The following is a 57,671-nucleotide window of genomic DNA, read 5'->3' on the forward strand; positions in this document are numbered from 1 at the left end:
TGCTCGGATTTGGCGAAGCAGGCAACAACTGGGATGAATACAGGGATTTTAACATTAACAATCTTTACAAATCGGCCGGTGTCGGAGCCAGAATCTTTATGCCGGCATTTGGTCTGATCGGTATTGACTGGGCTTATGGTTTTGATACCCTTCCGGGCCGAACCGAAAGAAGCGGCCCGCAGTTCCACTTTACCATTGGGCAACAGCTTAGATAATTATGATAAAAATTAGTTTTATCTGTTTTTTCCTCTTTTCTTTTTTTACCTTTGCAAGCCTGATTTCGGCTCATGGTCAAAGATTCGGTTATGTAGATAGCGATTTTATTTTGAACCAAATGCCTGAGTACAACGAAGCGCAGGCCGAAATCAATAAAATTTCCATGCAATGGCAGGAGGAGATTCAAAATAAACAAAAGGAGATAGAATCTTTATATAATAAGCTCAAAGCTGAAGAAGTGTTACTTACCCGTGATATGAGGGAAGAAAGAATAGATCATATAAAGAAAAAAGAAAACGAGGTGAAAGCGTACCACAATAAAGTGTTCGGTTATGAGGGGTTACTCTTCTTAAAAAGAAAGGAATTGATTAAACCATTGCAGGAAAAAGTCTTTAAAGCCACTGAAAAAGTAGCTAAACAAAACAGGTTACAAATGATTTTTGATAAATCAGGAGATTTAATAATGATTTATACCGATCCCATCTATGATTTCACGGAAAATGTGCTGGAAGAATTGGGAATTGGTCAGAAACAGGAAGAAACCAATTGAATAAAGTTAATTTTATAATATGATGAAAAAGATAATAATTGCGCTGTTTGTTTTTTTTATGTTTGATTTTTCGGTTCAGGCGCAAGAACAATTAAAAATTGGCTACACCAATGTTGAGTATATCTTAAGTCAGTTGCCTGAGGCTAAATCTATTCAAAAAGACCTCGAAGATTATCAGACGCAACTGAGGAATCAAATCCAGGCCAAAGTCGATGAGTTTCAGAAAAGAGCTGCTGCCTATCAACAAAATGGGGCCAACATGACTGACGTAGCCCGCCAGGCCGAGGAAAGAGATCTACAAAGTATGCAAACCAATTTAAACCAATTTCAGCAGGAAGCAGAGCAGGCTATGCAGAAAAAACAAGTGGACCTTTTAAGACCAGCTTACGAAAAAATCGAAAAAGCCATTAAAGAGGTAAGAAAAGAAGCCGGCTACACCCACATCTTCAGCTCAGACATTGGCGGTGCCGCCATTCTCCTCGATGCCAGAGAGGAAGATAATATTTCAGATCTCGTTTTACAAAAACTGGGCATCACGCCACCCGTCAAAACAGAGAACTAAACAACAAGATAATGGGGTTCCGGCTAATTGACAATTGTCAATCGTTAACTGTCAATTATCAATTATCCCCCCTCCATCATTCCATATAAACCAATTTAAGCACCGTCTGCCCAGCTGCTTTGAGCGTATTTTTGTCAATCAAATCCATATTATCCTGGTGAGTATGCCAGTATTTGCCAAAATAATTCTTTGTAGACGGGTCGTATTCAATAATATCGATCATGGGAATATTAGCCCATTGATTGACAAATTTGTGGTCATCTAAAATCTCCTCGCTTTTTTGAGAGATAAAGTAATCACCATACCCAAGACTTTGTCCGTAGTCCCAAACCTTTCTGACAATACTGGGAGCACTATTCATGGACAAACCTTCCTGATAAAATTTAGCACCCCTGGCACCAACCATATCGAGCAATATACCATAGTAAGCAGAATAGTTAGGAACATGTTTGTTTTTGGACCAATATTGAGACCCCAGGCAAAAGCCACCATACGGGACATTTCTAAAACCTTTTTCATTGGCCGGCACTCCGTAGTCTTCCCCGTCAAATAGAATAATATCGACACCGACATCAAAATTGGTATTCAGGTGGAGTTGCCGGGCTATCTCCAGTAAAACCCCGACCCCACTTCCCCCATCGTTAGCACCTATGATGGGTCGGTCAGTATCTATGGAATCATTGTCAGCAAACGGCCTTGTATCCCAATGGGCGGCAAGCAATACTCTTTTGTTCTTATCAGGGTTAAAACTGGCTATAATGTTTTTCAGCGACAAATTCGTACCATCATAGGCGGTCGACTCAAAGTGCTGTTCTATAACCTGAGGGGTATAATTGCTCAACGTCTCAACAAGGTACGCAGCACATGCTTTGTGCGCTGGTCGATTAGGAACACGGGGGCCGAAGCTTATTTGCTTTTCTATAAAATGATATGCCGAATCTGCGCTAAAATCAGGAATCGCGATTTCAGGTTGCTTTTCGTTTTCGGGAGAATGCTTATTTTCGGCTTTTTTATCCGAATCACAAGCCACCAAAACTGCAACCATAACCAAAAGCACTATTCCCCAATTAACAAATCTCATAAGCTTAAAGGTAAATCACCACTACTTTTATTCTTCATACGCCCAGGAAATGTCATTTTTCATGTCTTTAATAATGAGTCCCTGTGACTTAAAATCAGCCCTGATCTTATCTACCGTGTCAAATTCCTTGTTGCGTTTGGCCTCTTTGTAGATATCGATGAGCGATTGCGTAAGTCCCATCAAAACATCTGGCTGCTCCTCTTTCAGGCCCAGAACATCGACTACGAATGTCCGGTAGGTTCTTTTCATACGGTCAAATACCTCTTCCCCAAGCTCGGCATATTTGAGGTTTTGGGTATGTAAAGAGTTGATCTTTTTCAGTAAGTTAAACAAATGGCCAATGGTCAGGGCTGTGTTAAAGTCATCATTCATCGCACGGTAGCAATTATCACATAGCTGATTGACCTGGTCGATAACTTTCTTATTGGGTACCGTTTCAGGTTCCTCACAATAATCAAGACTCCTCAGCACTTTTAAGCCATTAATTAACTTTTTATACCCTTTTTTTGCTGCCTTAAGCGCTTCATTTGAGAAATCAAGGGTGCTGGAATAATGCGATTGTAAAATAAAAAAACGAACAGTCATAGGGCTGTAGGCTTCCTCCAGGAGTGGGTGATCACCTGTAAAAAGCTGTGCTGGCAAAAACGAATTGCCCAACGATTTACTCATTTTTTGTCCATTTACCGTAAGCATATTAGTATGCATCCAGTATTTTGCAGGTTGTTGACCGGTAGCCCCTACAGATTGTGCAATTTCGCATTCGTGATGTGGGAATTTCAGATCCATTCCTCCACCATGTATATCAAATGAGTTCCCCAGATATTTAGTACTCATGACTGTACATTCGAGATGCCAACCGGGAAAACCTTTGCCCCAGGGAGAATCCCAGCGCATAATATGCGATGGCGTAGCCTTTTTCCACAGCGCAAAATCTATCTTGTTGCGCTTTTCATCCTGCGCATCCAAATCACGGTTACCGGCAATCAAATCTTCTATGATCCTGCCCGACAGTACACCATAGTTATGGTCTTCATTGTATTTGCTTACATCGAAATAGACGGAACCATTTACCTCATAGGCCAGGCCTTTTTCCAATAGTTTGCCGGTAAGGTTAATTTGCTCTACGATGTGCCCTGTGGCACAAGGCTCTATGTTGGGAGACAACATATTCAGTTGGTCGGCCACCTCTCTGAAACCAAGTGTGTAGCGTTGCACAATTTCCATAGGTTCAAGGTTTTCCAGTTTGGCCTTCTTGGCTATTTTATCCTCACCATCATCCGCATCCCGCTCCAAATGGCCCACATCGGTAATGTTACGTACAAATCTCACCTTATAGTCCAAAAACAGCAGGTATCTGTAAATGACATCAAAGCTTAAAAATGTTCTCATGTTACCGATATGAACATCATTGTAAACCGTAGGGCCACATACGTACATACCGACATAGGGTGGGTTAATCGGCTCAAAAAGTTCTTTCTGTTTGGTAAGGGTATTATATACTCTCAAGTCTTTTAACATGGGGTAAATTTAGTAAAATAGTCGGCAAACAGTTTAAATATCGTTCCGGCAAATATCCTGATTTGCACTTGAATAAATGACAGGGTCTTAGGTTAACTGATTGCAAATTAGTGATTTGTTTGAATTAATGTATTTTTACCTTAACTTTGCGTTAGAAACCGAAATTAAGCAGTATGAGGGGACTTTAGTCCCCTCTTTTCATATGAGAAAAATAAACTGTTTTAATGGAAATTAGACGGGAATTAGAAAAAATAGTTTTGGATAATCTTGATAATGAGTCCTTATTTTTAGTAAATATTGACATTTCTGCTGACAAAGGGCCTAAAAAGGTGAAAGTGCTGATCGACAGCGATGACGGATTAAACATCGATCAGTGTGCAAAGTTAAGCCGCAGAATAGGAGAAGTTATTGAGGAAAAGGAACTGGTTCAAGATGCTTTCACCTTGGAAGTCTCTTCTCCGGGCCTGGATTACCCGCTAAAATTCAGGAGGCAGTATTTGAAAAATATAGGAAGAAGATTAAGGGTTTTGTTAAATGACAACAATGAAAAAACAGGGAAACTAGTGCAGGTAGGTGACCATTCGATTGTTGTTAATACAGAACAAAAAGGGAAAAGCAGAAAAATAGCATATGTCGAAACCGAGATCAATTTTTCTGATATTAAAAAAACAAATGTTTTAGTCTCATTTAAGTAAAAAAAATGGATGCAGGAACTTTAATAGAGAATTTTGCTGAGTTTGCCAAAAACAAGAACATTGACAGACCAACCATGATTCGGATACTTGAGGATGTTTTCAGAACGATGATCCGAAGGAAATTTGAAACCGACGACAACTTCGATATCATCATCAATGCTGACAAGGGGGATTTGGAAATCTGGCGATTCAGGGAAATTGTCGATGATAACTCGGAAGACATCTGGGATTATGATAAAATCAGTCTGTCTGATGCCCGTAGAATAGAGCCGGATTTTGAAATTGGCGAGGAAGTGGCCGAAGAAGTCAAGTTGGAGGACTTTGGGCGCAGGGCCGTGATGACCGCCAGGCAAACACTTATTCAGAAAATCAAGGATCTGGAAAAAGACAATCTTTTTAACCGGTATAAAGAACTTGTGGGGGAAATCATCCTGGCCGAAGTATATCAGATTCTAAGCAAGGAAGTACTTTTAATAGACGCTGAAGGCAATGAAGTCATCCTGCCTAAACCTGAACAAATACATAAAGACCGGTACAGAAAGGGGGAGTCGGTGAGGGCTATTGTGCATAGGGTGGAAATGATGAATGGCAACCCCCGGATCATTCTGTCCAGAACGTCACCTGTTTTTCTTGAAAGACTGTTTGAAAGCGAGGTACCGGAAGTATATGATGGTTTGATTACCATCAAAAAGGTCGTAAGAGAACCAGGTGAACGCGCCAAAGTGGCTGTCGAATCCTACGATGACCGCATCGATCCGGTAGGTGCCTGTGTTGGGATGAAAGGCTCCAGAATACACAGCATCGTCAGGGAGTTGCAAAATGAAAATATAGACGTTATCAATTTTACCGATAACATGGACCTTTATATTTCACGTTCGTTGAGCCCGGCAAAGATTAGTAGTTTAAAGATCGATGCAGAAGATAAAAGGGTTTCTGTCTACCTCAAACCGGATCAGGTGTCACTGGCCATTGGCAAGGGAGGACAGAATATTAAACTGGCCAGTAAACTGGTGGGTTTTGAAATTGACGTCTTCCGCGAGTTGGATGAATATGAAGAAGAGGATGTGGTATTGGAAGAGTTTTCAGATGAAATAGATGCCTGGGTCATCGACGAATTTAAGAAGACCGGGCTGGATACAGCTAAGAGCGTTCTGGCGCTGTCAATGGATGATTTGACCAGGAGAACAGATCTGGAAGAAGAAACGATTGAAGATGTCATCAAAATTTTAAATCAGGAATTCGAATAATTTATAAATTTTTTAAAATCAGAAAAAAGAGGCATATTTGATTATGGCAGATGAAAAAATGATGAGGCTTAGTCAGGTAGCGAGAAAGCTCAATGTCGGTAAAAATACCATCATTGAGGCGCTCGAGGATAAAGGCTTTGAAGTAGAAAATAGCCCTAATGCAAAGATTTCCATGGAGCAGTTTAACATGCTGGCCAAGGAATTTGAGTCATCGGCTATGGACAGGGAAGAAGCTTCAGGTCTCACCATTGGTAAAAAGCATGCCGACAACTTTGTCATTGACCAGGATCATTCGGAAGAAGTAGTCGGAAAAGAAGAGGAAGAGGAGATCTTCATAAAAGGCATCTCCTCTGTAGAGGCTACCAGTAATAGTAATACTGCCACTGAAGAAAAAGAGAAAGAGGTACCGCCTTCACCACCGGCAAAGGAACCGGAAGAAAAAGAAGAGCAATTAACCTCTTCTCCGAAATTAAAAGGAATAAAGGTTGTAGGTAAAATTGACCTGGAAGGGCAAAAAGCGGAGGAGGCAGAGACAGAAAAAAAACCAGCAGTGGAATCAGTGACGGAAGGAACAGAAGAGGTGCCGGCTGACCTGAAAGAAGAGGTCGGTCATGAAGAAACCACATCCGGAACGGACGAAGAAAAAGCCGAAGCTGAAGTTAAAGCAACTGAAGCAGAACAAAAGCCGGCCCAGGAGAATTTAGATGAAGAGGAATTGAAAGTTATCAAAGCAAAAGCCGACACCTTAAAAGGACTAAAGGTTGTAGGCAAAATCGATCTGCCATCGGAAAAGTCCAAGAAAAAAGATCAACCCGTAGCCTCTTCGGATGAAGAAAAGGAGAAGGCAAAAAAGAAAAGACCCAGAAAGAGGGTCACCGTAAGCAACACCGCTTCCAAAGGCAAACCCAAACCTCAAGGTCAGCATAGTGGCGGCAGGTTCAAAGGTAAGGATGTAGAAAGAAAAAGAATCACCAAAGAGGATCCTTCCGATAAGGAAATACAGGAAAAGATTAAAGCCACTTTGGCCAAGCTGAGTGGCACAGGTAAAGAGTCTGGTCGGGCAAGCAGGGCCAAGTACAGAAAGGAAAAGAGGTCTGCTATTGCCGAAGCTAAGGAAGAAAAAATGCTGCAGGCCCAGGAAGAATCAAGGGTTTTAAAAGTCACCGAATTCATATCTGCCAATGATCTGGCCACGCTGATGAATGTGTCGGTCAACGAAGTCATTTCCACTTGTATGAGTATGGGAATGTTTGTGTCCATTAATCAGAGGCTGGATGCCGAATCCATTACATTTATAGCTGATGAATTCGGCTTCAACGTTGATTTTACTACCACAGATGAAGAGGTTGACGTAGTGCTTGAGGAGGATAACGAGGAAGATCTGATAGAGAGAGCACCGATTGTTACCATTATGGGTCATGTCGACCATGGCAAAACATCATTGCTGGATTATATAAGAAGTTCAAAGGTTACCGAAGGCGAGGCAGGAGGTATAACCCAGCATATTGGCGCCTACGATGTGGTTACCGAAAGTGAAAAGCGCATTGCTTTTCTGGATACTCCGGGGCACGAAGCTTTCACGGCCATGCGGGCAAGAGGAGCCAAGGTTACCGACGTGGTTATTATCGTAGTTGCTGCAGATGACAGCGTAATGCCACAGACAAAAGAAGCTATCAACCACGCACAAGTAGCGGGAGTGCCCATTGTAATCGCCATTAATAAAATTGACAAACCCAACGCCAATTCCGACAAGATCAAAGAAGAACTTTCAAACTTCAATATACTGGTAGAAGATTGGGGTGGAAAATATCAATGCCAGGAAATATCGGCTAAAACCGGTCAGGGTGTAAACGACCTGCTGGAAAAGGTATTGCTGGAGGCAGAGCTGCTGGAACTTAAAGCCAACCCTGAAAAAAATGCTATCGGCACCGTTATCGAAGCTACACTTGACAAAGGGCGTGGTTATGTCACCACCGTATTGGTGCAACAAGGCAAACTCCATGTCGGCGATATTATTCTGGCCGGGGCATACTATGGCAGGGTTAAGGCCATGTTTGATCACCGGGGCAACCGGATTCAGATTGCAGGCCCCTCGACACCAGTGCAACTTCTTGGCTTCGACGGGGCACCGCAGGCCGGAGATATTCTCAACGGCATGGAAACTGAACGTGAAGCCCGTGAAATTGCCAACAAAAGGGAACAAATTGTCAGAGAACAAAGTATCCGTACCAAAAAGCATATCACACTGGATGAAATTGGCCGCCGTCTTGCCATCGGAAGCTTCAAAGAGCTGAATGTCATTGTTAAAGGTGATGTGGATGGATCGGTTGAAGCCTTGTCCGATTCCCTGTTAAAACTTTCTACAGAAGAAGTACAGGTGAGTATCATACACAAAGGAGTAGGACAAATCTCCGAATCCGATGTGTTATTAGCCTCTGCATCTGATGCGGTAATCGTGGGGTTTCAGGTTCGGCCCTCAAATGGTGCCCGCCGGTTAGCCGAGACTGAAGAAATTGAGATACGGTTGTATTCTGTCATCTATGATGCCATTAATGACGTAAAAGATGCGATGGAGGGACTACTGGCTCCTAAAGTCGAAGAGGTGATAACCGGTAACATTGAAGTAAGGGAAGTCTTCAAAATATCCAAAGTAGGTACCGTAGCGGGATGTTATGTTACCGACGGTAATATAAAAAGAAATAATCAAATCAGATTAGTCAGGGACGGTATTGTGGTTTATACCGGTGATATTGATCAGCTTAAGCGGTTCAAAGATGATGTAAATGAAGTAAAGTCTGGCTATGAATGTGGTGTCAGTATCAAAAACTTCAATGACATTAAGGTGGGTGACGTCATCGAAGGATTTGAAGAAAAAGAGGTGAAAAGAACTCTATAGCCGGCCATAAATAAAACCTCCGGAACTTCTGCTCCCTTATCCCCTTCGCCCTGCTTATCTACGCGACAAACCTTCAAAATATATGCAAAGTCAGGAAGAAGCACTTGAACAAATTTTTGAAAAACTCAAAACCAAAGCCTGTGTCAAGCAAAATGCTTTTCGGGCAGTTCAGGAAGTTTTTAAAAAACTCAAATCGGAAGCCGAAACTATTACAACCCAACTAAAAGACAAAATCGTTAAGGTCGATAAAAGTATTGACGTAAAGCTTATTAAAAAAAATGAATATGAATTTCAGTTGAAGGCGGGCAGTGATATGCTGATATTTACCCTGGCTACTAATGTAGTCACTTTCAATGATGAATATGAGGTGATGAAAAGTGATTACGTTAAAGAAAAAGCAGAACGAAAATACTTTGGTCAGATAATGGTTTATAACTTTTTAGCTGATACCATTAAATATAACCGCCTCGACGACCCCGGTTACCTGATCGCCCGGTTAATCGTAAACTGCGAAAAGCACTTTTTCGTAGAAGGCACGCAACAGTTAAGCTTTCTTTTCACAGATATCGTCAATAACGTAATATCGGATGATTGGCTGAAATTGCTCATAGAAAAATGTATTTTCACCGCCATAGACATGGATTTAATGGGATCGAGCTACCCGGAAATTCGGAATACCAACCTCAAGCAGAAGATGAAAAATGAAAAACCTATGGGTAATGGCAAAAAGGTTGGCTTTCAAATGGATTATATGAATGAAATCAAAGGATGAATAGAGTGTGGGTGTGAAGTTTGGGTGTGGGTGTGGGGCTTTGTAGTTTGGTGTCTATGGCATTGCTTAATTTTTAACTGGGCGGAAGGGTCTTGTGGGTGTTGAAAAACTTAAGAATGTGCTTGTATTTTTATTTTATAGGCGAAAATCTCTGTGTCTCTTAGTGTCTTGGTGCCTCCGTGGTGAATAATGGTTAACCACAAAGGCACCAAGACACTAAGAGACACAGAGAAATTTGTCCAAAGTGTTGTGCAATAGCTACGTTCGATTGTGGTTTTCAGAGACGGGGGGTACAAGTGGATGTGGTTGCTTAGCCTGAACCCGGTTAAGGGGTAACATTCAGTAAAGCGTCGATGGAGTTGGTGGAAACAAAATGGTAGTTGGGCCTGGCCTTCTTGTAGATTTCAAGGGCTCGCTTTTTTCCATCCTCCGTTTTAATCATTTCGCTATACAAAGGCATTAAAAATTTGCGCCTGCCCGTATTTACCAGAAACTGCTCCAACTGGCTGTAACCAGGCTCATATTCGTGCCTGACCACATGGGAAAACCAGGCGGCCAGTATTTCCGAATTACCACTCTCGCTGAATTGCAGGTGTTCATCCAGGGTTTTCATCTGTTCGACGGTCAGCCCTTCAGGTAAATGCCTTAGAAAGTGGAGCCACTGGTGAGTACTCCATCCATCAGCTCCTGCGCCATCATCCGGAAAGATATCTTTGATTTTCGCACCTCCGGTCCAAAGTTCCAACACCTGGTTAACACGGTCAAACCTGCCCGACAGGGGCACTGGTTTTTCTTCAGGTAACCCTGCTTCGTAAATCCATTGCCGGATTATATCTTCCATGGGCTTAAGCCCATTTTTACTGATTAGATGTTCGTTTAGGTAAGTAACAAACATTTCAGTTGTCATTACCTTAAAGGCGTTATCTGTAAAGTATTTTTTCAGAAAGCTATCGAAAACCTCTCTGCCTGCACTTTCTTCAAGCTGTCTCAGGAAGAAATAACCTTTATCATACGCGATGGAAGTCACCCCATCGTCCGGATTTCTTCCCTCCAAATCCAATTTAAGTCTTGTATCAGGCCCGTTCCCCTCTTTGATCATCCCATCCACTTCCTTTTTCAAATCCTGCATCGCCAGTGAGGCCAGCATCTCAGAATAATCCCGGCCATACAATTTCTCCATAATCCTGTGTTCAAAATACACAGTAAACCCTTCATTGAGCCAGAAGTCATTCCAGGTTCCATTGGTCACCAGATTTCCCGACCATGAATGGGCTAACTCATGGGCTACCAGGGAAGTTAAGGATCTGTCACCTGCCAAAATAGTCGGGGTAGCAAAAGTTAACCGCGGATTTTCCATGCCTCCGAATGGAAAGCTGGGGGGCAATACCAACAGATCATAACGATCCCATCGATAAGGGCCATACAAGGACTCGGCAGCCTGTACCATCTCCTCCAATTCCCCAAACTCATAGACCGCCTTATCTATCACCGCATGTTCCGCATAAACACCTGTTCTCTCACTGATAGGTTGAAAGGCAAGATCACCGACTGATAAAGCCAGCAGATAAGCCGGGATGGGCTGATTCATGGTAAACGAATAAAGACCATCTGCCGATTTTTCGGTCGGGTTTTCAGCACTCATCAGGGCCATTAGCTCCTTTGGAACCTTCACCTTTGCCGTGTAGGTGAAACGAATCCCCGGCGAGTCCTGAATGGGTACCCAACTTCTGGCCAGTATGGCTTGTGATTGCGTAAAAAGAAATGGGTATTTACCTCCCGAGGTCTGTCGAGGGGCCAGCCATTGTAAGGCTTCCGCTGAGTCACCTGTAGTGTAGTGGACGTGTACCACCGAAGTATTGGGTTCAAGGTTAATCATCAGCGGGGACCCCATCCATTGATCGCGGTCGCCCAAGGTAAATGTCACCTGCCGGGGTGAGTCGTCCAGCGTAACTTTTTCTATACGTAATCCCTTCGTATCCAGGATTATGTATTTGGCATCTCCGGCTTTGTCGATAGTCAGAGAAGCTTTTGCTTTTATCTTTTTATGCTCAAAATCAACCTCCGCCTCCCAATCCAAATGTTTCACTACCGCTTCTTCCGGCTTGGCATAAGTATGTACATCATGGACTGTGACGTCCTGTTTTTCTATCATTTTCCGATTATTGTTTTCTTTACTTCCACTAAAACCACATCCGGCAAAAAATAAGGCAATGGCAGCACAGATGATTAAATACATTTTGTTCATAATTTATGAATTATTTGTTGAAGACCCGATCGATATACCTACTCAATAAAAAGTCCGGGAAATCCCCCGCCTTACCTTTCCCAACGGCAACTTTATGCTATTGCCATTTCCTTGAATAATCCCATTTAAAAGTCGGGCTTTAAAGTCGGGCAGATCAATCTTTAATACCCACATAAAATCCCGTATCGTCGAATTTTATTTGGTGAACAGCCAGATTCGGTGTCCGGCCCTGACATTCTTCACCGGTCTTCAAATTAAATCTATAACTATGCCAGGGACAAATTATTTCATTTAAAAAATTAATATTACCTTTACTCAGCGACTCCCCCAAATGAGGGCAAAAATCATCTACTACGTGAAAGCCACTGTTACTGTGGGCAAGGCAAATCTTTCTCCCTTTGGCAATAATTAACTGCATATGGTGCAATGGCACTGCTTTCTTAGCATCATCCAAATTTTTAAATATTCTGTACCAACGAATCATGACGTTATCTTTGCTGAAAATAAATTAAACCTTACAATGTAAGTTAAAGCAATTCAATATGAAATTAATGTGATTGAATGTTTTTAAATTTCTTTATTCAAGCAATTTGAGCAAATAGTAATAACAATTTACAAGCACAAAATAATTGCAGCAAAAATTACAATTTACAGCAAAAGTATTAAACCAATATTAAAATGGGGCGGTGTTTTTTACCGTTAATCAATTAATTGACCACAATAACCAAAACTAAAATGTCTACTTCTACCGACAGGAAAAAGAAGCTTTTTATCCATTTCATCAAAATTATCTTCACCTGTTTGTTTCTAATGCTCCTGGTTGCTGATGTACATGGCCAGGAAATGAACAAGAGAACCGGGCTGATCAAAGGTGGGATATACAGTAAAGACCGTAACAATAAAAGAAAATTCGAAAGTTTTGCCGGCGATGCTTCATCGGGTGGCGGATCTACCCGTTGGGGTTTTGGAATTAAGGGGGGCATGAACCTTACCCAGGCCAAACCTGATGATCAGTTTTCAGTATTCAGTTATACCATTGAACCTGAGCATACACTGGCTGAAAAGGAATACTATAAATCATCGGAAAACACAGGTTTTCAGGTAACCTTTATAGCCAAATATACACTTTTCAACAACTTAAGTATCAGTTTGCAGCCTACCTTTGCCTCTTATAAATACGGTTATGAGAGCAACTATGCATGGATGGATTTTGAAAACAACAACAACAGTCTGTTTCTTTTTTTCAGGCATGAGCAAACGCTGAATTACCTGGAGGCCCCGTTATTACTTCGTTACGATATTCTCGATGCCCCCATCCGGCCTTTTGTTCATGGAGGGGCATTTTATGGCAGGTTACTCAATGCTTTAAAGGAAGTTGATGTAACTGGCCAGGACAATGCATCAGGAGCCACAGAAGAATTCAATGGAGCCACCAGTACGCTGGGTATGGATGATCAGTACGTAAAATCCCAATATGGTATTATTGCCGGTGGGGGAATTAGCATATCCCTGGGACCGGCTAATTTTGAGCTCGGTGTCGATTACAAGGTCGGCCTGAATAATATTGTGGACGAAAACAACCGTTTCACAGACAACACCCTCATTTCCGGAAGCTATGACATCCTTGACAACATGACATTAAGAAATCTGTCCTTTTCTATGGGAGTGATATTTGGCATTTAAACCATTAACTCAATGACCTGTCTGTTTTCTAACTGAATATGATCATGAAAATTTCTTTCAAAAGACGCAGCCAACAACTTCTTTTACCGTCATTAATATGGACAGTAGCCATATTTTCCGGGTTGGGAATCACCGGATGCAGTGATAGCGAGGTAGCTCCGACCGACAACTTTGTCAAAATCTACAACAACGAATTGTTTGATATTTCCTATAATCCATTGGATGTGAAACAAACCGCCGATGGTACTTATATCATCCTCAGTACGGCCAACGAAACCGATACCTACTTGCTTCGGGTCAACGAATCCGGGGAATTTATTTCAGACACAATTATATCGACTCCCTACACCAATCCTCTTTCGGAGCTATTCCTGGTAAACGATGAATACCATTTCTTTAGCATGGACAATGTCACACTTTCCACCTATCTTCTAAAAGTAAATCTTTCCGACTCCAATCAGGTACCTGAATTGGTGCGGTCGTTTCCCGGGATTATTTATCCGTTACATGCCAGTCAGGTTCCTGATGGTGGATTTCTTATTCAAAGCTACAACCGGGATGCCCGGAGCACCTCACTTACAAAACTCGATGCCGGCTTTAATCAATCCTGGCAGTCAGAATACGAGGTTTTGGAAGATGTAGAGGCCAGTATCATCGCAAAATTCGCCGGCACAGGAGAAAGGACGCTGCCTTATTTTACAGGGGCAAGCGAGGATGGCAGTGTCTGTTTTCTTAACGGTTTTTATAATTTCAGTTTCTCCCTTTTGTTTGTCAACGCATCAAATGGCGATTTACTGGGAACACTAAATGGGTTGAGGGAAGAAACCGGAGTAAGCGCAGCCGTTCATTTGACAGGCGACCAATACGCATTGTCCAGATTTAGTTTCGAAGAAAACTTCATCTTGCCCACAGGCACGATCAACATACAGGGTAATGAATTCAGCGGGGAAATAGGTGGAAACGAGTTTCCCGAAATGTTGCCTCACGCCAGGGTAATTGTCAAAAAGCTGGTGATCAATGGCATTGATGCCATCGTCTATGGCACTGAAACCAAAAGCAAGCAGATCGCCCTCTATATTTATGATGCTACTGACGGTAGCCTGATCAACGCAAAATACTTTGGCAACACCAATCCTTATGAATTTGGAAATTTTTCATTGACCGATGACGGCGGCATGGCTGTGATAGGCAGAACGTTTGTAGCTGGCAGATTTCCAAGAGTGGCATTTTTCAAAATGTCGCAGGAAGAAGTTAACAGTTTGGTGCAATAGATTTATTATAGTCATAGCATGACTTGGAGTCATACTATGACTACTAAGAGCATTATTTTCCGGTGCTATTAAGCCTCCTTCCACTTGATGGTACAACCGATGGCTTTTGTAAAATCATTAGAAACCTTTTTACCAGCCTTTAAAGCCTCAATGGCATTTTCCAGGTATTTTTCAGAAGCATCGGCAGCGCTTTTATGGTTATTGTCTATGGCGCCTATGTAAGCCACCCTGTATTTGTTGTTTTCCTTTTTCAACAAAAAAACATGGGGTGTTCTTGTTGCTCCGTAGGTTTTGGTAACTTTCTGGGTTTCGTCAACAAGATATGGGAAGGTAAACCCCTTATCTTTTGCTCTTTGTTGCATTAAATCAAAGGAATCTCCCGGTTGTCGTGCCGGATCGTTGGGGTTTATAGCAATAACCGGAAAGCCCTGACCTGCGTATTTGTTGTTTATGGCAATAATCCTGTCCTCATATATCTTGGAATAAGGGCAGGTATTACAGGTAAAGATGACAACAATGCCTTTCGCATTCCTGTAATCTGACATAGACACCATTTTTCCGTCAACATTCTTCAGCTTAAAGTCTATAGCATAATCTCCAACACTATAACCTTTGTCTTCGAAAGTTGCTGCGGTGTTTACCGTCACCAAAAGTATGGCGGTAACAAACAAGTGAATTCTTCTCATATCGATATTAGTTTATAAGTGTTTTAATGATTTGTGATAGTTCTCCTTTTTTAAACTGGCGTTCATAAAAATCCTTTTTATTTTTGCGGTTATCTACGATTAAAGTGGCTGGAATAGCCCCTGACCAGCTTGTGTCGATTTTATCAATTATCTTATTGTAGTCCGTTTCATCCAAAAGATACAAAGTCGATTGCAATTGTTTTTTTTCAACAAAAAGTTTCACTTTCGTATCCAGATCTTCCACGAAATCCATACTTACCAAAACCACTTCAATGCCCTGCTCTCCATAGGTAGCATGAACATCCTCAAAATAAGGAAGCTCTTCGATACACGGTTTACACCAGGTTGCCCAAAAATTAATCACCTTCACAGAGGCATCTTTATTATTGATAATCTCCTGCAATTCAGGAAATTTTATGACCTCCACCTTTTGTCCTGAAACCTCGTTACTACAAAAAAGAAAAAGCAATACCAGTATGTTCGCTAATCTCATACCTACTAAATACGGTTTTCTTACAGTTCGGTTTTCGCTAATTTTTTTTTAGTAAAAAATGAGACAGAATGATCTTGCAGACTCCTGCAAAAATATAACTATTCCAATATCAGCCAAAATCTTCCACTTACAAAAACTATGCTTGACTACATGGGTGAGCCCAATCATAAAATTCCGGATCAAAAACATAACAAAAACTTAATTAAAATTTAATATGCTGAAAATACGATATTATCGAACGATTTTTGGTGTTCATGTTTTTGAAATATTGATTCCTGTTATTTTATGAAAGAGGATCGAGGTGTAAGTTTTTGCTCAAAAAGTGAGCCCATAAAACCCGATTCTAAAGTAAGATTATACTTATCAAAGAATACTAATTGTCAAGCAAAACTTTTCCACATTTTCGAAAAGTTATCCACACTCCTTTATGTTGCTCATATAAATATTTGATAATCAGATGATTAAGCATTGAAATGTTGAATCCCATTTTGTGGATAACTTCCTGATTTTTATCTATTTGCAAAAAAAACGCCGATTTTAGTAAGATTTTCTCTAAAAAAACTTCATTTTTTTGCAAAGCATCAGTAGCCAAAATATTTAGTAAACATGTAGGGTTTGATTAACTCACATACTCGCTATGCTGGCGGATTAATTTTTTCCGGTAAGCGTTAAAAATTCTCGATTTCGATACAAAACCCACATATTTTTCATCATCGATAACCGGAAGATTCCAGGCACCGGTCTTCTCAAACTTTCCCATGACCGACAGCATGCTTTCATATGAAGACACACTTTCCGGAGGGTTGTGCATAAGCGATTTTACATAAATGCTTTTCCTCGATTCTTCATCAAACATCAATTCCCGGATATCATCCAATGTAACTATACCTACCAGCCGGGCTTCCTCATCGACAACAGGGAAAATGTTACGTCTGGAGATTCTCACCAGGTCAACCAGATCACCCAGCGTGGCATCGGGATGGATTTTCAGCAGGTCTTTTTCAATCATCTTACTAATGTGGATCAGACTCAAAACCTGACGGTCCTTGTCATGGGGTATAAGGTCTCCTGTTTCTACGAGTTTTTTTGTATAGATTGAATAGGTTTCAAAGTACGAACTGGTACTGTAGGCAATGGCCGATACCAACATGAGTGGCACAAAAAGCGTGTAGCCACTGGTGATTTCGGCGATCAGGAATATGGCTGTTAACGGGGCATGTAACACCCCGCTCATCAACCCGCACATGCCGACCAGGGTAAAGTTGCTGGTACTGATCAGGGTCGTTCCCATAAACAAATTGGTTATTTTCGCATAAAGATACCCGGCCATGCCTCCAAGAAATAAGGAGGGTGCGAACAATCCCCCACTACCTCCTGCCCCAACGGTCAAAGCGGAGGCCACAGGCTTCACAAGTGCTACGCCGATCATAAAAATTATGAGAAAAAGTGTATTATCAATTTGCTGAAAAAAGGGGCTGCTGTTTAAAATTTCGGTATCATGGCCGGCAAGCAGGGTTTTAATGGTACTGTATCCTTCACCATAAATTGGAGGAAAAACAAACACAATCAGCCCCAAGGCCATTCCACCAATGATTGCCTTTGAAACATCATTTTTGATTTTGTTGACCAAATCCTCGATTTTATAGGTAGCACGTGTAAAATATACAGATCCTAATCCACATAAAATTCCCAACAAAATATAAAATGGAATGTCAGAAGCAGATAGCGGGTCGGTCAGTTCGAAATAAAACATCACGTTGTCGCCCAGCAACAGCAAAGAAACCAGCGCCCCGCATACCGAAGCCATTAGTAATGGAATAAAAGCAGCAATGGTGACCTCGGCCAAAATAATCTCAATGCTGAAAATAACCCCGGCAATCGGCGAATTAAAGATGGCCGATAGGGCACCGGCGGCACCACAGCCAATCAGCAGTATCCTTCGTTTATAATTCAAATGCATCAACGTGCCGATGTTAGAGCCTATCGCCGATCCGGTAACTATCACAGGAGCCTCCAAACCCACTGAACCGCCCAGTCCAACAGTGAGGGCACTGGTAATCATTCTGGAGTAAATCTTGGTTTTGCCGATAATCCCGGATTTTTTGGAAATGGCATAGAGAATATTGGTAATACCATGCCCCAGTTTTTCCCCAAAAAAATATTTGGCGATAAACAAGGTCAGCAAAATACCGACCAGCGGATAGCCGATATAAAGGTAGTTGGCATATTTAATGTCAAAGCTGCTGGTAAGAAAATCCTGAATATAATGAACTGATGTTTTAAGGGTAACCGCCGCAAAACCTGTGACAATTCCGATAACTCCACTTAAAATAAGAATGAAGTTCTTATTTGGAATATGTTTAATGCGCCATATAAGAAATTTAACCAGAAGGTTGTTAGATTTCATGAGCGATAGATGCGATATCTTACAACATCAAAAATAAGATAAATGAGCGGTAAAATTGTTTTTTACCTTTTAAATTAATAATCAGCCATTTCTTTTTTATTATCTTAGATAACTCTTTACAAACCATAAAATTTTTGCATGAAAGCAGTTATCCCCGTCGCCGGGATGGGAAGCAGGTTAAGGCCACATACACACACCCAACCTAAGGCCCTCGTGCCAGTGGCAGGCAAAGCCATTTTAGCACATATACTGGACCCCCTGATAAAAGCCGGTATTGAAGAATTCGTTTTTATTATTGGCTACATGGGAAACAAAATCGAAGAATACATCAATGAACGGTATAAAAGCAAAGGAATAAAAGTAGCGTTTGTCGTGCAGGAACCCCGGGAGGGAACGGCCCATGCGCTTTGGCTGGCAAGGAAAAAGTTTGATGGTGAGGATGAAATCCTGATTACACTGGGTGATATTATTATCAATATCAATCTGGAAAAGTTTCTGGCTACTGAATCATCAGTGGTCGGTGTGAAAAAAGTAGAAGTCCCCGGCAATTTCGGTATCGCAGAATTGGATGATAGCGGCTTCATCTCCAAACTTGTTGAAAAACCGAAAATTCCTAAATCTAACCTGGCCCTTATTGGAATTTACAAATTGACCAACCCAAAACTGTTTCTGGAATCGGTAGAATATATTGTAAGCAATAAAATGAAAAACCTCGGCGAATATCAATTAACAGATGCCCTGATGCACATGATTGAGAAAGGTGAAAAAATCACCACCCAATCAGTAGACAATTGGTTCGATTGCGGTAAAAAGGAATCACTACTGGAAGCCAATGCCATATTAATGAACCGCCGGGAGTTTAAAAGCACCAACCATGAATTTCATAAAACCATACTGGTGCCACCTGTCAGTATTGGCAAAAATTGTAAAATCAGCAATTCCATCATTGGACCTAATGTGGCGCTGGGTGATAATGCGACGATCTCTTATTCCATTGTGAAAAACACCATTATCGGATCTTTCAGCGAATTACAAAGCGCAGTCTTACACAATTCCATTATCGGTAACGACACTACGTTGAAAGGGTTATCTCACAGCCTGAATATTGGTGATAATACTGAAATCAACTTTACCGGTTAACGAATTGCCCTGAATAAAGCAACATGGACATCCGCCAGATCAAAGAAACCTGCCTTTACATCCGGGATATTGATGCCTCCATCAAATTCTATCATGAAAAACTGGGGTTTCCCATCATTGGCAAAAAAGCGGGCAGACATGTTTTTTTCAGGGCCGGCACATCCGTGCTTCTCTGTTTTATCGCTGAAGCCACCAGGAATGAAACCCTACTGCCCCCACATTTTGCCGCCGGAAAACAGCACCTGGCTTTTGAAGTAAGTCCCGGAGACTATCAAAAACACAAAGCCATTATTGCCTCAAAAAACATCGAAATTATTCACGAGCAGGACTGGAAAAATGATCTCAAATCATTCTATTTTGAAGATCCGGACGGGCATTTGCTGGAAATAGTGCCTTATGGCATTTGGGAATAACTGTACACTCACCTCATCTGCTAAAACCCCTGTGTCTCTTCGTGTCTCGGTGCCTTTGTGGTGAAAAATGGTTAACCACAAAGTTCCCCAAGGTCAGACAATTGACCAAACATTTAACAAAAATAAATAATTCATAAAATTGATATTCAATAACTTACAAATCACTTATATAGGCACCAAGACACGAAGGAGCTTTAACACTGGAATGTTATTATAATGCGAGTGTTGTCTCTCTACCTCGACCTTGAAAACTGGCTCCAAGGTAAATGTTGTCTGTATCTGCCAACAGGATTTGATCCGGATCTTCACCAGGCATAGTAATAATTTCCTCCTTGACAGGATCCCATTCCACACGGCGGCCTATCTTGTACGCAAGTCCTGCCATGTGGGCAGTGATGGCCTCTTCGAAACCTTCTTTAATACCACAGCTCGGGGATCCACCGTTCCTGATACAACTCAACCACTCCTTTATATGCAGAAAAGTTGAATCTACCAGCTTACCATCCCTGTAGGTCCACAGCAAACCCTTGTCGGCAAAATACTTGGAGGTGGCAGAAGTTATTCCGTCCACCTGGTCCGAAGCCGGATTATAACTATAAATGGGATCGCCAGGCCGGATACCATACTTTCTAACGGTAGGTTTGTAGCGTTCAGAACGTGGATCTGCAAAAATAGTAAGGCTGTTACCCAGCTCCATGGTGCCATCATTGCCCATCAACAAAGTCTTTCTGCCATGCTGATTTCCCAGCGTAGCGCTGTACATCAGGGTCATCCCTCTGGTTTTTTCTGTTGAAGCCCCTGTAACAAATTCAGGATATTCCATATTTACCTGGAACACATCAGGCACATTACGGCCGTCCCTATGCGTGTAAATACCGCCGGATGCTGTGACATAGCGGGGTATCCCCATTTCAAGGATGCAGTTGATGCGGTCATAATCGTGGGTCATCAGATCACCTGAAAGGCCCGATCCATAGGCCCACCATTTACGCCATCTGAAGAAATGCTCCTTGTTAAAAGGTATTTCCGGAGCACTTCCAAGAAACTGCTGCCAGTCGATGGTCTGCGGGCTGGCTTTCTCGTGAATATGGTATTGCCAGGCGCCGTTATCTGAATTCCGGTTGGTATTGGCCTGAATCAGTGAGATATGGCCCAGTATATTCTTTTTGATCACATCCTGTGCAGTCAGGAAACTCTGGGTTTGCCGGTGTTGGTGGCCGACAGCAAATACAGCGCTGGAGTTTTTAGCGGCTTCCCGGAGGGCATAGGTTTCGGCAATGTTATGCGTCATTGGCTTTTCCACATAAACGTGTTTCCCTGCCTCCAATGCAGCAATAGCAATAGGGGCATGCCAGTGGTCTGCTGTAGCTATGATCACACCATCAACATCCCCTTTGTCCAGCAGTTCTTTATAAGTAGCGTATCTTTTGATGTTGTTACCAAAAGATGCAAGGGCTATTTCAGCCCTGATATCAAAAAGATCACAGACCGCTGTAATCCGAATGTTGAGATCTTCCTGCTCCTGGAAAGATTTTAAGCGGGTATTCCTGGGGTTTTTGGCCACCGCTTCACGGGCATTTTCCAACCATTCATTGGTGGCAAAGCCGGCTGCCCGGCACAACTGCTCCCCGCGTATTCCGAAACCGATAATACCGATTTTGATCGGATCCCCACTCATAGAGCCTACGGGAGGCGGAGGAGAAGCGTTTATATTCAGGGTTTTCAGAATGCTTTCCCTTTCTTTCTTAGCTGATTGGCTAACACCGGCGGCACCCACAAGAGCACCCCCTACAATCGGCAACCCTGCTAATCCTTTAATAACTGTTCTCCGGCTCCATCCACTCGACGTTTTTTTTTCGTTTCCGTCCATGATCTAATTTTTTAATGATTTAAATTGATGGTTTCTTCTTGAAGCTTTGGCTAAAGAATAACTCCAGACCAAAATATTGCTCTGTAGGAAATTTGATAAGCACCGCCAACGCGAATATCTCAATCAGGTTTTTATTGACAAACAGGTAACTGCCCTCTGCGGGTCCCGGAATCTCCAAACCGGGTAAGGGCGGATAAGCCAGGTAATACATGATCAGGAGAGCTATGCCTATATAGCTAGCCCAACGACTCCATAGCCCCAGAACTAATCCCAATCCTACCACGATCAACGCGGCAATATTCATAAAATCGACAAAACCAATCATCGAGTCTTCTCCAAGGAATCTAAAAATGTGCCTGAAAGGGCCTACCGATCCGATCAAATATCCCTTGGCTGTCCATGAAGGGTTGAAAAGTTTGATCAGGCCTTCATAAAGAAAATGCCAGCCAATTAATAGTCTAAGGATGACCAGAGCGCTTAATTGGCCTTTTGAATAATTATCTTTCATAGGTGAAAATTTGATGTATAAAACGTTTCCGGAATCCCAAATTAAGGAATGTTCCTTTCTAACAACATGACCGAAGTCACTTTTGTTACAGTGGTAACCCGATTTGAACTTATAACGGGCAGAAGCTCAGCTTTAATACCTGCTTGTTAATAAAGACGCTATGATGGTTTTGAAGAAGCTCGGGACCGGAAGTAAATAACGACGATAGTCATAGTATGACTCAAAGTCATACTATGACTACTAAAAGCGAATTCTAAAGAAGCATTGTTCTTAATTCTTTTTATTAAACTTCAGCAAGTTTTTAATCTTGTCTTCTGCCTTTTTCTTGGTTTGATCCGCCATCTTTTTCAGACTGTCCTGTTTGGCTTTTGCCTGTTCCGCCAGGGCTTTTTTAACACTATCCTCCCTTGCTTTTAACTGTGCCTTGGTATCCACCACCGAAGATGAATCTACCAGCTTTGAAACAGCGGGATCCTTGATGACCTTACCCTTGTTATCAGTGATCTGTTGTAAAAGCTTCTCCTTGGCGGTTTCGGTAACCTGCTCCTTCAAATTATCCTTTGAGAAAGCATTGCCCAAAACAAATTTGGGATCGGTGAAATTCTGAGTCAAAGTTATTGGCAGCTTGATGTTTTGCGAGGTATTGCCTCCTCCGGTAACAGAACTCACCAAAGCATTGAATTTGGCACCATATGAACCAGCAGGAATATCCATTTCCAACTCATAATCCAGGCTGCCGTCAAGCCCTGTGCTGCCGGATACTAAAGTATTAAAATTCCCCAACTTTATGTTAAACGGTTTTACATTTAACTTCCCATCTTTTATTTCAGTTTTTAGAAGCAAATCCTTAATGGCGACAACATTGTTAACTTTATCCAGGTTGGTAAGGCCGGCTATGCCGTTGGTAATATTGTTTTTTTCCAGGACAGCCTCAACAATATTCACCAATCCGGATCCTGTAATCGTACCCAACTTAGGCATCATATCTTGTCCCAATTCTCCGTTTAAAGCAAAGTTTGTTGAAAAGTTTCCATTCACAAACTGAGCAATCGGGGCAAAGGCCTTAACTGTGTTAAAGGTCATGTAAGATTGCTGAATAGATACGTTTGCGACATCCAGGTCAAAATCAAAAGCAGGCCGGTCTGTATCACGTGTGTCATAGGTTCCGTTTACGGCAAATGCGCCCCCCAGCGTATTAAAATTCACCTTGTCCAATATGACCATCCCTTCCCTGATCAAGACATTACCTTTTACGTTTTTCAGTTTCATATTATCATAGTCGACCTCTTTTATATTAGCGGACAATTGAAAGTCGATGTTTTTGGGGATCGCTACAACCTCGGTTTCGTAGGTGGCAGTGTCTTCACTAACTTCACCTTCGGTAACCATCCATTCGTTAATGTCAAATTTATTGGAATTAAAAGTCATTTTCCCTTTAATCAGCGCTCCTTCTTTGAATAAATAATTCAAGTAATTACTGATATTTCCGGTCAACTGCAAATCGCTTTTTCCCAACTTTCCTTTAAAACTACTTAGCTTGATTTTTTCAGCATCAAACTCCGTTTTGGCCTGATCTATTTTTATGCCTTGTGGAAAATCAACTTCACTCACAAAAGAAAAATCCCTGACATCCACGGTTCCGGAGGTGGCTATTTTATCATATCTTCCGGCTTCCAAATCTGACATTTTTCCTTTGCTGGCAATGTTTGCTGCAATCAGCCCGCTTAACTGCATGCTATCCAAAGGAAAGATCCTGGTAAGCTTTTCGAGATTGAGATTACCATTGATATGAGCATCCCATTGATAGTTTTCAAGATCCTTCAAGGTAAGGTCTCCGGTAAACTCTTCACCGTCAAGCAACATGCCAAGCTGCTTTACCTGTATCAATGTTCCGGCCATGCTTCCGCCTTCATTTTTTACTGTTGAAACAAAACTGACTTTTTCCAGGGGTATGGGATAGTCGGCATATTTGAAGTAACCTTCTTTGAGTGACATGTCTGCTGTAATAGAAGGAAACTTTCCCTGAAGGGAGTCATAGACGCCATCAGCTACTAAATCAAGATTGTAGATACCTTTCATATCCAATCCTTCCACAGGAAAAGTGGCATTCAATGCTGCCAGGTCCAGTTTGGCATGTATATCTGCTTGGATGGCAGATCTGGAAAGGCCCTCGATTTTAGCAACAGCCGTCACCGGGTTACCACCAAAATCCATGTCAAATTTCTTGATGTCTATCAATGTATGATCTATGTTGCCGTCTTTGTTATCCAGCACCAGGTCAACATTAATGTCTTTTACTGCTTTTGGAAGGTCAGGATACCGGAACATGGCTTCATCTACTTTCAGATTCAGATGAAAAGCCGGCATTTGCCGCTCACTATAAACACCCTTTACTTTGCCGGAAAAAGCCAGGTTCCCTTGGGTCTTGATGTCCTCAAAACCTTCCTTGAACACACCGGGCACCAGTGAGAGCAGGCTTTTAAATTTGTTGTCAGATGAGGAAAAGCCGATATCCATTTCATAGCCTTCATCAGGCATTGAAAAACTTCCATCAAAGTTTACCGCAAAATCATTTACTTTAAGTGTATTATCCTTAAAAGTAAACTTCATGGCCGGCAGATCCATGTTTAAAATCATGTCAAGGTCAAGTTTTTTGTTTGATAAATATTCAACCCCGTCAAACATAATATCGACCTTTTCGATAGTGGTCCTGGTATCCATATCCAGTACATCCAAAGTAAAATCCCCGCTTCCGATATGATTTAATCCTTCCAGGTTCATTACATAAGGAATCGACTGGTCATCATATCTTAATTTACCTTCTATGATTTCCCAATGGTCAATACTGATAGCCATGGTGGTGGAGGTAACAGCAGTATCTTGTTCCACAGTCTCACTTTTAACAGCAATGTCATAGTTAGCTTTACCGTTTTCCAACACCTTAATAAAAATGTTGGGGCGGGTTAAGGTTATACCGCTGATCCTGATGTTATCTCCAAATAACAAATGGTAGAGGTTTACCTCCAACTCAAATTTTTCTACAGCCAGCAATACATCTTCAGCAAACTCATCACGCCCAATAATGCCTAATTCTTCCATAGAAACGGTTATACTGGGAAAATTACTGAGCAGGGAAAGGCCCAGCTTTTCGGGATCAAAGTACACATCGGCATTGACCGATCTGGCAATTTCGGCATCGATAGCTGCTTTTATATCATCTTTGAAAATTATTGGTATGGCTACTGCCGCCCCCATAAAGAGCACGAAAACAGACGCAATGATTATGATAATCTTTTTCATGGTTGCTTTGATTTTTTACCTAGCTGTTTATGATCTATCAAACTATAACGATAATTCAAAGATCATTGATATGCACTAATTGTAAAATTAAATCTTAACCGATTTGGTACTAGTCCAATACCATCAAAAAAGGCCCGATCCTTACGATGAGCCTTTTTAAGCTTATATTATCATTATCCTTATTGTTCGGTCCGGTAAGTGTTCTTTCAGACCATGGCTTTAACAATATCTTTTTTCTCATTTATACCGCTCAACTTATTCAGCAAATACCGTAGATCCAGGGTAATGAAAGTGGTGTTAAAATTTTCAGATGATCTGAATTTCAACAAATCTTTTAATTTTACAGAGCCATACACAAACCTGTAGGCGGTACCTGGTGATAAATCCTCCAGCAACTTGAAATCCAGCGCTATCATTACCATATCTGATGTACATTTCAGGTAAATGTTAAAAGCAAAATCCGTGTCAGGCAAGCTGCCTGCCGGATCGTTGTTATAATAGTTGTATCGGTAACCATTGGTAATGGCTAACAGGTCTGAAAACATGGCCCAGCCTGTCGGATGACTGCCAGCCCCTTTGCCGGTCAGGAGCTGATCGCCCATAAATTCCGATTGCAATATTACTCCGTTGTATTCATTGTCAATTTTGTACAAGGGATGATGACCATCTACAAAGGCAGGAATTACCATAGCCAAATACCTGTTGCGCTTCGTTTTTTGCAAAATGGCCACCTGCTTGATCTTGTAACCTTTTTTTTGGGCAAATGCGATTTCATGTTCCGATATGTGCCGGATACCGAACTGAAAAATCTCTTTGGTCTTTAACGGCATATGGAACCCATGGCGGGCGATGATGCATAGCTTATTGGAGGCGTCGAATCCGCCAACGTCCAGGGTAGGATCTGTCTCTGCGAAACCAAGCTCCTGGGCTTCCCTCAATGCGGTGGTATAAGAGCAGTCTTCATCAATAATTTTGCTGAGGATGTAATTAGAAGACCCATTTAAAATGCCTGAAATTCCATCTATTGAACTCCTTCGATAATAATCCTGCAGGGTTCTGAGAACAGGAATGCTGCCACAGACCGAGGCTTCATAGATCAAAACCCCGCTGGATTTGCTTTCCAGTTCTATGAGGTCGGCAAGGTTATCGGCCAGCATTTTCTTGGAAGCTGAAACAACCTTTTTCCCATGTTTTAACGCCAGTTTGACAATCTCTAAAGCCTCATCATCATCGCTGATGGCTTCGGCTATGATTTCGATTTCATTGTCATTAAAAATTTCGTGCTTGTCATAAGTAAATACAGAGCCTGGCAGGTTTCGGGTTTTGTTTGGGTCTTTGACACAGATTTTAGAGATTTCGAAAGGAAGATCGTTTTGTTGCTGTATGATATCGTACAATCCCTGGCCTACACAACCAAAGCCAAATAAGGCTATCTTCTTTTTTTTCATTATACAATTTCCGGGTTTAACTTGTTTTCTTTATAAAAATTGGCTACTGCACTGGTCAGTTGCCTGGCTTCTATCAAAAAGCCGTCGTGACCATAACTGGAGTCGATGATCTCAAAAGTAGCATCAACTACGTGGTCGGCTAAAAATTTTTGTTCATTAACAGGAAAAAGCTGGTCGGTGGCAATAGAAATAAATAATGACCTGGCTTTGATGCCTTGCAATACCTTAAAAATTCCACCTCTTCCCCTTCCGACGTTATGTGAATCCATCGCCTTGGATAAGGTCCAGTAAGAAAAGGCATTAAACCTTTTAGCCAGCTTATTGCCTTGATAAACCTGGTAAGAGGAAGCCTTAAAATTATCTTTTACATCATCATCGTCCTCTTCCTGGGTAGCCAGATAAGTGGCATAGTGACGGTATGACAACAAGGCAATCGACCTGGCTACTTTCATTCCGTTCATACCCGCTTTTTCTGTGCTGAGCTTCCAGGTCAAATCCATGGCAATGGCCTGACGCTGTGATTCGTTAAACGCTATTCCCCAAGGCGAGTGTTTTGCATTCGATGCAATAACTACCATGTTGTTGAAAACATCCGGATTTTTAATAACCCATTCCAGCACATGTTGTCCGCCCAGGGAGCCTCCGATAATGGTGTGGACTTTTTCAATGTCAAGGTCTTGTCTTAGCAAATCAAAGGCGTTGACAATATCCCGGTTGGTTAAATCCGGAAAATCATGATAAAAGGGTAAGCCGGTTTTAGGATTGGTTGAAAGCGAGCCTGTAGAGCCGTAACACCCCCCAAGCATGTTTGCACATATCACGAAGCACTTTTCAGGATCGTATAGCTTTCCCTTACCAAACAATCCCGGCCACCATTCCGTGAAATCGGAATTGGCGGTCAATGCATGGCAGACCCAGATAATGTTATCCCGGCGTTGGTTTAAGGTGCCGTAAGTTGTGTAGGCTAAATTGAAACCGGGAAGACTACTTCCCGATTCCAATTTAAAACTTTCTTTATATTCAAATAAATGATGCTTTAACATATTTTTAGTTCTTAAGCGGTGGCCAGATCCGATGAAAAGACCTTTTTAAACGCTTGTTCAAAATCACCTTTGATATCGTCAATGTGTTCAATTCCTACAGACACCCGTAACTGGGCAGGTAAAACTCCTGAGGCTAATTGCTCCTCGTCTGATAATTGTTGATGGGTAGTGGAAGCCGGGTGAATGATCAACGTTTTGGAGTCACCCACATTGGCCAGATGACTGATTAGCTGCAGGCTGTTCACCAGTTTTTCGGCATTCTCCTTACCTCCTTTAATTTCGAAGGTCAATACACCTCCGAAACCATTTTTTAAATATTTTTTGGCATTCCCATGGTGCGGACTCGACGCTAAGCCAGGATAGTTGACATTTTCAACAAGATCATGTTGCTCCAGCCACTGTGCCAGTTTTAAGGCATTTTCCACGGTTCTTTCCACTCTTAGTGAAAGGGTTTCCAGTCCCTGCAATAGCAAAAACGAATTAAACGGACTTTGTGCAGGACCAAAATCCCTAAGCCCTTCAACCCTGGCCCTGATGATAAAAGCTATGTTTCCGAAAGGGCCACCTTCACCGAATATTTCCCAGAAGTTCAATCCATGGTATCCTTCCGCAGGTTCTGTAAATACAGGGAACTTGCCGTTCGCCCAGTTAAAGTTACCACCATCGACAATCACGCCGCCAATGCTGGTTCCGTGGCCACCAATCCATTTTGTTGCTGACGCTACCACCACATTGGCGCCATGTTTTAGGGGCTGAAACAAGTACCCTCCCGCACCAAATGTGTTATCCACAATAAGAGGCAGGTCATATTTCCTGGCGAGGGCAGCAATAGCCTCAAAATCAGGGACATTAAAACCCGGATTTCCAATGGTTTCCAGGTACAGGGCCTTGGTTTTATCGTCTATCAGCTTTTCATAACTTGCTACAGATTCATCTTCGGTAAACCTGGCTTCTATGCCTAATCTTTTAAAAGAAACTTTAAACTGATTGTAGGTACCACCATAAAGAAATGAACTGGAAACAAAATTATCGCCGGTTTGCATGATATTATTCAGGGCGATAAATTGAGCTGCCTGCCCCGAGGCCACAGCCAGGGCTGCTACCCCACCTTCAAGCGCGGCGATTCTTTTCTCAAAAACATCCGTGGTGGGATTCATGATCCTGGTATAAATGTTTCCAAACTCTTTCAAGGCAAACAGGTTAGCCCCATGTTCGGCATCTTTAAAAACATAAGAGGTAGTTTGGTGGATAGGTACGGCACGCGAGCGGCTGCTACTGTCATCGAGTTCCTGACCTGCGTGTAATTGAAGGGTTTCGAATTTTAATGTTTGTGACATATCGTTGTACTTTTTACTGTTAAATTTTGATTAAATTGATAAACTGATGAGGGAAGTTTTTTGGTTGGATGCTATCCGGGCCAACGGATAAGCAACTAAGGTATTATATAACAACAACAGCACATGGACAAATGGGCATGCTGATTATTAATATATGATGGATTCAATGTCCTGAAAGCAGCATTAATCTGTGATTTAACCTTAAATCCTGTTAATCGGAAGTACCTGAGTTGATTTTTCATATTGCTAATCAATTTATATTTTCCCAACTGGGATCAGGAATTAGCACCTTGAACAAGTGTTCAGGTTGCTAGCGTTTCATCGAGCCTGTCTCTTAACGCTTCTTTATAAATCAATTAAAATTTAATTGACTTGAGGATACAAACGTAAACACAAATTAGTTTGTTTCCAAATTTTTGAAAGAAACATGATGAAATTGTTTTGGGGGTTGCGGATTACGGGTTGCGAGGTTGGGGTTGCGGGTTTGACGCTAACCTGCAATCCGGGACTCGTAATTCTAAGACTAAGGCCAACAAATAAGTATAATTTGTTTTAACAACTAGAGTTAATTGACAATTGACAATGGAAAATTGACAACTATTTTGGGGGATACACCCTTGGGCCGGGGGTTATGAAATCATCGCATCCTCTTATCATTAAGGGTATGGGATGGTGGAAGCGTCTTGTGGCTGCTGCGCAACATTTTCGACAAAATTCTTGGGGCGAGATGTACCGGAAGTTCAACAAAATCGATAAAATCCTTCATTTTTTTGGTATTATTCTATTATTTTTTAATACTTTTCTGTTAACACTAACAATAGAGATCAGCCTAAATTTGCCAGAAAAAAGTGATGTACTTATGGTTTTCACCTGAAGAATTACTAAAAATCAAGAAACCTTACACAGGTAAAAATCGTTAAATTTCCAACTTTCTATTGTTAAATAATTGTTAATTTTACGTTATCTTTAGTTTTATATTAGTTAACATTCGCTTAACATTAGATATAATCTTTGAAAACACTATTTACCATATTACCCTTTTTACTGTTGTCGATTTATGCCGAATCGATAGGACAAACCGATATGAACAAGGCCGGGGTGCAAGGAAACACAGATGGCATCAACAAGCACCTCCCGCTATTTTTGGGTACGGTAAATGAGACAAATAAAAGTAAAAATAGCGTACTACCGGATCTCAGGACCTATTTGGGTAAACTATGCCAGAAGAGAACACGGATTAAAAGCGACAATAAATTTTTCAATTATTTATTCTATAAAACCCACAGAAAGTATCTCAAACACTACCAACCCCACACCTCCGTCGAGGATATACTGGAACGAGGAGCCTACGATTGTGTCTCTGGGACGGCTTTTTACGCCTTATTATTGGACTATCTCGGCATGGATTACGAAATCAAAGAGTTTGATTTTCATGTATTGATAATTGCCAAATCGGGAGATCGACAATTCCTTATAGAGTCAACAGATCCTACCGGCGGTTTAAACGACAATCCGAAAGAAATAGCAGACAGGATCAGATACTACGTTGACAAAGATAACAGCAACAATAACCTCAGTGTTGGCTCTCATGAGCAATTGTATCAATATGCTGTGACCATTAATCATAAAAATATCAGCCTGACAGAGTTAGCCGGATTGCTTCATTATAATAATGCCGTATATTACTATAACCAAAAAAAGGTCTTCAAAGCAGCCGCTTCCATACAAAAGTCATTCGCACTGTATGATTCAAAAAGAATCCGGGCATTCCGGCAGTTGGCAGCAAGGAGTTTTTTGGGTGACCCCAACCTGACACAGCTTCAAAAAGAAAAGCTTATTGATCTGATAGGTCTCGAGCTGGTCGCATTAAAGTAAAACGCCACCCTTCCTACTTAACTCAGCACCTCCAACTGCTCTCCGACTTCCGTAAAAGCCTGAATCGCTGCATCTAAATGATGCTTTTCATGAATGGCTGATATCTGCACCCTGATTCTGGCCTGTCCTTTGGGAACTACCGGAAAATAGAAGCCTATTACATAAATCCCTTTTTCAAGCAGCTTTTCGGCAAATTGCTGTGACAAAACCGCATCATACAGCATGATAGGAACAATAGGGTGCTCCCCGGGTTTAATATCAAACCCGGCCGCTGTCATTTTACTCCTGAAGTACCTGGTGTTATCTTCCAGTTTATCCCGGAGTTCGGTCGTTTCAGTAAGCATGTCAAAAACCGCCAGAGAAGCACCTACAATGGAAGGGGCCAGGGTATTTGAAAAAAGATAAGGTCTGGAGCGTTGCCTCAGCATTTCAATGATTTCTTTTTTCCCGGAGGTAAAACCACCGGATGCTCCTCCCAGTGCTTTTCCCAGCGTACTGGTAATTATATCTATCCTGTCCATCACACCTCTGTACTCATGCACACCCCTGCCCGTTTTTCCCATAAAACCTGTTGCATGGCATTCGTCGGACATAACCAATGCCTGATACCGGTCAGCAAGGTCGCAAATCTCATCCAGCCTGGCAATGGTACCATCCATAGAAAATACACCATCTGTAACAATGATTTTTTGCTGGCAACCGGCTGCGGCTGCGTTTTTAAGTTGTGTTTCCAGATCATCCATGTCATTATGTTTGAATCTGAAGCGCTGTGCTTTACACAACCGCACCCCATCAATAATTGAAGCATGATTCAGGGTGTCAGATATGATTGCATCATCCGGGCCAAACAACGGCTCAAAAACACCTCCATTGGCATCGAAAGCCGCAGCATATAATATAGTGTCCTCTGTTCCCAAAAAAGCTGATATTTTCTCTTCCAACCGCTTATGGATATCCTGGGTGCCGCAGATAAACCGGACCGACGACATACCAAAACCATGGGTATCGATGGTTTTCTTGGCCGCTTCCAGAACTTTGGGATGGGAAGAAAGTCCCAGGTAGTTGTTGGCACAAAAATTTATCACTTCTTCCCCATGCGAAGTTTTTATATCAGCTCCCTGCGGAGTTGTAATAATTCTTTCATTTTTAAACAGACCGGCTGCTTTTATTTCCGCCAACTCTTTTTCCAAAAATGGCTTTAGTGTATCGTACATGATCTTTTTGACTTTACATTATTTATTAATTCCACAATAATCAAAACTACCTGGGTCATTTGCAATATTATTGATGATAATTCTTATTTTCGCGCACATAAATCCAAATAGATGAAGAAAATTTTGATTATTGGCGCCTGTGGTCAGCTCGGTTATGAGTTGACAGCCACATTGCGCCAGCGCTACGGCCACGAAAATGTCATTGCCTCTGATATTAACGCACCAAAGATGGATCTGGCCGATGATTTTTTTGAACACCTGGATGTTTTAAACAAAAAGAGTTTTGGTGAGATTGTGGATAAACATCGAATTGATGAAATTTACAATTTAGCTGCCATCTTGTCGGCAATCGGGGAAAAAAATCCCAAATTTGCCTGGAAGTTGAATATGGACGGTTTGATCAACAGTCTGGACATTGCCCGGGAAAAAAAAATAAACAAAATCTATTGGCCGAGTTCCATCGCTACATTCGGCCCTGACACGCCCCGCGATCTCACTCCTCAAAACACGATTATGAACCCAAACACGGTCTATGGCATCAGCAAACTGGCCGGTGAAAGATGGTGTGAGTATTATTTTCTAAAATACGGTGTCGATGTGAGAAGTATCCGGTATCCGGGTCTGATCGGTTACAAGGCCATGCCGGGAGGTGGTACCACCGACTATGCCGTGGATATTTATTTCAAAGCCCTGGCAGGGCAGGTTTTTGACTGTTTTCTGGAAAAAGATACCTTGCTGCCGATGATGTATATGCCCGATGCTATCAAAGCTACCATAGATTTAATGGACGCTGAGAAAACCAACATTTCGGTCCGGTCCAGCTATAATCTGGCTTCCATGAGCTTTAGTCCGGACGATATTGCCAAATCGATCCGCTGTCATCTGCCGGATTTTAATATCAGGTATAAACCCGATTTTCGACAATCCATCGCCGATTCATGGCCCAACAGCATCGATGACTCCGCGGCAAGGGAAGATTGGGGCTGGCAACCGGAATTTAATCTTGAAAAAATGACCAGGGATATTCTGGACAATCTAAAAAAACGCTCAGGTCAATTTTCTTAATTAAATTGGTGTTTCATAAGGCAGGTGTTATCTTTGAAAAAAACATATTTTCAATATGGCAGATTACCAAAATTTAATCTCAGAAATCCGCGAAGGCATCCTGACACTTACCATTAACAGGCCCGATAAGCTGAACGCGCTAAACGCGGCCACTGTCAGCGAAATAAAGACGGCGATTGAGGATGCTTACGACGACAAAAAGGTACAGGGCGTCATTTTCACCGGGGCAGGGCATAAGGCTTTTGTAGCGGGTGCCGATATCAAAGAGATTGCTGAGTTAAATGAGGTCTATGGAAGAAAATTTGCCGAGCAGGGACAGGAAGCTTTTTTTTCTATTGAAAACTGCCCTAAACCTGTTATTGCCGCCATTAACGGTTTCGCGCTGGGCGGTGGGTGTGAATTAGCCATGGCTTGCCATTTGCGTGTGGCCACTGAACATGCAAAATTTGGTCAGCCTGAGGTTAACCTGGGTATTATTCCAGGCTATGGTGGCACACAAAGACTAACCCAATTGATAGGAAAAGGCAAGGCCCTGGAAATGATGATGACCGGTGAAATGATTTCTGCCAAACGGGCGGAACAACTGGGGTTGGTAAACCATGTAGTAAAGGACGAGGCTGACTTACTTCCCAAGTGCCGTGAACTGCTAAAAAAGATTATCAGCAAAGCCCCGTTGGCAGTGAGCATGGTCATAAACTGTGTTAATGCCGTTTTCCATCCTGAAGAAAAGGGGTATCAAACTGAGGCCAACAGCTTTTCAAATTGTTGTAAATCAGAAGATTTCAAAGAGGGGACCTCAGCATTTTTAGAGAAAAGAGCACCGGCTTTTAAGGGTGAATAGGCTTAAAACACATTCGAGCCACTCATGAACCCCCTCAAAAAATTAGCCGGTCAAACCGCCATCTACGGAGTACCCAGTATTCTGGGCAGATTTCTGAATTATTTACTCGTTACACTGCACACCGATGTGCTGAATACTGCACAATATGGAGTTTACAGTGACCTGTACACTTATGTAGCCTACATTATCATGGTTTATTCCTTCGGGATGGAAACCACCTTTTTCAGGTTTGCCAATAAAGCGAATCCCCGGGAAGCTTACCGGAATGCCGGTTCCTTCATTTTTTACCTGAGTACGTTTGTCTCAGTTAACCTCGTCATATTTTCACCAACCATTGCCTCTTTACTGGGTTATGAAGGAAAAGCCCACTACATCATATGGTTGGCCGTAATCTTGTGGATAGATGCCCTGGTCGCCCTGCCTTTTGCTCAACTAAGATACCAAAATAAACCGGTCAGGTTTGCGGTGTACAGGCTGGTTAATGTGATTCTGGTCATAGTCCTTCAGATTTTTCTACTTGGTATTTGTCCCAAAATTCATGAAGGATCTTTTTTGCCGGTTTTAAAACCTTTGGTCGATCTGTTTTTCATCCCGGATTACGGCGTGGAATATATTATCATCGCCAATTTAATTGCCAATGCGTTTTATATCATTTTTCTTCTTAAACCGATCCTGCAAATCCGTTTCAGAATCAACTGGCAAACTTTCAAACCAATGTTTTGGTATGCTTTGCCTATCACCATTACCGGAATTGCCGGTATTACCAATGAGAGGCTCGATATCATTTTACTGGGCGACTTGCTGCCTGAAGGTTTTTATCCTGGAAAAACCAATCAGGATGTACAAGGTATCTATGGGGCCAGTGTGAAGCTAAGCGTGCTGATGATCTTAGGGAATCAGGCTTTCAGGTTTGCCGCCGAACCCTTTTTCTTCTCAAGTGCCAAAGATAAAAACGCCCCTGACCTGTTTGCACGTGTGTTCCACTATTTTGTCATTGCCGCTGTCATAGTTTTTGTGGGCGTTAGCGTTAATAAGGAATTTATTGCCACGGAATTGTTGAGAAGCCCGGAGTTCAGGGAAGCCCTGATGGTGGTACCCTGGCTGCTGATAGGAAAATTGTTTATGGGAGTTTATACTAACTTCGCCATTTGGTTTAAGATTATCGATAAAACCATTTTCGGGGCCTACTTTGCCCTGACAGGGGCTTTTATCACCATCACTGCCAATTTCTTTTTGATACCCAAAGTGGGTTACATGGCGCCTGCCTATGCCAGCATACTGGCTTATTTTACCATGGCGGTTGTTTGTTATGGCTACGGCCAAAAACACTTTCCTATCCCATATAATCTTAAAGTGGCATTTCTTTACCTGCTGGCTGGTATACTGGCCGTGTATGTTCTTGGTTTTTTAAGCCTTGAGAACAAAAGCCTGGAATACCCCATAAAGCTGGTTATCACATTTGTGCTGGTCGGTGTTGTTTTTTTGGTGGAAAGAAAAAACCTGATGAAACGCGAAATTTAAAGCGAAGGCAGACATTTTTTTCCCTTTTCGGCCAAAACATTGTATTTTTACTTCACAAATTGTTGCAAAAACCGTTATTTAATATATGATAACTTTTTAAAGCGGATATTTCGCCTCTAATATCACCTGGGTTAAGCCTGGCCAACTATTTGCTTGTTATGATATACATATTGTATGATTTTTGTTGGGATAATAAAAGAAATTAGTATTTCCGTTAGATTGAAATAATGACTACTCAAAAAAGATTAAGCGTTTTCATATTAACAGCTATGTTTGGTTTAACCACCATAGTTACTCTGGCACAAAAACCCAAGAAAGGTGAGTTAAACGATGAAAGAAAAAAGATTGCTTCCGAGAAAAACTTTATTGAGGGGCAAAAGTATTTCATACTGGAAGATTATACCAAGGCATTAGGTTATTTCATGCATGCTTTGGAGACCAACCCCGATAACCCTACTATTCACTATAAAATCGGCGAAATCTACCTTAAAAATGAAGAATACGAGAAAGCCGAGGAATATGCTGTCAGGGCGTTGCAATTGAGTAAGGAAAACAAATACTATTTTTTGCTGGTAGGCCAGGTATACAATAAGCAATCACGGTACACCGAGGCGGCCGAGATATATGAGGAAATGATCAATACCATCGACTCTTCAAGGGAATATCTTTTTGACCTGGCTTCTATTTATCTGTATGGCAATCAACTCGACAAGGCTATCGCTACCTATAACAGGGCCGAGAAGTCTTTTGGAAAGCTGCCCGAAATTACCTATGCCAAGCAGAAAGTATATTTAAAACAAAACAACCTTGAAAAGGCCGTTCAGGAGGGAAAAGAATTGGTGGAAAGTTATCCGGGGGAAGGGTCGTACGTGATTAATTTAGCGCAGATATTGATCTCCAACAATAAGTACGATGAAGCCATAAAGTACCTCGAGGGAATGGATGAAGAAAATCCTTCCTATTCAAACAGCCGGTTGTTGTTATCCGACATATACCGTAAGAATGGTGAAAGTGAAAAATCCAGAAATAACCTGAAGATTGTTTTTGAAAACGCGGAGCTTAACATAGAAACCAAAATTCAGCTGTTGGCCGGTTTTATCAGTCAGTTGCCCGATAAAGATGTGGAAGAATTTACTGCTGAACTGGCCGAAAAGCTTGAAAAGTCGCATCCCGATGAGGCCAACACCTATATCATCTATGGTGATTTTCTCTTAAAAACCGGAAAGAAGAAAGAGGCCATTAAAAAATACCTGAAGGCACTGGAACTGGATAATTCCAACTTTAACGTATGGCTCAACATTTTACAAATAGAATGGGAGTTGAACAACATCGACGGGCTTTTGGCCCATAGCGAGGCTGCTCTGGAAGTCTTTCCTAATCAGGCCATCATTTATTTTTATAACGGCACTTCCAAAGTGGTGAAGAAAGATTATGAACAGGCAGCGGAAATACTTGAATATGGCAAAAGACTCGCAAAAAAAGATAATAACCTCACCGGTGCTTTTAACGGCCAGCTCGGTGAAGCTTACAGTGCTTTAAAAGAATATGAAAAATCAGATGCCGCTTTTGAAGCCGCGTTGGAACATGATCCGAACAATTACATTATATTAAATAATTATAGTTATTATCTGGCCCTGAGAAAAGAAAAACTGGATCTAGCCAAAAAAATGTCACTTCGACTGGTAAAAGAAAATCCGGACAATGCTACTTTCCTGGACACCCATGCCTGGGTATTGTACATGTTGAAAGAATACAAGGATGCACGAAAGTATCTGGAGAGGGCGTTAAAATCAGGTGAACCCAACGGTACCATTATTGAACATTATGGCGATGTGCTGTTCCGCCTTGGCGAAAAAGATATGGCTATTGAGCAATGGGAAAAAGCGAAGAAATTAGATGGTAACTCTGAGTTTATAGATAAAAAAATCGCTGACCGAAAGTTATATGAATAAAAAGCACTACTTCCTCCTGATTTGCCTGACTACCTTATTTTATTCCTGCAAAAGGGAACTAACCGGCACCGTTTCTTCCGCAAAAAAAAATAAACTGGAGATTAAAGAATTTGACTTTGATTATTTACGGGGTAAGGCTAAAGTCAACTATCTGGAAAACAATGAACGTCAAAGTGTAAAAGCAAATATCAGAATACGGAAAGACAGCTTGATTTGGATACAGTTTTCCGGAGTGGGGGGCATTGAAGGAGGCAGGGTATTGATCACCAAGGACTCCTTAACAATGATTGACAGGATTAATAAGGAATTCTATAGTTATAATTATGATGAGCTGGCAGAAAAATACAAGTTCGATATCAGCTACCAATTAATAGAATCGATGTTTATCGGGAATCTGCCGTTTGCATTTGATAAAAGGGACAAGGTCAGCAGGCAAAGTGATTTTTTCCTGATAAAGCAAAAATCAGATATTCATTCCATTGAAAATTATGTAAGCCGGTCTACACAAAGGCTGGAAAAAGTTTCCATCGAGCAGGCGGCTACGAGAAATACCCTGAATTTGCTTTACAAAGATTTTAACATGGTCAATGAAGTACCATTTCCGTTTACCAGCGCTGCAACGCTAAAATATAATGATAGAAACAGAACTTTATTTACGGAAATTAACCTGGTCTTCAGCAAAGCTGAAATACCCGAAAAACCATTGAAATTTCCATTTAATATTCCTCAGAAGTATGCGCGTAGGTAGATTACTTATTGCTTTCATATTACTGTTAACACTCACACATTCGCCGGCCGTCTTGGGACAAAACGACAACCGGCAAAAACTCGAGAAGGAGAAAAAGGAAACCCTGAAAAAAATAGCCCAGGCAGAAAAAATTCTGGCACAGACGGAGACAAAAAAGAAGGCCAGTCTGGGCCAGCTAAATGCCTTATCTGCGTTGATAAAATCCAGAAAAAGCCTCATCGGTTCGATAAAAAAGGAAGTGGGTTTGCTTAACTCGGAACTAAATGAATTACAAAGCATCGAAAACGCGATGGCCAGTGACCTTGAAACCTTGAAAAATGAATACGCTGCTATGTTGCACAGTGCTTCCAAAACCTCTAACAGCTATAACAAGCTAGTTTTTTTGTTTTCCGTACAAACATTTAACGAGTTTTTTAGGCGCATGAAGTACCTGGAACAGTATGGAGAAACCCGCATCAACCAGGTGGAACAAATAAAAATTGTAAAAGAATCACTGGGCCGTCAAAGGGTACAGATGGAAGAAAAACGCAAAGAGAAAGAAGATATTTTAGGCCTGCAACTGAAAGAAAACCAAAACCTGCTCAACCTGCAAAAAAAGCAAAATAGAATCATCAGGTCTTTAGGCACCAAGGAAAAGCAGATAAAAAAAGAGCTGGCTGATAGAAGAAAAGCGGCAAAACGGTTGGATAAACTGATAGCAGATATTGTGAAAAAAGAGATTGCCCGGGCCTCCTCGGCAAAGGTCGAAGTAGCAGCTTCATCGTCTTTCGAGGGTAAAAAATCAAAAATGTTGTGGCCCGTTCCCGGGTTTATCACCAACCGCTTCGGCCGCCAGGCCCATCAAACCCTGAAAGGCATTGTAGTCAATAACAATGGCGTGGATATTCAGACCAATAAAGACCAGAAGGTGAGGTCTGTATACTCCGGCAAGGTGCTCCGGGTTGCATTGGTTCCCGGTAATGGTACCGCTGTTATCGTAAAACACGGTGAATACTTTACCGTCTATTCCAAGATGAAAAATGTGCTGGTAAAAACCGGGCAGGAAATCCGGGAGGGGGATGTTATCGGCGAAGTTTACACCGACAATAACGGCGTCTCCGAACTGGAATTCCAAGTCTGGAAAAATAACCAAAAACTCGACCCTCAAACGTGGCTTTCACCTAAGTAGAGTGTGAGTTGGAGTGTGGGTGTGAGGCTCGATGCCGTAGGGGTAAATCGGATGATGATTGTCAATCGTAATCTGTGGGTGGGGCTTGAGCCGTGGGGGGAAAATATTGGTGGCGAAACGTTGCATTTAAAATTGATATCGTTCATGGTAAGAGCACAATATCTGTACGCGGACGTATCGGAATCAATAACTTTCATAAGGCAAAACACCGGTAACCGGTGGAGATTATTTTTGCACAATGATTTGTTGTTTGATAGTTTGTTTGCCAACGGTAAAATGAAGGATATAATTGCCGACAGGGACGTCAGGGGCCTCCCAGGTGATGTTGTGGGTTCCTTCATTCAATGATTTCCGGAATACCTTGTCGATCAGTTTGCCATTTAAATCATACACCTGGATTCCTACTTTTGACCGGCGGTCCAATTTAAAACGGATGTTAAAAACGCCTGAAGAGGGGTTGGGATATATTTCAGGTGTCTTCAGATTAACGACATCAGCTTTGGTTGTGGCGATATCAGGCGTGGTCATGGTGATACCGGATCCGGTGGTGGTGCTATCGGGCTGGTTGGCAGCGCTTTTCTTTTTGGTGGTTACAAGCACAACACCGTTCGCCCCTCTTTTTCCATACAGAGCAACAGCGCTTTGGTCGCGGAGGACATGTACGCTGGCGATTTCTTCCGGTGACAATTCCGAATCCAGGGATTTAAGGGAAGACCCGGACACTTTTCCATCGATTATGAGCAGGGGGGGTTTAAGGTAATCATTGTTGGTTATGACGAATTTTGCCTCTGTTGAGGTCGATAGGGTATCATGGGCTTGTACGCTGACTTTTCCATCCAGCCTGATACTGCTGCTATCTACCCGCACCCGATCGCTGAATATTTCAATACTTTTCTGTTTTTTCCCCTCTTTTAGGAGATTTCTATCCTTTTTTATTGCTTTTAAAAGAGGATTAGTAGTTATAAGCACTACCCCATTTTCGCCTTCTTTCCCAAATCTTTCAACAGCATCCTGCCCCTTAAAAACCTCTATTGACTTTATCATAGCGGTATTCAAAATGTTTACATCCTGCGGATCTGTTTTTTGACCATCTACATAAAAAACAGGTGTTGGGTATATTTGGGGCATATTACTCAGATTTTTGAGTCTTAAATCAATCTGGTTCTGTTTTGGGGCAGGCACGGTGTCGTTTTTAATGGCCCATGGGTGAATAGCTTTTTTTGGCAATACTTCAGGATCTGTTTCGATCTCATTTTTATGCCTTATGTCCACCGGCAATTCCTTTAACAGCGCTTCGCTGCTTTCCTTTTCTGTCTCCGTATCTTTATGAGATACCGGCAGTGTTACTTCTTCCGGGATTGGCTTGTAATCAACTATTCCGATACTCATTGACTTTTTGGGGGGTACTTGTTCAGGTATGTAAAAGGAAAAGAAACCAGCACCCAGCAATAATACTAATAAAGCTGCTATTACCCTGTTTTTGCTGGGCCTTGGGTTTTCCAGGTTCAATACGTTGAATATTCTCCTGGTGAGATCACCCTTTCCGGAATGCGCCGGCATGGTCAGCTTCGGAGCAAGGCTCATGCTGTTTTGTCCGATAACTGTTAAAGCCCTGGCGTAAGACATAGGATCATCAATTAATCTAACAGTGATTTGATCACACCTGTTTTCACGTTCCTTTTGGATCATGTCTGAGATAAACCAGGTGGCAGGATGATAAAAAAAGATAATTTCTACTACTGACTGAAATAGGTTAACCAGATAGTCGGCTTTTTTGATATGAATAAGTTCATGCACCAGGATAGACTCCAGTTGAGCGGTGGGTATACCTGTCAACATGCCGACCGGCAAAATAATCACAGGACGTAGATAACCCACAGTTACAGGCGAACTCACCATGGCAGATTCCAAAAGTTTGGTTACCGGGTTGATACCAATACGTTTGCTTAGCCTGTTTATTTGGTGTAGCCAGAAAGGATCCGTTACCTCTGCGCTATTAGTTTTCAGGCGATGAATATAAACCAGGCCACCGGATAACCTGATACAAAAAAAGAATACGCCAAACAGCCATATACCTGTAATAACAGACGTGTGGGGTTGTAGAAAATCGTGCAGCAAAGATACAAGCCCATCCTTTACAACCTGGTTTTCCGGCATTATTCCAATGATGTTATTATTAGCATCTGGCATGTACTGCGTATTGCTCAACAATAGGGTTGAATCAACAGACGCCTGATAGTGATTGACAAAACTATAACAAGCCCAGATAAACATCAGCGCCAGCGTAAGGACAGACACCCGGTATCGGATTGCAGCAGCTTTGGCGCTGGTGAAAGTTAATATAAGAAACAACCCTAATCCCAGTAACAAACCCTGCCAGACCGTATCGATAATTGTAAGCCCGACAGACTCGATAAGATTTAACGAAAACAATTGCATATCATATTTCATTTTTTTCCTCCTTCCATTTTATTTAATAGTTCCCTTAATTGCTTTATTTCCTCCGGGGTGGGTTTGCCTTTGCCAAGAGCATGCATCACTAATTTTATGGCTGACCCCTTAAAAGCTGTATTCAATAATTTATCAAAAAGATTATTTTGCGTTTCATGCCGGCCGACTTTGCTGGAATATACATGCGACTTTCCGTGCTTTTTCCTCGATACCAGCCCTTTGTCAAACATCCGTTGTATCTGCTTCAGGGTGGTGGTGTAGCCAATGTTCTTTTCCCTGGCTATCTGCTCATGAATATCCCTGACCGTGGCGGGTTCAAGATCCCACAATACCTGCAAAATTTCTAATTCCCGCTCTGAGGGGCCATCTTTTCTGTTAACCATGATTATTGGTTTTTTATTGACAGGATAAATATAAACGACAATTGTCGTAATTCCAAATAAAATACGACTTTTGTCGTAAAAAATTAACCCGATAATCAATCGGACAGTGTATGTGACCTGAGGAACCTGATTAAATCTCCTATACCATTAAAATCATGGCATTCTTCTTTAAAACTCAGTGACCACCTGCGGGGGTTCCGGTCCGATAGAATGGTTAGTTTCAACGGCGCTTCCTCATTCGTGACTTTAAAGCCGATTCTCTCCAGGCCATTTCTAGTCCATAGGTGGTATTTATCCTCTCCTACCAGGAAAATACGTTTAACAGATTTGAAGTTGGCTTTGAACCTTCCGGACCAATGGTCGAAGGTAAAGGCTTCGTGGTCAAAAAGGTGGGCAATTTCTCCTTGTACGATCAGATCCTCGGGGCAGCCGGTAGTGATTGGCAGGCAGCAAGTGGTAAGCCATAGCTGATCGGCGGTGTGAAAAGCAGTATCCAGATCATGGGTGGAAACCAGGATTGCTTTTTTGGTTTCCCAGGCAAGCATTTTTAAGAGGTGCATGACCTCAAGCCGGTTATTGACGTCCAGAAAAGCAGTGGGCTCATCTAAAATCATCATATCACTATCCTGGGCCAACGCCCTTGCAATCATAACTTTTTGCATCTGCCCATCACTTAATGTCGCTACATTTTCTTCGGCCATGTAATCAATGTTGGTAAGACTCAGTGCCCGGTCGATCTTTTTGTGATCGTCAGCCGATAGTCCTCCACCCCATCCGGTGTATGGATACCGGCCCAGGGCAACCAGTTCACGCACCTTCAGGATCCCCGGTTTTTGTGTGCCTGTTAAAACCAGGCTGATCTTTTTAGCGAGCGCTTTCTGGCTGATACGGTACAGCGGCGTGCCATCTATGAAGATGTCCCCTGAAAGTGGCGATATCACCCCCGATATGGTTTTTAGCAAGGTCGATTTTCCAACACCGTTCTCTCCGAGCAGGCACACCAGGTTTCCTCTTTCAAGCTTGAGGTTTATCCGGTCCAGTATTGTCTTTTTTGTACTTCCCGAGCGATAACCAACGACCAGGTTTACGGTTTCCAGGACAATATGGCTGGTCTCATGTGTCATCAGGCAAAAGAATTTCTTACGTCTTTTTTCCCCAGCACAATCCATAGGACCATCGGCGCACCAAATAATGAGGTAATAGCATTGATCGGCAGGATGTATTGGCTTCCCGGTAGTTGAGCGATGGTGTCACAAAGCAACATAACTATTATTCCAAGCATAATGGTAGCCAGTGTTAAGTACCGATGATTTCCACTATTCAAAATTATTCTGGCCATATGAGGCACGGCTATACCGATAAATGCGATGGGGCCACAAAAAGCCGTAATGCTGCCAGCAAGCAGGCTGGTAGTCAAAATGATCATCAGACGAACCTTTTTGACATTCACGCCCATGCTTTGTGCATAGCTCTCGCCGATCAGGAGAGCGTTCAGAGGTTTTTTCAACAAAAAGGCCAGAACCAGCCCTGACACGACCACAGGAATAAAAACAACCAGTTCATCCCAGGTGAGCCCCCCCAAACTTCCGAAAGTCCAGATCAGATAGGCCTGGATCTCTTCCTTATCGCTGAAAAACTGCAATATACTAACCAAAGCGCCTGTTGTACTTCCAAACAATAATCCTATTATCAACAAGGTCATACTACTTTTGACCCTGATAGAAACCAACAAAATGATTAACAGCACCAGCGAGGCCCCCAGGCAGCCGGCAATGATCAAAGCCCAATGGCCAATCTCCCCTAAAACCGGTAAAATACCTGCCAATAAATAACTGGCCATTACCAACAATGCCACACCCAGACTGGCCCCTGAGGTGATACCAAGCACAAACGGACCGGCCAGGGGATTGTTAAACAACGTTTGCATCAATAAACCACTGATTGACAACCCTGCTCCGACAAGGACAGCGGTAGTTGCTTTAGGAAGCCTGAATTCAAATATGATGTTAATCCAGCTTTCATGAACCGACTCCCTCCTGCCCAGTATTCTCAACATTTCCTGAAACGGTATATCCACAGAGCCCAGATAAATGTTAAACATAAACAATAGGGTCATGGCAACTGGAAAAACCACCACCAGATACCAGAAAATCGAAGTTTTTCCTTTAGACTGCAATGCGTTCATGGCTTACGGACAAAGGTACATCATTAATCTTCCAGTTTTTGATAAAAATACAAATGGTGGTCAGGCAACAAATCAGGATGCAGGATTTTTATGATGTCTGCCAATACAATATCCGGTCTTAAATATCCCAGCTCCATAAACGCATTGCCTCCTTCGGGACCTATCTTAGCATTGTAATTATATACATTACCCACTTTGAAGGCATGGAACTGCGCATAGCGACTATCTGTTTTCCTGATTTCGGTCAGTGAGTCGAATGACCCCAGCCCCATCCAGTAGTCAGCCTTGTGCGCCCGCTCGTAAACAGCCTCAAAGCTCAGCGGAATATTGCCGGAAGAGGGATCATCGGCCCACAAATATTTTCCCTGGGCATCGGCTAAAAACTTAGCCCCAAAGTTGTTTCCTCCGGGTACATACCATAAATCGCCGTAAACTATTCCACTATAAACAGTAGGTCGGTGGCTGGCGTGCATGGCAAGATTTGCCAATGAATCATAATTCGATTGTATGATATTAAAAATTGAATCCGCTTTTTTTTCCCGGTTCAAAAACAAGGAGGTAAACTTTATCCATTCGGCCCTTCCAAGCGGGGTACTTTCCATATAATCGGCGTTTATCACTACGGGAATACCGATTTTTCTGATCACTTTATAGTTATCATACTCGTTACCCATAGCAAAATCGATGACAAGGTCAGGTTCAAGAGCCATCAATGCCTCAATATTTAATCCTGCCTCGCTGCCTAATTCAGTGATGTTTCCCTCATCGATTTGCATCCGAATATTTTCCGAAGAGATATACCTGGTGTCCGGGAAACCCACCAGCCGTTCGATTTCTCCCAGGTATTCAAGTGCAGAAAGATGCGTGGTGGAGGTACAAACAAGTCTTTGCACCGGGATTCGGATCACCTGGATAGAGTCCGGCAGCTTTGGCAAAGGGGCACCTCTGTTCACCAGGGCGTAACTAAACCTGGATTTAGAGTACCTCCACGGTTTGTTGACAGTGACCAGTTTATACCCTTCTTCATATGACACCGTAAATCTTTCAGCAAATTCAATCTCGATTTCATTTTTCCGGGACGCTGCATAACTACCTTCCTCAACAACTGTCCTGCGCTCGTCAGATGGGTTACAGGCCAGCATACACAGGCAGGAGCACAGTATCATCCGGTTGTAAACAGGCATTCGCTTGTAGAGTTTCAACATGACATATAACCGATATGGAAGGCAATTATAATGAAATAATGGCAAAGATTAATCCGGGGTTAGCTTTTGAACAATTTCATCAAAATCAAGTTGCTGCCAGGTATCCCTTATGTTTTCTTTGGTCATCACTTCATCCATAATGGCTTCCTGCCTTTTGCCTACCGCCATGGCCCTGGCATATCCGATGTCGCTAAAAGTGACCATAGAATACAGCGGTATCCATTTTTGGGGATAAAGTTCATTCAGCCTGCCTTCAATTCTTTTTCTGAGCAAAAAATTTTCATCTGCTACCTTGTCACGCATCTCCAGAAAATTTTGAATGGCCAGATCGGCAATTGCATCAGTATCGGGTTTTCGAACGGCCTGAAACCTGGCGGGAATCTCCTTCCAGTTGCCTCGATGGGTGTCTATCATTTTATTCAACAAATAACAGTCCTCAAACCCCGAATTCATTCCCTGGCCATAAAAAGGTACAATGGCATGGGACGCATCGCCTAATATCAGTGTATTACCCTTTACCCAGGGGTAACACTTGACAGTGACCAGAGAAGAGGTGGGGTTTCGAAAATAATCATCCAACAAAGCAGGCATCAACGGCAAGGCATCCGGGAAGGTAGACCGGAAAAAATCCATGATGGCTTTCTCAGATTTTAATGCTGAAAATGAGTCTTCACCTTCAAAAGGTAAAAACAAGGTGCAGGTAAAACTGCGATCCGCATTGGGAAGTGCTATTAACATGAACCGCCCGCGAGGCCATATGTGCAGGGCATTTGGTTCCAGGGCAAAAGCCGTAGCTTTGGTGGGTGGAATCGACAGCTCCTTATATCCATGATCGATGTAGCTTTGGGAATAATTAAACCGGCCACTTTTCATGATAGTTTCTCTTACGACCGAGAATGCGCCATCGGTTCCTATGATGACATCACCTTTAAAGGCCTGGGTTGTCTTATTTTTATTGTTTTTTGCGAAAACAATGGTTTCCTCAAAGTTTATACTTTCACAATCCTGGTTAAAGTAAATATTTACACCACATTGCTCGGCCTCATTCATCAACAGTTGATTTAAACCCGCCCGGGAGACCGAAAAGATGGCCTGGCCCTCTTTGCCATAGGGTTGAAAAGTGAGCTTCCCTTCCGGGTCGTGCATCATTCTGCCCTTCATAGGAATAGCCAGCTTTTCCACCTGGGCCGCTACCCCGGTTTCTTTTAAAGCCCTCCATCCTCGATTGCTCAGGGCCAGGTTAATAGAACGGCCACCAATACTGCCGGCCAACCTCATATCCGGTCTTTTTTCTACCAGCGTGACCTGGTTACCTCTTTTCTGCAGATAAATGCTTAGCAATGATCCTACCAGTCCGGCACCTACCATAATAATATTTTTTCCGGATGCCTCCCCATTCATATGTTTAATTGTTTTCATTTAATGAATCAGTAAGTATTTGCACAAATCCGAACACGTCCCTGAAGGTATTGTACAAAGGTACCGGAGCTACCCTGATGACATTCGGTTCCCGCCAATCCACCACCACGCCGGCATCTGTTAGCCTTTCAAATAACTTTCGCCCGCCTTTATCTATCAATAATGACAACTGGCATCCCCTTGCCTCCGGGCAGGTGGGTGTGATGATGTGCAACACGCCGGCACTTCCGGCTATATTCCTAAGCAGGTATTCCAGATAGCCTGTGAGTAACATACTCTTTTTTCTCAAATTGACCATGCCTGCCTGGCTAAAGATCATTAAAGAGGCCCTGTGTACGGCCTGAGACAATACCGTAGCATTACTTAATTGCCATCCATCGACCCCCTTTTCAGGGCGAAAACCCTTTTGCATTAAAAACCGGTTTTCTTCATCATGCCCCCACCAGCCGGCAAAACGGGGTAAGTCAGGCTTAAATGCATGATTTTCATGTACAAATGCCCCCCCGACACCACCGGGGCCCGAGTTAAGGTATTTATAGCTGCACCATACGGCAAAATCCACCCCCCAATCATGTAGTTGCAAAGGAACATTGCCTACAGCATGGGCCAGGTCAAAGCCTGCCATGACTCCGGCTTTGTGGGCACTTGCTGTAATTGTTTCGATGTCAAAAAACTGTCCCGTATAGTATTGCACACCACTGAACATTACCAGGGCGAGATCATCCCGATGGTCATTGATGGCAGTCAGTATGTCTTCTGTTTTCAAAATGTGTTCTCCCGGCTGCGGTGTTAATTCAATGATAGCTTCATCAGGTTCAAAACCATGAAACCTGGCCTGGCTTTCAATACAATATTGGTCTGAGGGAAAAGCTCCGGCCTCCATCATAATTTTATAGCGGGAACCAGATGGCCGGTAAAATGAAACCAGTAAAAGATGAAGGTTGGAAGTCAGGTTGTTCATGGCAATGACTTCAGACTCACGGGCGCCAACCAATTCCGCCAACATCGGTTTACATAGTTTGTGATAGGAAAACCACGGGTTTTTAGATTTAAAATGTCCTTCCACACCCATTTTTTCCCACATCAGCATTTCTTCTTCCAAAAAGTTTCTGGCAGATTTAGGCTGTAAACCCAGGGAATTTCCACAAAAATAAGCTACCTCTTGTTCTCCGAAAGTCGGTATATAAAATTGCTCCCTGTAATTCTTTAAAGGATCCTTTTCGTCTAAATTTACAGCAAATTCCAGGGTAGATTCAAATTTCATAGAGTTGATGGGCTTTCTTAAACAAATCTCTCATCCGTTTCCATCACTGCACCACACTTGCTACAGGTCCTCATGGATTCCGAACCGTAAAACTCCCTGAACCGGGGCAAAAAGTCCTTTTCTATATTGGTCAGCGGGAAATAGGTTTCGTGTAATTTGTGATTACAGTTATCGCAAAACCAAATAAGGCCGTCCTGCATGTCTGTTCCTTTCCTTACTCTTTCTACCACTAACCCTATGGAGTCTTCGCTTCTGATCGGAGAGTGTGGTACCTTAGCCGGCAGCAAAAACATTTCACCTGCTTTCAGAGGTATTTCAACAGCCTTCCCGTCTTCCTGTATCTTAACGATGATATTCCCTTCTAATTGATAGAACAATTCCTCGGTTTCGTTGTAATGGTAATCTTTACGGGCATTAGGACCCCCGACGATCATTACGATGTAATCGCCGGCATCTGCGTAAAGATTCTTGTTACCAACTGGTGGCTTAAGTAAATCCCTGTTGCCATCAATCCAGGCTTGAAGGTTAAAAGGTCTTTTTATTGCCATTTTTTTACGGGTTTAGTCAACTTATTCACAGTCTATAAAATTATAAAAAATAAATCGAATGTTATTTGATCGGTATCATTATTCAATTCGATTTGAGTGTTTGGCCGTGGGAAAATGAATATAGGCTATATTTACATCATCTTATGTTTAAAAATTTCTTTGATAAGCCGCATGACCCATGGAAAAAATCGCTAACTACATAAATGGTGCATTGGTTCCTCCCGGATCGAACCATTATCTTGACAATTACAATCCGGCCAAAGGTGAGGTATATAGCCTTATTCCGGATTCGGATGAAAACGATGTCGAAGATGCGGTCGCAGCCGCCAAAAGCGCTTTTGCAGCCTGGTCCCAACTACCCATCGACAAAAGGTCAGCCATATTGCTAAAAATAGCTTCCCTGATAGAAACCCATCACGAGGAACTGGCATTGGCCGAATGCATTGACAATGGTAAACCGCTCAAACTTGCCAAAACAGTGGACATACCGAGGGCCGCGGCCAATTTCCGGTTTTATGGGTCGATCATTACAGGCTTTGGCAGTGAATCCCATATGACAGACGTAACCGCTATTAACTACACTGTAAGAAAACCCGTAGGCATTGCCGGCTGTATTTCTCCATGGAACCTGCCTCTTTACCTTTTTACCTGGAAAATAGCTCCCGCGCTTGCAGCAGGAAATTGTGTGGTCGCCAAGCCATCGGAAATTACTCCGATGACGGCCTATTTGCTTTCAAAAATATGCATAGACGCCGGACTTCCCAAAGGTGTTTTAAACATTGTGCATGGGTTGGGCAGTAAAGCAGGGGAGGCCATCATTGCCCACCCGGAGATCCCGGCCATTTCATTTACAGGTGGCACAGTTACCGGCAAAAAGATAGCAACAATAGCCGGGCCCATGTTTAAGAAGCTTTCGCTGGAACTGGGAGGAAAGAATCCCAATATTATTTTCGAAGATTGTGATTTTGATAAAGCCCTTTCAACCTCAATACAATCGTCGTTTTCGAACCAGGGTCAGATTTGCCTGTGCGGGTCGCGGATATTGGTGCATGAATCCATCTATGAACGTTTCAAAGATAGTTTTCTGGAAAAAACCCGCAATCTGGTAATTGGTGATCCGCTGGCCGATGGTACGCAGATCGGGGCCCTGGTATCGGATAATCATTTAAAAAAAGTGCTGTCTTATGTAGCACTCGCCCAACAGGAAGGAGGGACGGTATTAACAGGAGGAAAGCAGGTGCACCTCAATAAAGGACTGGAAAACGGTTACTTCATGGAGCCCGCAGTCATTGAAGGACTGGATTACCGCTGCCGCACCAATCAGGAGGAAATATTCGGGCCTGTGGTCACCCTAACACCATTTAAATCGGAAGAAGAAGCTGTCCTTTACGCCAATAGTACGGAATATGGCCTGTCTGCCACTATCTGGACAGAGCGCCTCAACAGGGCACACCGGGTGAGTGAGCGATTAAAAAGTGGCATTATCTGGGTCAACTGCTGGATGGTTCGTGACCTGCGCACGCCATTTGGCGGCATGAAACAATCGGGTGTGGGAAGGGAAGGGGGGGTTGAGGCGTTGCGGTTTTTTACGGAGGTGAAGAATGTGTGTGTGAAGATTTAGGGTTTAGTTGACAATTGACAATTGATAATTGACAGTTTGATAGGGGGTGAGAGAATGAGGGGATAGGTTGGTGGGGGATGGTAGAATGGGTAGATAGGAGGATAGTGGAATGGGTATATGGGAGGATGATAGAACGGGTAGATGGGAGGATGGTGGAATGGGGTGATCTGGGGATGGGAGGAGGTAAACCGGGAGGGTGGGGTTAAAATAAAAAACCCCGGTTGTGGGACCAGGGTTTTTGGTTTACTGCTTATTATTTTACGAAGCCGCTAATTCAGTAGGCTCATCGCTTTCTTTTAACTGGGCAATTTTAAAGGTCTTTTTACCTTTATGACCACAGTAAATACATTTATAATGCTTATCCAGTTCCCCTTCTTCTGCCAATGTGGGGGATTTAATAATTTCTTCACGGACAACCTTGTAGGTCTGGTAGTTGCATTCAGGACATTGTAATGCGTGCAGGTGACCGGCGTATTTTTCAATTTTGGTATAACCGGTTTCTTCATCCACCCAGACATCATAATCAACAGAAAAAACATTTTCCTCTGCCTGCATACCCTCATCCAGGTAAACATCTTCTTCATCCTCACTTAAGAGCTTCATGGGTTTACCGGTCTTAGGTGATTTTCTGGGGGTATATCTTAACTTTTTCAGACGCTTTTCAATATAAAACGGATAATAAAATTTCAGGGAATTTGAAAATATCACACCCACAATAATACTCATACTTATGGTGATAAAAATCCGCACAAAGAACCAGATAGGTTCAGACTGCTCAAACCAGGTGTTAGCAAAAAATGCCCCTGCAATGATAAATGCTAAAATACCCAACCATAGCACTTTTATTTCCTTCTGGTTGATGTAATCATATTTACTTTTGAAATCTTTAATAGAAATCAACTTTACCAAGTGATAAAGCAGGATGATAATCCCGACCCCTAAAAACACTTGTGACGCCAATATCAGATTATTATTCCAAACCGCTAGAAAATCTTGCATATTATTATCCATAGCGCATTATTTTTTAAGCATGTTAAATTGAAAATAAACTCTTAGACTCATCATTGTGTTGTTACATCGTTTCATAATCGTCTCACAATCAGGAGCGTAATATTATGATTATTTTAAGTTACAATACAACAAAAATTGAACAAAACAGTACATTGGTCTCAAATTTCTGGTTTTGAAAGAAAAACCAGTTGTTACCTAATGAAGTTAGCCCTTTTATTGTCTATCCGCAAATGAGATGCCGATTTTTTCAATCTCACATCTGTTATTTGGCTAAAAATTTCCTGACAATGTCAAAAGACTCGATTTTTTTCTCGAACATTCCCATATGACCGGTTTCATCGAGCTCATGAAATTCAATTTGAGGGGTTAATTTGGCCTGCTCCCGGCTGAGCCCGATAGGAACAGCGCTGTCGTCGATTCCGGCAATCATGAGAATGGGTTTTAGAAAAGTGGCTAACCACAATTGGCTATCTTCCCTGTCCCTCATAGCCGCCAGATAGGCATTGACGACGGAAGTTTTCAGGAGCTTTGCCCTGTCTGAAACATCTTTTAGTTTTTCCTGAATGTAGGGTTTTTTAAGGTTCGGTGGGTAAAAAAGGTTTTGGAAAAACGAATCGACAAAGACTTCCACGCCATTTTTTATAATGAAATCAATGGTTTTATCCCGAACGGACTTTTTGTTATCATCGTCCCCATAAACAGAAGAATGAAACAAACCTATTTTATCCAGCATTGCCGGATATTTTTTGGCAAATGTCAGGGTAACATAACCCCCCAGGGAATGCCCGATCATAACGCACGTGGCGACATGATGGGACACCAGCCAATCTTTCAGCAAATCGGCTATTCTGTCCAGTGACAAGCTGTCAAGGCCCAGTGTGCTGTCACCAAACCCAGGCAGATCCGGGCAAAATACTTGATGGGTTCGGGCCAGTTCCTCGCCCAGTTCGTCCCAGATATGATGTGTTTCGCAAAATCCATGTAGTAAGATCACCGCCGGCCCCTGGCCTGATATGTGGCCGCAGATGTCTGGCATGGTTGTCAGGTTTTGTCGGCCAGGCTGGTCACCATCATCTGTTTTACAGTGGCAGCAATACCCTCAGGGCCAAATCCACATTCATTTTGCAACTGAATCTGCTCACCATGCTCCACGATCCGGTCCGGTATTCCAAGTCTTTTGACCTGCAGGTGATAATTATGTTCGCTCATAAATTCAAGCACAGCACTGCCAAACCCACCCATGAGGCAACCATCTTCTACGGTAATGATCTTTTTATACTTAGTGCATATATGGTGGAGCAAATCTTCGTCCAGGGGTTTTACAAAACGCATATCATAGTGCCCGGGGTAAATCCTCTCTCCTGCAAGTTGCCTGGTAACTTCGAGTGCATAATTTCCAACGTGCCCGATCGTTAACAGGGCCAGTTCCTCCCCTTCGCGGATGACCCTTCCTGTTCCTACTTCAATCTCTTCCATCGGCGTTCTCCAGTCCGGCATTACCCCTTTACCCCTCGGATACCTTATAGAAAAAGCGCCCTTTCTGGGTAGTTGCGCGGTATACATAAGATTTCGCAATTCCGCTTCATTCATAGGAGCCGCCACTACCATATTGGGGATACAGCGCATATAAGCCAAATCGTAGGCACCGTGATGTGTGGGCCCATCGGCCCCGGCAAACCCTGCCCTGTCGAGGCAAAAAACGACGTGCAGGTTTTGAATACATACATCATGTATCATCTGATCATAACCTCTCTGCATAAAGGTGCTGTAAACGTTACAAAACGGCACCATACCCTGTGTAGCCAGACCGGCAGAAAAGGTGACAGCATGCTGCTCGGCTATGTCCACATCAAATGCGCGATCCGGCATTTCTTTCATCATAATGTTCAGCGAAGACCCTGATGGCATCGCCGGGGTAATACCCATGATTTTGTCATTTTTTTTGGCCAGTTCCACTATGGTCTCTCCGAAAACCTGCTGGTATTTAGGTGGTTCGACTTTAATGGGTACGCTTTTTCTTATCTCCCCGGTAACTTTGTCAAATTTTCCCGGAGCATGCCATTTGGTTTGATCTTTTTCTGCCGGTCCGTATCCCTTGCCTTTGACAGTAACGCAATGCAAGAGTTTTGGGCCCGGTATTTTTTTCAGGTCATCGAATATGCTTACCATGTGGTTTACATCATGGCCATCAATCGGCCCAAAGTACCGCAGGTTTAATGATTCAAACAGATTACTGGGCTTAATGAGGAAAGATTTGATGGAAGTTTCAATCTTAGAGGCAATTTCCCTGGCGCTGGACCCGAATTTACTCATTTTTCCAAGCAGGTTCCAGACCTCATCCCTGACTTTGTTGTAAGCTTGTGAGGTGGTGATGTCTGTTAAGTAATCTTTTAAGGCACCCACATTCGGGTCAATGGACATACAATTGTCATTCAGGATGATCAGAAGGTTAGTGTTGGTTACGCCTGCCTGATTCATGGCTTCAAAAGCAATGCCACCGGTCATTGCCCCATCGCCGATAACGGCTATATGTTGTTTATCTTTATCCCCCTTATATTTGGAAGCTACCGCCATACCTAATGCGGCTGAAATTGAAGTCGAAGAATGGCCTACACCAAAGGTATCGTATTCGCTTTCACCTCTTTTAGGGAATCCGGAAAGTCCTTTATAAAGCCTGTTGGTGTAAAATTCATCCCTCCTCCCGGTAAGAATTTTATGCCCGTAGGCCTGATGTCCAACATCCCACACCAATTGGTCATCAGGCGTGTTAAACACATAATGAAGGGCTATGGTCATTTCCACAACCCCCAGACTTGCCCCGAAGTGCCCTCCATACACCGAAACGTTGTCTACTATGAACTGCCTTAGTTCGGAGCTTACCTGTACCAGTTGTGATGGATCGAGTTTTCTTAAATCAGCAGGGCTATCGATGCCAGCCAATAAAGGACCTGGTTTTATTAACATACAAATTTCTTTGATAGCAAATGAACAACCTAATGTACGAAAAGTTTAATAACTGTGAAATGTTACTGTGATTTTTATAAAATCATGCAAAATTACATTTTTTTTTCTTTGCAACTATAATTTAGCCGGATAAGTAATATCTTTGAAGAATTCGAACGATAATCTTTATTAATATATTCATTGAGTTTCGAGATAAAATTACCACTCTTCGAAGGGCCTTTTGACCTTCTCCTTTTCTTTATAGAAAGGGACGAACTGGATATATACGATATTCCAATTGCCAGTATTACAGATGATTTTTTGGATTACCTGCACCACCTGGAAAAAATGAATATTGAAGTAGCCAGCGAGTTTATTCTGGTGGCGGCTTCGCTGATGAAAATCAAGGCCAAACTGTTATTGCCAAGGCCTCAATTGGATGAAGAAGGCAACGAAATCGATCCCAGGGAGGAATTGGTGAAACACCTGTTGGAGTATAAAAAATACAAATCCATCATCAATGAATTGATCGCCCTTGAAGGAGACCGGCTTTCAAAGGAAAAAAGGGGCAACGTGGCGAAGGAGATCCGGGCCTTATCTGAAATCTCCAATGTGGAGTCTGAGCTTCAGCATATTGACTTGTACAAGCTTCTGAAAGTATTCCAAAAGGTAATGACCCGTTATGAGTATGCACACAATAAACCGTCACACGAGGTTGTACAATATCCATACACTGTTGAAAATCAAAAAACTTTTTTAATCAGTCAACTAACCAAAACCAAAAAACTATCATTTTTAGAGATCATAGATTTCGAGTCCAATAAAATTGCCGTAATCTTTAATTTTCTGGCGATTTTAGAATTACTTCAACTCCGCAAAATTACTATGAAGCTGGGTTTAGGGTTTAATAATTTTTGGATAGAAATTCTGGAAGAAGCGTTAGTAGAATAGATGGAGCTGGATTCAAAAAAGATATTCAAGACCCTCAATCCCAATAAGGTTTGGATCCCCATATTATTTGGTCTCGCCATAGTATTTTACCAGTTTTACACCGATGATTCCATCAATGCCGACACATTAAACCTCATTTTCACCGCTAAAGCCATTCCATTCATCTTTGCCATTTTGTTAATATTGGCGAGATTTTTAGGTTACATGTATCGCATCAGGGCTATTTCCAGTGACGAGCTCTCCTGGGGTAGCTCGTTATACATTATTATCTTGTGGGAATTTGCCTCTGCGGTCACTCCTTCGGTTGTCGGGGGTACGGCAGTGGCTGTTTTTATCCTTTTGAAAGAAGGCATCAATATGGGAAAGTCGCTGGCTTTCGTGATGCTTACAGCCATACTCGACAATTTGTTTTTCGTGGTAGCTGCCTTAATTTCACTCATTGTGGCCCCGGGTGAAATGTTTCCCGGTAATTTAAACACTATGGATGGCATTGAGGAAAACAACCTGATGTTTGGCGGATTAAGGCCGGTGTTTTACGTCAGTTATTTTTTAATTGTGCTGTATACATTTATCATGTTTTATGCCCTGTTTGTCAGGCCAAGGGCCTTTAAATGGTTTCTGTTGAAAGTCACCTCCATCAGATATTTGAGAAAATGGCGGTATAGTGCCTATGAGCATGGTAATGAAATCATCTGGGCTTCTTCTAACATCAAAGGCAAAAATATCAACTATTGGATCCATATTGCCCTGGCTACTGTTTTTATCTGGTCTGTGAGGTACCTGCAACTAAATGTACTGATTCAAGCCTATTCTGAGAACTCGCTGATAGACCATTTAATCATCTATTCGAGACAGGTTATTCTATGGATTACCATGCTGGTAGCCCCAACGCCGGGGGGTAGTGGTTTTGCCGAATATTTTTTTGAATCTTTCTTTTCCGAATATTTACGTGATCATACGCTTGTCATCATGGTTTTGTGGCGCATCTTATCCTATTACCCCTTTTTGCTTTTGGGTGCGATTTTTCTTCCAAGGTGGATAAAAAGGGTTTTTTTCAAAAAGAAGGATGAAAAAAAGAGCCCTGAAGACAGCTTATCCGCTGTAAAGGAAAGCGATCTGACCGGTCAGGATAATTCTTGATGTGATATCTTCTTCTTTGTATAAGTATACTTAGCATGACAAACGCCTGATAGCGCCCACTAAATACCGTGGATGGCGCAAGCGTTCAGTAGCTGTTACATAACTTCGGCAAAGTTCCTGGTGTCTTGGTGCCTTTGTGGTTCACCATTGTTCACCACGGAGGCACAAAGAGACACAGAGGTTTTCGGCAATAAATAAAAATACAGGCACATGCTTGGGTTGTACAACACTCAAGAGACGCCAACGCTGGTTAGTTAGTTTTATTGGACTAAAACTTTTCTATCTCGGAGAAAAAGAAGCTCCCTTCAATTTGTGCGTTATCGTCTGAGTCCGAACCGTGGACGGCATTGGCCTCGATAGAGGTGGCGAATAGTTTTCTGATGGTGCCTTCAGCGGCTTCGGCAGGATTGGTGGCACCAATTAAAGCCCTGAAATCCTCAACGGCATTATCCTTCTCCAGAATCATAGCCACAATCGGGCCGGAGGACATGTAGCTGCACAGATCCTCATAAAATGGCCTTTCACGATGAACTGCATAAAACTGCCCCGCCCTTTCACCACTGAGCCTGGTGTATTTCATGGAGATAATACTAAATCCTGCTTCTTCTATCATTTTAATGATGGCACCAATATTCCCGGCTCCAACTGCATCGGGTTTTATCATGGTGAATGTTTTGTTTCCTGCCATTTTATTAATTTCTAAATTTTTCAGGGGGCAAAATTATAAGATTATTTATAAACGTCCTCGGTTTTTAACAAAAACATCTTTTACCGCACCATATAAA

General features: G+C 42.4%; 48 protein-coding genes and 1 riboswitch (1 of these 49 only partly in view). Of the genes, 22 read left to right on the plus strand and 26 right to left on the minus strand.

The features are described 5' to 3' along the window. The 3 genes in view from AC04NP_RS14400 to AC04NP_RS14410 are tightly spaced (at most 19 nt apart) and all read left to right on the plus strand, a layout consistent with a single transcriptional unit that may run on beyond the window. A protein-coding gene (locus tag AC04NP_RS14400; protein WP_482860468.1) for a BamA/OMP85 family outer membrane protein crosses the window boundary here: on the plus strand, positions 1 to 215 show its final stretch. It extends 2,518 nt beyond the left edge of the window; 215 of the gene's 2,733 nt are visible here — the last part of the coding sequence; the start codon falls outside the window, past its left edge; its stop codon occupies positions 213 to 215. Between the two features lie 2 nt (positions 216 to 217). Continuing rightward, positions 218 to 766, plus strand: a complete 549-nt coding sequence (locus tag AC04NP_RS14405; protein ID WP_482860469.1) for an OmpH/Skp family outer membrane protein — start codon at positions 218 to 220, stop codon at positions 764 to 766. Between the two features lie 19 nt (positions 767 to 785). Beyond that, positions 786 to 1,328 (plus strand): OmpH/Skp family outer membrane protein, encoded by a 543-nt coding sequence (locus AC04NP_RS14410; RefSeq protein WP_482860470.1) that lies wholly within the window; start codon positions 786 to 788, stop codon positions 1,326 to 1,328. 76 nt (positions 1,329 to 1,404) lie between these two features. Here the strand turns inward: AC04NP_RS14410 and AC04NP_RS14415 are convergent, their stop codons facing one another. Both AC04NP_RS14415 and cysS read right to left on the minus strand, forming a co-directional pair. Further along, positions 1,405 to 2,409: a M28 family peptidase gene (locus tag AC04NP_RS14415; protein WP_482860471.1), complete on the minus strand. Its 1,005-nt coding sequence runs from the start codon at positions 2,407 to 2,409 to the stop codon at positions 1,405 to 1,407. Between the two features lie 27 nt (positions 2,410 to 2,436). Next, on the minus strand, positions 2,437 to 3,927 hold the full coding sequence (cysS, locus tag AC04NP_RS14420) for a cysteine--tRNA ligase (RefSeq protein WP_482860472.1): 1,491 nt from the start codon (positions 3,925 to 3,927) through the stop codon (positions 2,437 to 2,439). A gap of 224 nt (positions 3,928 to 4,151) precedes the next feature. Here cysS and AC04NP_RS14425 point away from each other — a divergent pair, with 224 nt between their 5' ends. The 4 genes from AC04NP_RS14425 to AC04NP_RS14440 all read left to right on the plus strand — a co-directional run bounded on the left by AC04NP_RS14425 (position 4,152) and on the right by AC04NP_RS14440 (position 9,537). Further along, positions 4,152 to 4,622 carry a ribosome maturation factor RimP gene (locus AC04NP_RS14425; RefSeq protein WP_482860473.1) on the plus strand — a complete coding sequence of 157 codons (471 nt, stop codon included), beginning with the start codon at positions 4,152 to 4,154 and terminating at the stop codon, positions 4,620 to 4,622. Between the two features lie 5 nt (positions 4,623 to 4,627). Beyond that, complete coding sequence (gene nusA / locus AC04NP_RS14430; protein WP_482860474.1) at positions 4,628 to 5,869, plus strand: transcription termination factor NusA; 1,242 nt, start codon at positions 4,628 to 4,630, stop codon at positions 5,867 to 5,869. 43 nt (positions 5,870 to 5,912) lie between these two features. Further along, on the plus strand, positions 5,913 to 8,765 hold the full coding sequence (infB, locus tag AC04NP_RS14435; protein WP_482860475.1) for a translation initiation factor IF-2: 2,853 nt from the start codon (positions 5,913 to 5,915) through the stop codon (positions 8,763 to 8,765). Between the two features lie 82 nt (positions 8,766 to 8,847). Next, entirely contained in the window at positions 8,848 to 9,537 is a 690-nt protein-coding gene (locus tag AC04NP_RS14440) for a hypothetical protein (protein WP_482860476.1), read from the plus strand. Between the two features lie 325 nt (positions 9,538 to 9,862). Here AC04NP_RS14440 and AC04NP_RS14445 read toward each other — a convergent pair whose 3' ends face one another. Next, the gene (locus AC04NP_RS14445; RefSeq protein ID WP_482860477.1) at positions 9,863 to 11,773 is read right to left on the minus strand and encodes a M1 family metallopeptidase; all 1,911 of its coding nucleotides are present in this window, start codon (positions 11,771 to 11,773) and stop codon (positions 9,863 to 9,865) included. 163 nt (positions 11,774 to 11,936) lie between these two features. Beyond that, a complete protein-coding gene (locus AC04NP_RS14450) occupies positions 11,937 to 12,236 on the minus strand; it encodes a Rieske (2Fe-2S) protein (RefSeq protein ID WP_482860478.1) in 300 nt (99 codons plus the stop codon). 281 nt (positions 12,237 to 12,517) lie between these two features. Between AC04NP_RS14450 and AC04NP_RS14455 the strand changes: the two genes are divergently transcribed. Beyond that, a complete protein-coding gene (locus AC04NP_RS14455; protein ID WP_482860479.1) occupies positions 12,518 to 13,465 on the plus strand; it encodes an outer membrane beta-barrel protein in 948 nt (315 codons plus the stop codon). A gap of 44 nt (positions 13,466 to 13,509) precedes the next feature. Further along, entirely contained in the window at positions 13,510 to 14,736 is a 1,227-nt protein-coding gene (locus AC04NP_RS14460; RefSeq protein WP_482860480.1) for a hypothetical protein, read from the plus strand. 68 nt (positions 14,737 to 14,804) lie between these two features. Here AC04NP_RS14460 and AC04NP_RS14465 read toward each other — a convergent pair whose 3' ends face one another. The 3 genes from AC04NP_RS14465 to AC04NP_RS14475 form a co-directional block, all read right to left on the minus strand. Continuing rightward, complete coding sequence (locus AC04NP_RS14465) at positions 14,805 to 15,422, minus strand: thioredoxin family protein (RefSeq protein WP_482860481.1); 618 nt, start codon at positions 15,420 to 15,422, stop codon at positions 14,805 to 14,807. A 7-nt stretch (positions 15,423 to 15,429) separates the two neighbouring features. Beyond that, the gene (locus AC04NP_RS14470; protein ID WP_482860482.1) at positions 15,430 to 15,915 is read right to left on the minus strand and encodes a TlpA disulfide reductase family protein; all 486 of its coding nucleotides are present in this window, start codon (positions 15,913 to 15,915) and stop codon (positions 15,430 to 15,432) included. Positions 15,916 to 16,534: 619 nt separating this feature from the next. Further along, entirely contained in the window at positions 16,535 to 18,322 is a 1,788-nt protein-coding gene (locus AC04NP_RS14475; protein ID WP_482860483.1) for a chloride channel protein, read from the minus strand. A gap of 138 nt (positions 18,323 to 18,460) precedes the next feature. On the opposite strand from AC04NP_RS14475, the gene AC04NP_RS14480 reads away from it, so the two are divergent. Both AC04NP_RS14480 and AC04NP_RS14485 read left to right on the plus strand, forming a co-directional pair. Next, the gene (locus tag AC04NP_RS14480) at positions 18,461 to 19,462 is read left to right on the plus strand and encodes a sugar phosphate nucleotidyltransferase (RefSeq protein ID WP_482860484.1); all 1,002 of its coding nucleotides are present in this window, start codon (positions 18,461 to 18,463) and stop codon (positions 19,460 to 19,462) included. Positions 19,463 to 19,485: 23 nt separating this feature from the next. Then, positions 19,486 to 19,875, plus strand: coding sequence for a VOC family protein (locus tag AC04NP_RS14485; RefSeq protein WP_482860485.1), 390 nt, complete (start codon positions 19,486 to 19,488; stop codon positions 19,873 to 19,875). Positions 19,876 to 20,086: 211 nt separating this feature from the next. On the opposite strand, the gene AC04NP_RS14490 is transcribed toward AC04NP_RS14485, so the two are convergent. From AC04NP_RS14490 to AC04NP_RS14515, 6 genes are all read right to left on the minus strand, one after another. Further along, entirely contained in the window at positions 20,087 to 21,745 is a 1,659-nt protein-coding gene (locus tag AC04NP_RS14490; protein ID WP_482860486.1) for a Gfo/Idh/MocA family oxidoreductase, read from the minus strand. Positions 21,746 to 21,764: 19 nt separating this feature from the next. Continuing rightward, positions 21,765 to 22,253, minus strand: coding sequence for a DoxX family membrane protein (locus AC04NP_RS14495; protein WP_482860487.1), 489 nt, complete (start codon positions 22,251 to 22,253; stop codon positions 21,765 to 21,767). Between the two features lie 270 nt (positions 22,254 to 22,523). Further along, positions 22,524 to 25,553: an AsmA family protein gene (locus tag AC04NP_RS14500; protein ID WP_482860488.1), complete on the minus strand. Its 3,030-nt coding sequence runs from the start codon at positions 25,551 to 25,553 to the stop codon at positions 22,524 to 22,526. A 206-nt stretch (positions 25,554 to 25,759) separates the two neighbouring features. Then, positions 25,760 to 27,001, minus strand: coding sequence for a homoserine dehydrogenase (locus AC04NP_RS14505; protein ID WP_482860489.1), 1,242 nt, complete (start codon positions 26,999 to 27,001; stop codon positions 25,760 to 25,762). After that, entirely contained in the window at positions 27,001 to 28,044 is a 1,044-nt protein-coding gene (locus AC04NP_RS14510) for a homoserine O-acetyltransferase family protein (protein WP_482860490.1), read from the minus strand. The genes AC04NP_RS14505 and AC04NP_RS14510 overlap by 1 nt, the downstream gene beginning before the upstream one ends. An 11-nt stretch (positions 28,045 to 28,055) precedes the next feature. Continuing rightward, entirely contained in the window at positions 28,056 to 29,381 is a 1,326-nt protein-coding gene (locus AC04NP_RS14515; RefSeq protein WP_482860491.1) for an O-acetylhomoserine aminocarboxypropyltransferase/cysteine synthase family protein, read from the minus strand. A 252-nt stretch (positions 29,382 to 29,633) separates the two neighbouring features. After that, positions 29,634 to 29,735: riboswitch (SAM riboswitch) on the minus strand. 657 nt (positions 29,736 to 30,392) lie between these two features. Between AC04NP_RS14515 and AC04NP_RS14520 the strand changes: the two genes are divergently transcribed. Beyond that, positions 30,393 to 31,256 carry a hypothetical protein gene (locus tag AC04NP_RS14520; RefSeq protein WP_482860492.1) on the plus strand — a complete coding sequence of 288 codons (864 nt, stop codon included), beginning with the start codon at positions 30,393 to 30,395 and terminating at the stop codon, positions 31,254 to 31,256. A gap of 17 nt (positions 31,257 to 31,273) precedes the next feature. Here AC04NP_RS14520 and kbl read toward each other — a convergent pair whose 3' ends face one another. Further along, on the minus strand, positions 31,274 to 32,470 hold the full coding sequence (gene kbl / locus AC04NP_RS14525) for a glycine C-acetyltransferase (RefSeq protein ID WP_482860493.1): 1,197 nt from the start codon (positions 32,468 to 32,470) through the stop codon (positions 31,274 to 31,276). 111 nt (positions 32,471 to 32,581) lie between these two features. Between kbl and AC04NP_RS14530 the strand changes: the two genes are divergently transcribed. From AC04NP_RS14530 to AC04NP_RS14555, 6 genes are all read left to right on the plus strand, one after another. Then, positions 32,582 to 33,535 (plus strand): NAD-dependent epimerase/dehydratase family protein, encoded by a 954-nt coding sequence (locus AC04NP_RS14530; protein WP_482860494.1) that lies wholly within the window; start codon positions 32,582 to 32,584, stop codon positions 33,533 to 33,535. 55 nt (positions 33,536 to 33,590) lie between these two features. Continuing rightward, positions 33,591 to 34,376 (plus strand): enoyl-CoA hydratase/isomerase family protein, encoded by a 786-nt coding sequence (locus tag AC04NP_RS14535; RefSeq protein WP_482860495.1) that lies wholly within the window; start codon positions 33,591 to 33,593, stop codon positions 34,374 to 34,376. Between the two features lie 24 nt (positions 34,377 to 34,400). Beyond that, a complete protein-coding gene (locus tag AC04NP_RS14540; RefSeq protein ID WP_482860496.1) occupies positions 34,401 to 35,897 on the plus strand; it encodes a lipopolysaccharide biosynthesis protein in 1,497 nt (498 codons plus the stop codon). Positions 35,898 to 36,124: 227 nt separating this feature from the next. After that, entirely contained in the window at positions 36,125 to 37,849 is a 1,725-nt protein-coding gene (locus AC04NP_RS14545; protein ID WP_482860497.1) for a tetratricopeptide repeat protein, read from the plus strand. Beyond that, positions 37,842 to 38,597 (plus strand): lipoprotein insertase outer membrane protein LolB1, encoded by a 756-nt coding sequence (gene lolB1 / locus AC04NP_RS14550; RefSeq protein ID WP_482860498.1) that lies wholly within the window; start codon positions 37,842 to 37,844, stop codon positions 38,595 to 38,597. Before AC04NP_RS14545 ends, lolB1 begins: the two co-directional genes overlap by 8 nt. Next, the gene (locus tag AC04NP_RS14555) at positions 38,584 to 39,765 is read left to right on the plus strand and encodes a murein hydrolase activator EnvC family protein (RefSeq protein WP_482860499.1); all 1,182 of its coding nucleotides are present in this window, start codon (positions 38,584 to 38,586) and stop codon (positions 39,763 to 39,765) included. The genes lolB1 and AC04NP_RS14555 overlap by 14 nt, the downstream gene beginning before the upstream one ends. Before the next feature lie 225 nt (positions 39,766 to 39,990). Here AC04NP_RS14555 and AC04NP_RS14560 read toward each other — a convergent pair whose 3' ends face one another. From AC04NP_RS14560 to AC04NP_RS14595, 8 genes are all read right to left on the minus strand, one after another. Next, entirely contained in the window at positions 39,991 to 42,216 is a 2,226-nt protein-coding gene (locus tag AC04NP_RS14560; protein WP_482860500.1) for a M56 family metallopeptidase, read from the minus strand. Further along, a complete protein-coding gene (locus AC04NP_RS14565) occupies positions 42,213 to 42,599 on the minus strand; it encodes a BlaI/MecI/CopY family transcriptional regulator (RefSeq protein WP_482860501.1) in 387 nt (128 codons plus the stop codon). The genes AC04NP_RS14560 and AC04NP_RS14565 overlap by 4 nt, the downstream gene beginning before the upstream one ends. A 95-nt stretch (positions 42,600 to 42,694) precedes the next feature. Beyond that, positions 42,695 to 43,723 (minus strand): ABC transporter ATP-binding protein, encoded by a 1,029-nt coding sequence (locus tag AC04NP_RS14570; RefSeq protein ID WP_482860502.1) that lies wholly within the window; start codon positions 43,721 to 43,723, stop codon positions 42,695 to 42,697. Further along, positions 43,723 to 44,784, minus strand: a complete 1,062-nt coding sequence (locus AC04NP_RS14575; RefSeq protein WP_482860503.1) for an iron chelate uptake ABC transporter family permease subunit — start codon at positions 44,782 to 44,784, stop codon at positions 43,723 to 43,725. Before AC04NP_RS14575 ends, AC04NP_RS14570 begins: the two co-directional genes overlap by 1 nt. 23 nt (positions 44,785 to 44,807) lie before the next feature. Then, the gene (locus tag AC04NP_RS14580; protein WP_482860504.1) at positions 44,808 to 45,989 is read right to left on the minus strand and encodes an ABC transporter substrate-binding protein; all 1,182 of its coding nucleotides are present in this window, start codon (positions 45,987 to 45,989) and stop codon (positions 44,808 to 44,810) included. 48 nt (positions 45,990 to 46,037) lie between these two features. Next, entirely contained in the window at positions 46,038 to 47,408 is a 1,371-nt protein-coding gene (locus AC04NP_RS14585; protein ID WP_482860505.1) for an FAD-dependent oxidoreductase, read from the minus strand. Next, positions 47,395 to 48,672, minus strand: coding sequence for a kynureninase (gene kynU / locus AC04NP_RS14590; protein ID WP_482860506.1), 1,278 nt, complete (start codon positions 48,670 to 48,672; stop codon positions 47,395 to 47,397). Before kynU ends, AC04NP_RS14585 begins: the two co-directional genes overlap by 14 nt. A gap of 17 nt (positions 48,673 to 48,689) precedes the next feature. Beyond that, complete coding sequence (locus AC04NP_RS14595; protein WP_482860507.1) at positions 48,690 to 49,220, minus strand: 3-hydroxyanthranilate 3,4-dioxygenase; 531 nt, start codon at positions 49,218 to 49,220, stop codon at positions 48,690 to 48,692. A 178-nt stretch (positions 49,221 to 49,398) separates the two neighbouring features. Here AC04NP_RS14595 and AC04NP_RS14600 point away from each other — a divergent pair, with 178 nt between their 5' ends. Both AC04NP_RS14600 and AC04NP_RS14605 read left to right on the plus strand, forming a co-directional pair. After that, the gene (locus tag AC04NP_RS14600; RefSeq protein WP_482860508.1) at positions 49,399 to 50,841 is read left to right on the plus strand and encodes an aldehyde dehydrogenase; all 1,443 of its coding nucleotides are present in this window, start codon (positions 49,399 to 49,401) and stop codon (positions 50,839 to 50,841) included. A 77-nt stretch (positions 50,842 to 50,918) separates the two neighbouring features. Next, a complete protein-coding gene (locus AC04NP_RS14605) occupies positions 50,919 to 51,047 on the plus strand; it encodes a hypothetical protein (protein ID WP_482860509.1) in 129 nt (42 codons plus the stop codon). 52 nt (positions 51,048 to 51,099) lie between these two features. Here the strand turns inward: AC04NP_RS14605 and AC04NP_RS14610 are convergent, their stop codons facing one another. The 3 genes from AC04NP_RS14610 to dxs all read right to left on the minus strand — a co-directional run bounded on the left by AC04NP_RS14610 (position 51,100) and on the right by dxs (position 54,816). Further along, positions 51,100 to 51,852, minus strand: a complete 753-nt coding sequence (locus AC04NP_RS14610; RefSeq protein ID WP_482860511.1) for a hypothetical protein — start codon at positions 51,850 to 51,852, stop codon at positions 51,100 to 51,102. A 262-nt stretch (positions 51,853 to 52,114) separates the two neighbouring features. Next, positions 52,115 to 52,888, minus strand: a complete 774-nt coding sequence (locus tag AC04NP_RS14615; protein WP_482860512.1) for an alpha/beta fold hydrolase — start codon at positions 52,886 to 52,888, stop codon at positions 52,115 to 52,117. Between the two features lie 5 nt (positions 52,889 to 52,893). Further along, on the minus strand, positions 52,894 to 54,816 hold the full coding sequence (gene dxs, locus AC04NP_RS14620; RefSeq protein ID WP_482860513.1) for a 1-deoxy-D-xylulose-5-phosphate synthase: 1,923 nt from the start codon (positions 54,814 to 54,816) through the stop codon (positions 52,894 to 52,896). A 180-nt stretch (positions 54,817 to 54,996) separates the two neighbouring features. Here dxs and AC04NP_RS14625 point away from each other — a divergent pair, with 180 nt between their 5' ends. Beyond that, positions 54,997 to 55,746: a segregation and condensation protein A gene (locus tag AC04NP_RS14625; RefSeq protein ID WP_482860514.1), complete on the plus strand. Its 750-nt coding sequence runs from the start codon at positions 54,997 to 54,999 to the stop codon at positions 55,744 to 55,746. Beyond that, positions 55,747 to 56,886 (plus strand): lysylphosphatidylglycerol synthase transmembrane domain-containing protein, encoded by a 1,140-nt coding sequence (locus AC04NP_RS14630; RefSeq protein WP_482860515.1) that lies wholly within the window; start codon positions 55,747 to 55,749, stop codon positions 56,884 to 56,886. Between the two features lie 268 nt (positions 56,887 to 57,154). Here the strand turns inward: AC04NP_RS14630 and AC04NP_RS14635 are convergent, their stop codons facing one another. Further along, a complete protein-coding gene (locus AC04NP_RS14635; RefSeq protein ID WP_482860516.1) occupies positions 57,155 to 57,574 on the minus strand; it encodes a nucleoside-diphosphate kinase in 420 nt (139 codons plus the stop codon). Positions 57,575 to 57,671: the final 97 nt, after the last annotated feature.

It is taken from the genome of Agaribacillus sp. DX54 (genome assembly GCF_056858335.1).

Bases quoted from the DNA above. Each gene is read 5' to 3' on its own strand.
- AC04NP_RS14405 (WP_482860469.1), top strand. From the start codon at position 218: ATGATAAAAATTAGTTTTATCTGTTTTTTCCTCTTTTCTTTTTTTACC.
- AC04NP_RS14460 (WP_482860480.1), top strand. From the start codon at position 13,510: ATGAAAATTTCTTTCAAAAGACGCAGCCAACAACTTCTTTTACCGTCA.
- AC04NP_RS14570 (WP_482860502.1), bottom strand. From the start codon at position 43,723: ATGACACATGAGACCAGCCATATTGTCCTGGAAACCGTAAACCTGGTC.
- AC04NP_RS14490 (WP_482860486.1), bottom strand. From the start codon at position 21,745: ATGGACGGAAACGAAAAAAAAACGTCGAGTGGATGGAGCCGGAGAACA.
- AC04NP_RS14510 (WP_482860490.1), bottom strand. From the start codon at position 28,044: ATGTTAAAGCATCATTTATTTGAATATAAAGAAAGTTTTAAATTGGAA.
- AC04NP_RS14595 (WP_482860507.1), bottom strand. From the start codon at position 49,220: ATGGCAATAAAAAGACCTTTTAACCTTCAAGCCTGGATTGATGGCAAC.
- AC04NP_RS14600 (WP_482860508.1), top strand. From the start codon at position 49,399: ATGGAAAAAATCGCTAACTACATAAATGGTGCATTGGTTCCTCCCGGA.
- AC04NP_RS14605 (WP_482860509.1), top strand. From the start codon at position 50,919: ATGGTAGAATGGGTAGATAGGAGGATAGTGGAATGGGTATATGGGAGG.
- kbl (WP_482860493.1), bottom strand. From the start codon at position 32,470: ATGTACGATACACTAAAGCCATTTTTGGAAAAAGAGTTGGCGGAAATA.
- AC04NP_RS14425 (WP_482860473.1), top strand. From the start codon at position 4,152: ATGGAAATTAGACGGGAATTAGAAAAAATAGTTTTGGATAATCTTGAT.
- AC04NP_RS14530 (WP_482860494.1), top strand. From the start codon at position 32,582: ATGAAGAAAATTTTGATTATTGGCGCCTGTGGTCAGCTCGGTTATGAG.
- AC04NP_RS14485 (WP_482860485.1), top strand. From the start codon at position 19,486: ATGGACATCCGCCAGATCAAAGAAACCTGCCTTTACATCCGGGATATT.
- AC04NP_RS14415 (WP_482860471.1), bottom strand. From the start codon at position 2,409: ATGAGATTTGTTAATTGGGGAATAGTGCTTTTGGTTATGGTTGCAGTT.
- AC04NP_RS14505 (WP_482860489.1), bottom strand. From the start codon at position 27,001: ATGAAAAAAAAGAAGATAGCCTTATTTGGCTTTGGTTGTGTAGGCCAG.
- AC04NP_RS14615 (WP_482860512.1), bottom strand. From the start codon at position 52,888: ATGCCAGACATCTGCGGCCACATATCAGGCCAGGGGCCGGCGGTGATC.
- AC04NP_RS14540 (WP_482860496.1), top strand. From the start codon at position 34,401: ATGAACCCCCTCAAAAAATTAGCCGGTCAAACCGCCATCTACGGAGTA.
- AC04NP_RS14535 (WP_482860495.1), top strand. From the start codon at position 33,591: ATGGCAGATTACCAAAATTTAATCTCAGAAATCCGCGAAGGCATCCTG.
- AC04NP_RS14480 (WP_482860484.1), top strand. From the start codon at position 18,461: ATGAAAGCAGTTATCCCCGTCGCCGGGATGGGAAGCAGGTTAAGGCCA.
- kynU (WP_482860506.1), bottom strand. From the start codon at position 48,672: ATGAAATTTGAATCTACCCTGGAATTTGCTGTAAATTTAGACGAAAAG.
- AC04NP_RS14545 (WP_482860497.1), top strand. From the start codon at position 36,125: ATGACTACTCAAAAAAGATTAAGCGTTTTCATATTAACAGCTATGTTT.
- AC04NP_RS14555 (WP_482860499.1), top strand. From the start codon at position 38,584: ATGCGCGTAGGTAGATTACTTATTGCTTTCATATTACTGTTAACACTC.
- lolB1 (WP_482860498.1), top strand. From the start codon at position 37,842: ATGAATAAAAAGCACTACTTCCTCCTGATTTGCCTGACTACCTTATTT.
- nusA (WP_482860474.1), top strand. From the start codon at position 4,628: ATGGATGCAGGAACTTTAATAGAGAATTTTGCTGAGTTTGCCAAAAAC.
- AC04NP_RS14410 (WP_482860470.1), top strand. From the start codon at position 786: ATGATGAAAAAGATAATAATTGCGCTGTTTGTTTTTTTTATGTTTGAT.
- AC04NP_RS14470 (WP_482860482.1), bottom strand. From the start codon at position 15,915: ATGAGATTAGCGAACATACTGGTATTGCTTTTTCTTTTTTGTAGTAAC.
- AC04NP_RS14610 (WP_482860511.1), bottom strand. From the start codon at position 51,852: ATGGATAATAATATGCAAGATTTTCTAGCGGTTTGGAATAATAATCTG.
- AC04NP_RS14580 (WP_482860504.1), bottom strand. From the start codon at position 45,989: ATGTTGAAACTCTACAAGCGAATGCCTGTTTACAACCGGATGATACTG.
- AC04NP_RS14465 (WP_482860481.1), bottom strand. From the start codon at position 15,422: ATGAGAAGAATTCACTTGTTTGTTACCGCCATACTTTTGGTGACGGTA.
- infB (WP_482860475.1), top strand. From the start codon at position 5,913: ATGGCAGATGAAAAAATGATGAGGCTTAGTCAGGTAGCGAGAAAGCTC.
- AC04NP_RS14455 (WP_482860479.1), top strand. From the start codon at position 12,518: ATGTCTACTTCTACCGACAGGAAAAAGAAGCTTTTTATCCATTTCATC.
- AC04NP_RS14445 (WP_482860477.1), bottom strand. From the start codon at position 11,773: ATGTATTTAATCATCTGTGCTGCCATTGCCTTATTTTTTGCCGGATGT.
- AC04NP_RS14565 (WP_482860501.1), bottom strand. From the start codon at position 42,599: ATGGTTAACAGAAAAGATGGCCCCTCAGAGCGGGAATTAGAAATTTTG.
- AC04NP_RS14515 (WP_482860491.1), bottom strand. From the start codon at position 29,381: ATGTCACAAACATTAAAATTCGAAACCCTTCAATTACACGCAGGTCAG.
- dxs (WP_482860513.1), bottom strand. From the start codon at position 54,816: ATGTTAATAAAACCAGGTCCTTTATTGGCTGGCATCGATAGCCCTGCT.
- cysS (WP_482860472.1), bottom strand. From the start codon at position 3,927: ATGTTAAAAGACTTGAGAGTATATAATACCCTTACCAAACAGAAAGAA.
- AC04NP_RS14630 (WP_482860515.1), top strand. From the start codon at position 55,747: ATGGAGCTGGATTCAAAAAAGATATTCAAGACCCTCAATCCCAATAAG.
- AC04NP_RS14635 (WP_482860516.1), bottom strand. From the start codon at position 57,574: ATGGCAGGAAACAAAACATTCACCATGATAAAACCCGATGCAGTTGGA.
- AC04NP_RS14495 (WP_482860487.1), bottom strand. From the start codon at position 22,253: ATGAAAGATAATTATTCAAAAGGCCAATTAAGCGCTCTGGTCATCCTT.
- AC04NP_RS14575 (WP_482860503.1), bottom strand. From the start codon at position 44,784: ATGAACGCATTGCAGTCTAAAGGAAAAACTTCGATTTTCTGGTATCTG.
- AC04NP_RS14500 (WP_482860488.1), bottom strand. From the start codon at position 25,553: ATGAAAAAGATTATCATAATCATTGCGTCTGTTTTCGTGCTCTTTATG.
- AC04NP_RS14440 (WP_482860476.1), top strand. From the start codon at position 8,848: ATGCAAAGTCAGGAAGAAGCACTTGAACAAATTTTTGAAAAACTCAAA.
- AC04NP_RS14585 (WP_482860505.1), bottom strand. From the start codon at position 47,408: ATGAAAACAATTAAACATATGAATGGGGAGGCATCCGGAAAAAATATT.
- AC04NP_RS14475 (WP_482860483.1), bottom strand. From the start codon at position 18,322: ATGAAATCTAACAACCTTCTGGTTAAATTTCTTATATGGCGCATTAAA.
- AC04NP_RS14560 (WP_482860500.1), bottom strand. From the start codon at position 42,216: ATGAAATATGATATGCAATTGTTTTCGTTAAATCTTATCGAGTCTGTC.